Genomic DNA, 57671 nt, shown 5'->3' with positions numbered 1-57671 from the left:
AGCCCACCCCGCCGAGCACCATGAACGCCGGCATCAGCACCTTGAGCTCGACCCAACTGCCCGCCCGGAACCGCATCGCCTTGGGCGGGCCCACCGGGTACCAGCGCTTGCGTCCGACCGGGATCGGCCACAGGATCGGGCAGCCGGAGACCGTCAGCGCGTCCCCGATGTCGTGCACCAGCGCGCCCAGCACGATCGGCAGCCCCAGCCACAGGTACTCCTGGCCCGGCGCCGTGAACAGCCAGTCCGAGCCGTTGCCCGGTTTGTCCAGGACCCCGGCGATGATCCATGCGCTGGTCGCGGCCAGCAGCCACACCAGGACATCGGCGCTGGAGCCACGGGTCGCGCGCCACAGCAGGCCCTCGATGGCCAGCACCATGTGCGCGAACAGGATCGCCAGCACCGCCCAGCGGCCACCGGTGATCGCCAGGACCGAGGCACCCCCGCCGATCAGCACCGCCCACAGCCAGGTGTGTGTGAGTGTGCGATGTCCACCGGAGCGACGCGGGTCGCCCTGCTTCTTCGTCCCCTTGTAGACGGCGTACGACAACTTGTCGACGATCTCGCACAGCCAGCGCGACAGCGGCCCGAACGCCCGCGAGATGGTGGCCGCCTTGTGATCGAGGTCCGGGGCGAGGGCCGCACCGGCGCAGATCAGCGCGCCGGACAGGAGGACGGGCCAGGGCATCCCGTGGCCCGCAGCGGCCGCGGCCGCTCCGACGCCGAGCCAGGCCGCGGCTCCCGACAGTGAGTGTGCTGGTCCCATCATCGCCGTTGCCTGCCCCATTCCTCGTGTGCCGCTGTCCAGTTGACCGGGTTCGCTGACGTGTAGTCGGCGACACAGCGTAGCGTTCGCGATCTTCGGCCCTGCAGCCGATTCCCCTGTGGAGCAGGAGGGCAGGCAAGATGGGTGGGTGACCCTCATCGATCAGCTGCCGCCGACCGCCGACCCCGACGCCCTCTACGAAGCCTTCGAGTCGTGGGCCGAGGAGCGTGGCCTCACGCTCTACCCCCACCAGGAGGAGGCGCTGATCGAGGTGGTCTCCGGCGCGAACGTGATCGTGTCGACGCCCACCGGGTCCGGCAAGAGCATGATCGCCGCGGGCGCCCACTTCGCCGCGCTGGCCCGGGACGAGGTCACGTTCTACACCGCCCCGATCAAGGCTCTGGTCTCGGAAAAGTTCTTCGAGCTGTGCAAGATCTTCGGCACGGAGAACGTCGGCATGCTGACCGGCGACGCGTCCGTGAACGCCGACGCTCCCGTCATCTGCTGTACCGCCGAGGTGCTCGCGTCGATCGCGCTGCGCGACGGCAAGCAGGCGGACGTCGGCCAGGTCGTCATGGACGAGTTCCACTTCTACGCGGAGGGGGACCGCGGCTGGGCCTGGCAGATCCCGATCCTGGAGCTGCCGCAGGCGCAGTTCATCCTGATGTCGGCGACGCTCGGCGATGTCTCGATGTTCGAGAAGGACCTCACCCGGCGCACCGGCCGCCCGACGGCGGTGGTCCGCTCGGCGACCCGTCCCGTGCCGCTGTCCTACGAGTACAAGCTCACCCCGATGACCGAAACGCTGACCGAGTTGCTGCAGACCAAGCAGGCGCCGGTCTACATCGTGCACTTCACGCAGGCGCAGGCCGTGGAGCGGGCGCAGGCGCTGATGAGCATCAACATGTGCTCGCGTGAGGAGAAGCACCAGATCGCCGAGTTGATCGGCAATTTCCGCTTCACCACCAAGTTCGGCCGTAACCTCTCCCGTTACGTGCGGCACGGCATCGGTGTGCATCACGCCGGCATGCTGCCCAAGTACCGCCGCTTGGTGGAGAAGCTCGCGCAGGCCGGTCTGCTGAAGGTCATCTGCGGCACGGACACGCTGGGCGTCGGTGTCAACGTGCCCATCCGCACCGTGCTGTTCACGGCCCTGACCAAGTACGACGGCAACCGCGTCCGCACCCTGCGCAACCGGGAGTTCCACCAGATCGCCGGCCGCGCCGGGCGTGCGGGATTCGACACGGCGGGCTTCGTCGTCGCCCAGGGTCCCGAGCACGTCATCGAGAACGAGAAGGCGCTCGCCAAGGCCGGCGACGACCCGAAGAAGCGCCGCAAGGTTGTCCGCAAGAAGGCGCCCGATGGCTTCGTCGGCTGGACGGAGAACACCTTCGAGAAGCTCATCGCCTCCGAACCGGAGCCGCTGACCTCCCGCTTCCGGGTCACGCACACCATGCTGCTGTCGGTGATCGCCCGGCCCGGCAACGCCTTCGAGGCGATGCGGCACCTGCTGGAGGACAACCACGAGCCGCGCAAGCAGCAGCTGCGGCACATCCGGCGCGCGATCGCGATCTACCGCTCGCTGCTGGACGGCGGCATCGTCGAGAAGCTCGACGGGCCGGACCCCACCGGCCGCATCGTCCGCCTCACCGTCGACCTCCAGCAGGACTTCGCGCTCAACCAGCCACTGTCCACCTTCGCCCTGGCCGCGTTCGAGCTGCTGGACCCCGATTCGCCGTCCTACGCCCTGGACATGGTGTCCGTCGTGGAGTCCACGCTGGACGACCCGCGGCAGATCCTCGTCGCCCAGCAGAACAAGGCCAAGGGCGAGGCCGTCGCGGCGATGAAGGCGGACGGCGTCGAGTACGAGGAGCGCATGGAGCGCCTCCAGGACATCACCTACCCCAAGCCCCTGGAGGAGCTGCTCTTCCACGCGTACAACACGTACCGCAAGAGCCACCCCTGGGTCGGCGACCACCCGCTGTCGCCGAAGTCCGTCATCCGGGACATGTACGAACGGGCGATGTCCTTCACGGAGTTGGTGTCCTTCTACGAGCTGGCCCGCACCGAGGGCATCGTGCTGCGCTACCTCGCCGGCGCCTACAAGGCCCTCGACCACAACATCCCGGACGACCTCAAGTCCGAGGACCTGCAGGATCTGATCGAGTGGCTCGGCGAGATGGTGCGCCAGGTCGACTCCAGCCTGCTCGACGAGTGGGAGCAGCTCGCCAACCCGGAGGAGATGACCGCCGAGGAGGCCCAGGAGAAGGCCGACGAGGTCAAGCCGGTCACCACCAACGCCCGCGCCTTCCGCGTCCTCGTCCGCAACGCCATGTTCCGCCGTGTCGAGCTCGCTGCCCTCGACCAGGTCGAGGAGCTGGGCGAGATGGACGCCGAGGCCGGCTGGGACGCCGAGGCCTGGGGCGAGGCGATGGACAAGTACTGGGACGAGTACGAGGACCTCGGCACCGGACCCGACGCCCGCGGGCCCAAGCTTCTGGTGATCGAGGAGGAGCCGGCGAACCGCCTGTGGCGCGTCCGCCAGATCTTCGACGACCCGAACGGCGACCACGACTGGGGCATCAGCGCGGAGGTCGATCTCGCCGCCTCCGACGCGGAGGGCCGCGCGGTGGTCCGTGTCACTGACGTAGGCCAGCTGTGAGCACAGGAGAATCCCACCCATGACGACGAACCCGGCCGAGAGGCTCGTCGACCTGCTCGACCTGGAGCAGATCGAGGTCAACATCTTCCGCGGCCGCAGCCCGCAGGAGTCCCTGCAGCGGGTCTTCGGCGGCCAGGTGGCCGGCCAGGCACTGGTCGCCGCCGCGCGCACCACGGAGGGCGACCGCCCGGTGCACTCGCTGCACGCGTACTTCCTGCGCCCGGGCAGGCCTGGCGTGCCGATCGTGTACCAGGTCGAACGGGTGCGGGACGGCAGGTCGTTCACGACCCGCCGGGTCACCGCCGTGCAGCAGGGCCGCACGATCTTCAATCTCACCGCCTCCTTTCATCAGCCTGAGCAGGCCGGCTTCGAGCACCAGCTGCCGCCGGCCCGCAAGGTCCCGGACCCGGAGTCGCTGCCGACGGTGACCGACGAGATCCGGGAGCATCTGGGCGCGCTGCCCGAGCAGTTGGAACGGATGGCGCGCCGTCAGCCCTTCGACATCCGCTATGTGGACCGGCTGCGCTGGACCGCCGAGGAGGTCAAGGACGCCGAGCCGCGCAGCGCGGTGTGGATGCGCGCGGTCGGGCCGCTGGGCGACGACCCCGTCGTGCACACCTGCGCGCTGACCTACGCCAGTGACATGACCCTCCTGGACGCCGTCCGCATCCCGGTCGAACCCCTGTGGGGCCCGCGGAGTTTCGACATCGCGTCGCTGGACCACGCCATGTGGTTCCACCGGCCGTTCCGCGCGGACGAGTGGTTCCTGTACGACCAGGAGTCACCGATCGCGACCGGTGGACGGGGCCTCGCCCGAGGGCGGATCTACGACGTGGAAGGACGCCTGTTGGTGTCCGTCGTCCAGGAAGGTCTGTTCAGGGCGCTGTAGCCCGGGGCCGGGGGCTTCTGCGACGCAGCCGGCTCAGCAACCCGCGTGGCGGTTCCGGCTCCTCGGGCCGTGGTGAACCGAGGAGCATCGGACGCCCTGGAGTCGGGACCCGCGTCGCCGTCGGACGCGGGGCCGGCCGCCTCTCGCGCGCCATTTCCAGCACTGCCGTCAGTTCGGCCCGCAGCAGGCCGATCTCGTCCGGGTCGTCGGCCGTCATGATCCTCTCGGCGATGTGCGCGGCGGGCGTACCCGGTGCGCCGGATGCCGGCGGCCCTGGCCGGAAGCGGTTCAGATGGGAGCGCTCATAGGGGTCGGGGACGATTTCCGCGATCTGTGCGGGGTCGAGGAAGGCGGCCAGCGCGCCGGCGCTCTCCCACGGGTCGTCAGCCAGCCGCAGCAGGAATCCCCGATGACGTCCCCGCCAGTTGCGCGCCCGCAGATCCACGCCCGCGTCCAGCATGCCGCGCAGCCCTTCGGGCGTACGTCGGGCGTTCAGCAGCGGGGCGTTCTTCTCGTCGGTGGCGAACTGCTTCAGTTCCTCGGCCAGATACAGCCAGACCACGGCCCGGTAGCGGTTGAGGTACCACCTCACCGGCACGACCAGCCCCAGGCGTGCCAGGCGCGTGAACCTGCCGACGGGCACGTCCACGACGCCCGCGCCCTCCGTCGTACCCACCACCTTCACGCGGTCCTGCAACGATTCGGGGAACCCGGCCCCCGAACGCATCCGGTCGATCTCCGACCGCGGGACGCGACGGCCCCCACCTCCCTCGTCCGGCACGGTCCGGATGAGTCCGAGGTGGACGGCGAGGTCCAAGTCTGCTCGCTTCAGGCCGAGTTCGCGGGCGGCGCGGCTCGGCGTGCAGGTGCGGTCGTGCGGTTTCGTGACGGTGTCGCCTGACATGATCGGTCTCCCCCGTGGAGTCAGTGGCTCACGCTGAGTGCGCTCGCCGTGACAAAAACCGTAGCCGGTCGGGCGGATCTCGTGGCGAGCCTGTGGATAACTCCACGGGGGCGGCGAATCAGCAGGTCAGACGTCTGTGATCGGTGCCCGTTCGGGCTGTCGGGCGTCCACGTCGAGGTGCTCGCCGACCCGGTTGACGAGCAGGGTCATCTCGTAGGCGATCTGGCCGATGTCCGCCTCCGCGCCGCTGAGCACGCACAGGCAGCTTCCGGTGCCCGCCGCCGTGACGAACAGCACCGCGTCGTCGAACTCGATCATGGTCTGGCGCACTCTGCCCGCGCCGAAGTGCCGTCCCGAACCCTTGGCGAGGCTGTGCAGTCCGGACGAGACGGCGGCGAGGTGCTCGGCGTCCTCGCGCCGCAGTCCTGTGCTCGCACCCGTCACCAGACCGTCGTTGGACAGCACCAGCGCGTGTCGCACATGATCGACGCGCTCTGTCAGGTCGTCCAGCAACCAGCCAAGTCCCTGGTTCTGCGCCATGTTCCGGTCTCCCCGTGTTGATGTCTCCCCCTGCACCGGAGGGTCTCTTCGCCACCCTTCCCGACGATCCGGCTCGTGGGCAAGGAGGATGGGGGCATGGCGCAGAAGATGACCGATGAGGAATGGCGGGCGTTCGTCTCGCGGGGCACACGCACCGGAAAGTTGTCGACCGTGCGGGCGGACGGGAGTCCGCATGTGACGCCGATCTGGTTCGTGCTGGACGGGGACGAGTTGGTGTTCAACACCGGCAAGTCGAGTGTGAAGGGCCGCAATCTGGCCCGTGACGGCCGGGTGGCGCTGTGCGTGGACGTCGACCGGCCGCCGTACGACTTCGTGGTACTTCGGGGCATCGCCCGGATTTCGGAGGATCCGGCGGAGTTGAGGCACTGGGCCGGTCGTATCGGGGCTCGGTACATGGGCGAGGAACGCGCGGAGGAGTTCGGGGCCCGCAACGGCGTGCCGGGTGAACTCCTCGTCCGCGTCAGGATCGAGAAGGTGCTGGCGGAGAAGGGCGTCGCTGACTGACAACCGTGGGTCGGAAACAGTCAGCTCACGGAGTCGAGCAGCCGGGCGGTGTGCATCCGCCCGGCGTACTCGACGAGGCGGATCAGCACCTCCTTTCCCGAGTCGCGGTCCCGGGCGTCGCAGAGCACCACGGGTGTGCCGCTGTCCAGGTCGAGGGCGCGTGAGACGTCGTGGGCGCCGTAGGTCCGGGCGCCCGCGAAGCAGTTGACGGCCACGACGAACGGGATGTGCCGGTGCTCGAAGTAGTCCACCGCGGGGAAACAGTCCTCCAGGCGCCGGGTGTCCGCGAGGACCACGGCGCCCAGGGCGCCTTGTGACAGTTCGTCCCACAGGAACCAGAAGCGGTCCTGACCCGGGGTGCCGAAGAGGTAGAGGGACAGTCCGGACCGGATGGTGATGCGTCCGAAGTCCATGGCGACGGTCGTGGTGACCTTCTGATCCACGCCGTCGGTGTCGTCCACCAACTGCCCTGCTTCACTGAGCAGTTCCTCGGTGCGCAGCGGCCGGATCTCACTGACCGCGCCCACCATGGTGGTCTTGCCCACGCCGAATCCGCCGGCGACCAGGATCTTCAGCGCCAGCGCGGCCGTCTCGCCGTCGGAGGCGTCGGAGTGCTCGGAGACCATCGATCACTTCTCTCGGGAGTGCCGGCATCGGTCGACGTCACGGTGCGAAGTCAGCATCATGACAACCGCGGCCGTTCTTCGTGGGATTGGAACAGTTTTGACTGGTTCTGGAATCTCATCTACAGCGCCCGCAACCCTTCGATCACCTCGCGCAGAATCCGTTCGTCCGGAAGCTGGGCGGGTGGTACCGGACGGCTGACCGTGACGCAGCCCAGTTCCAGGAGGTCGCCGAGGAGCACTCTGACGACTCCCACGGGCAGATCGGCGCCCGCGGCGAGTTCCGCGACCGACTGCGTCTCCGTACGGCACAGCTCGATGAGGGCCCGGTGTTCCGGCCCGAGCCCGGTGTCGTCGTCGGCTCCGGGCGCGGAGGCGTCCAGGGTGACGAGGGCGATCAGGTCGAAACGCACCCCGGTGGGGCCGGGGTCGGTGCGCCCGCCCGTCATGGCGTACGGGCGGACGAGGGGCCCGGCCTCGCTGTCGTACCACTGGCTGCCCTGCTCGCGCGGGGCGCCCGTCGTGTCCTCGGTCATGCGCGCGGACCGTCCTTCCGGCTCATCCCGCGGCGGGCGGCCGCACTGCCGTGCGCGTCGGCGTGTAGAGGTGCTCGCCGACGCGTTTCACCAGCCGTGCCATCTCGTACGCCACCAGTCCGATGTCGGCGGTCACGGCGGTGAGGACGGCGAGACAGGAGCCGTCGCCCGCGGCCGCCACGAACAGGAAGGCGTCGTCCATCTCCACCATGGTCTGGCGCACCCCGCCGGCGCCGAAGTGCCGGCCCGCGCCCTTGGCGAGACTGTGGAAGCCGGAGGCGACCGCGGCGAGGTGCTCGGCGTCCTCGCGGCGCAGGCCGGTCGACGCGCCCACGGCCAGCCCGTCGTTGGACAGCACCACGGCGTGCCGTACCTCGCTCACCCGCAGCACCAAGTCGTCCAGCAGCCAGTCGAGTTCGCCGGTCCTCCCCCACTCTCGGCTTCGCTCGAGCGGGGGGACCCCCACGTCGGCCCTCATGCTCGGATCCTGGATCATGCGGGGTCTCCTTCGCTGCTGTCGCTGCGCGCTGTGGAATCAGGGGTGGCACGGCGGCCGGGCTGCCTGCCGCCGCCGCGCGCCCAGCCGTCCCGGTAGGCCGCCATGCGGTCCCGCACGAGTTCGGGGGTGCGCTGGTCGTCGTCGCGGGCTGTGGGCGGCTGCGCCGGCTCCTCGGGGCGCCCCTCGCGCAGTTGGGGGGCGAGGCTCGCCTGCCGTACGCGGCGTGGGAGGTCGTCGGAGGCTTCGGAGTCGTCCGGGGGGCGGTGCAGTCGCAAGGTGGTGACTCCGGGGGGTGGGGTGTCGGTCGTGAGGGCCTCCGCCGCGGCCGGCACGGGAGCGACCAGTGCGGGCCGGTCGGCGACCGCGTGGACGGACTCCTGGGGCCGGTCGGCGGCGGGCACGCGTGCGTACGCACGCTCGGCGGGCCGCTCACTGCCCGCCTTCCTCCCGGGGGAACGTTCCGCCATGGCCTCGTGCAGCAGGGCGGTCGGCAGCAGGACGACCGCGGTGGTGCCGCCGTACGGCGAGGTCCGCAGGTGCACCTTGATGCCGTGCCGTGAGGCGAGCCTGCTGACGACGAAGAGGCCGAGCCGGTCGCTGTCGAACAGGTCGAGCGCCTCGGACTGTTCGATGCGCCGGTTGGCCTCGGCGAGGGTCTCCATGCCCATGCCCAGGCCGCGGTCCTCGACCTCGACGGCGTAACCGTTGCCGACGGGTTCTCCGGTGATGCGCACGCGCGTGTGGGGCGGCGAGAACTGGGCGGCGTTCTCCACGATCTCCGCCAGGAGGTGGGTGAGGTCGGCGACGGCCGCGCCGATGACCGACGCCTCGGGGAGCTGTCGTACCTCCACGCGCGCGTAGTCCTCGACTTCGGAGACGGCCGCGCGGACCACGTCGGTCAGGGAGACCGGCATCCGCCAGGCCCGCCCGGGGGCCGCTCCCGAGAGGATGATCAGGCTCTCGGCGTGGCGTCGCATACGGGTGGTGAGGTGGTCGAGCCGGAAGAGGTCGCTCAGTTCGTCGGGGTCGTCGGAGCGCCGTTCCATGCTGTCCAGGAGGCTCAGTTGGCGGTGCACGAGGATCTGGCTGCGGCGGGCGAGGTTGACGAAGACACCGGAGATGCCGCTGGCGAGCTCGGCGCGCTCCACGGCGGCCCGGAGCGCGGCGCGGTGGACGGTGCCCAGGGCCTCGGCGACCTGGCCCGTCTCGTCCTCGGCGGGCGGTCCGGGTGGCGCCTCCGCCCGGACGTCGATCTCCTCGCCGGCGCGCAGCTTGCGCATGGCCTCGGGGAGTTTGCGCCGGGCGATCTCCAGGGCGCCGTTGCGCAGGCTGACCAGCTCGACGACGAGTCCGCGGCCGATGCGCACGGAGATCACGAGAGAGGCGGCGACGGCGGCGAGGCCGAGGAGGACGGCGGCACCGGCCGGGGTGAGCAGACCACGGGTGAAGGGGTCGGCGCTGTCCGCGACTCCGCGCCCGGCGTCCTGCTCGATCGTCCGCATTCCGCCCTGCACGCGTGCGTGTGCCTTGCTCCAGGTGGCTTCCGCCGCGGCGTCGATCGCCCGTACGCCCGGTGCGGTGGCGAGGACCTTGTCCTCGACGGCGGCCACGGTCGCGTAAGCGCTGCCGTCGGCGAGGCTCTGCCAGGCCGCGTGTTCCGGGCCGCGCAGGTCCGCCACGGCGGATTCGGTGAGCGTACGGCGGGTGTCGACGGCGCCGGTGAACAGCCGCAACCGCTCTCCGTCGAGACGCCCGGCGAGGCGTGCGCTGTCCAGCACCACGTCCTCCTGGGCCAGCGCCTCGCCCGCGCGGGCGAATTCGAGCAGCACGCGCGCGTCGGAGCCCAGTTCGGCGTCCTGGATGCCGGTGAGCGCGCCGCCCACCGAGAACGCGCTCGCGATGGTCTTCGTGTACCGCCCATACGTCTCGTCCCAGCCGGAGCGGCGGTCGAGAACTGCACCGCGTACGGTGCTCAGCTGCTCGACACCGGTGACGAAGGCCTCGAGGCGCCGGGCCACCCCGGCGGGAAGCTCCTCGCTGTCGGCGACGGTGCTGCGGTCGCCGAGCCGCAGCTGCGCCACCGCCTTGTCGGTGCCTTCCGCCAGCCCCTTGAAGTCGGCGCTCTGCCCGGCGGAAGGCTCGGTGGCGTAGCGCACCGCGGCCTCGCGCTCGGCCTGGAGGGCGGCGACGGCGGCTGCGACGGGAGCCCTGATCTCGGAGTCGACGCGCTGCAACTGGCGCAGTCTCGCGACGTCCTGCGCGGTGGTGACGGTGGCGTAGGCCCATAGAGCCAGCAGTGATACGACCGGCACCATCAGCAGACAGACAATCTTGGCGCGGACGGTGCGCGGCCGTATCCGCCAGCGCTCCACGCGCGCGGGTGGGGCGTCCGGCGCTGCGCCCGTGAGTTCTTCCGGGCCTTCGTCGGCCGGCGGTCCGGCATGGGCGCGGCGACCGCGCACGGGGGGCGGGGACGGCGTCTCGGCGCCGACTGCGGTGGTCCTACGGGGTGTACGCATGGCCTCCTCGCTCGGAAGGGGTTCGGGGGCGGGCCTTTCCGGGCCGTCACCGGTCCGGACCCGCCGCTAGCCGACGACGCTCTCGACCGACCGCTGGGCCGACGCGGATGCCTCGCGCTCCCTCGTTGTGGGCGAGAGCGCGACGAACGCCGAGGTCAGGAAGAGGTAGGAACCGAGGCCGACGGCGAGGGGGAAGATGAACTGCATCGCCGTGGCCCCGGGCAGGACGTCACCCGAGGGCGTGACGTTTACGCCGACGGCGAACATCCCGGTGTAGTGCATGCTGCTGACCGCCGCGCCCATGATCAGGGAGGCGATGGTGACGGCGACGGGCGACTTGATGTTGAGCGCCGCCCACAGGGCCGCCGTGGCCGCGACGACGGCGATCAGGACGGAGAGGCCGACGACGACGGGGTCGTAGGTGACGTCGCCGTGGAGTCGTACGGCGGCCATACCCAGGTAGTGCATGCTCGCGACGCCGAGCCCGGTGGTGAGACCGCCGAGGAAGAGCGCGCGGGTCCGGTCACGGCCGTAGCCGACGGCGAAGACGCCGGCGCAGACGACGGTCATGGCGACGAGCAGGCTCACGAGGGTGAGCGGCACGTCGTAGCGGATGTCGGTGCCACTGACGCTGAAGCCCAGCATGGCCACGAAGTGCATGGTCCAGATGCCGGTGCCGATCGCCGAGGCCGCGGTGACGAGCCAGTTGCGGCGCGACCGGCCGGTGGCGGCGAGCGCGCGGACGGTGCACCGCAGGCCGAGCGCGGCGCCTATGCAGGCCATCACGTACGACAGCAGGGGGGTAAGCCAGCCCAGGGCGGCGTGGTCCAGGTGTCCCATGACCCCGGGACGCTAGGGGGGCATGGGCGCACGAAGGGGGCGCGTTTCGAAAGCTGTTGGAATATGACACACACATGCACCGGAACGATCGCGTCACGCTCGAACGTGTGCACAGCGACGTCATCCGTGCCGGTGAGGGATCATGCGAAACATGAGCGACGACCACACGCACGTGCAGGAGTTCTTCACCGCCCGCGCCGCCGACTGGGACAGTCGGTTCCCCGACGACGGGCCCGCCTATGCGGCGGCGGTCGCCGAGCTCGGGCTGCGCGAGGGCGGTCGCGTGCTCGACGCGGGCTGCGGCACCGGGCGGGCCCTGCCGCCCCTGCGTGCCGCTGTGGGGCCTTCGGGGGTGGTCCTGGGGGCCGATCTGACCCCGGCCATGCTGGAGGCCGCCGTACGGGCCGGACGCGACGCCGACGGGCGGTTGCTGCTCGCCGACGTGGCCGCACTGCCTTTGCGGTCGGAGTCGCTCGACGCCGTGTTCGCGGCCGGCCTCATCGCGCACCTGCCCCATCCTGCGACGAACCTGCGGGAGTTGGCCCGTGTGGTGCGCCGTGGCGGCATGCTCGCACTGTTCCATCCGATCGGCAGGGCGGCACTCGCGGCACGCCAGGGCCGCCGGATCACGCCGGGCGACCTGCGCGCCGAGCCCAACCTCCGGCCGCTGCTGGCCGGTTCCGGATGGCGCATGACGTCGTACGTCGACGAGGACGACCGCTTCCTGGCACTGGCCGTACGGGAGTCCTGACGTCTCAGCTCAGCCCGGCGACGGCCGCCACGAAGGCGTCGGGGTTGTCGAACATGACGTTGTGGCCGGAGCCGGGAACGGTCACCACGCGCACGCCCGCGGCCTCCAGGGTTCCCCTGCCCGGGAGTTCACCGCTGAGCTCGCCCTGAAGGTACACGCGGTCGATGGTCAGCCCTTCGAGGATGTCCCGCATGATCGGCTCGGAGCCTCGCCTCAGCCCCACGGCGCTGCGGTGCAGGGCGCGCGGGTCGGCCAAGCGCATGGTCGCCGCCCACAGCGGCCCGACCGCGTCCAGCACGCGCGCGTGCGCCCCGCCGACGAACTCCTCCTCCTCGTAGGCCGTGATCCATGCGCTCCCCGCGGCAAGCGGAGGCGAGGCGTCGAGGTTGGCCTCGGTGAGGACCAGGCGGGAGACGAGGTCGGGCCGACGGTGGGCGAGTACGAGGGCGACGGAACCGCCCATGCTGTGCGCGACCAGCTCCGCACCGCTCAGCTCCGCCGCGTCCAGGACCTCCGCGAGGGCGTCGGCGTGCTCCTCCAGCCGGTACCCGAAGTCCTCGGGACGATCGCTGGTCCCGTGCCCCGGCAGGTCGACGAACAGGCTCCGTCGCCCCGAGAGTTCGGGCCGAGCCGCGACATGGGCGTGGTACACGGAGGACACCGCGCCCAGTCCGTGCACATACACGCGCGCGGGCCCCTCCCCCGGGGTCTCCGTCCAGCGGATGCAGCTGCCCTTGCCGTCGAACTCGGCCTGCCTCATCGCGTCTTCCCTTGGAGCCTTGGTCACCACTCCCTCCACGATATACATCGACACCGATGTATCAAGAGACGGATGTACACCAGCTCCGATATACCGCGGATCTGAGCGAGAATGTGGGCATGCTGGAGCTCGCCATCCTCGGATTCCTCTACGACGCCCCGCTCCACGGCTATGAGCTGCGCAAACGCATCGCGGCGCTGACGGGGCATGTGAAACCGGTCGCCGAGAGCACGCTGTACCCCGCGATCAAGCGGCTGGAAAAGGCGGGCCTGCTGGCCCGTGCCACGGAGCCCGGAGCAGTGGCCGCTCCGCGCCATGTACTGACGCTGACCGAAGCGGGCCGGCGGGACCTGCGCCACCGGCTCGCCGAGCCCGACCCGCGTGACATCAGCGACGAGAACCGGTGGTTCACGGTGCTCGCCTTCCTGCGGCACCTGGACGATGCGGCCGCCCAGTCCGCCGTACTACGACGTCGGCTCGCCTTCCTCGAGGAGCCCGCCAGCTTCTTCTACGACGGCGACCGGCCGCTGCGCGCCGAGGAACTGGACGATCCCTTCCGGCGCGGCATCCTGACCATCGCGCGGGCCACGTCCCGAGCCGAACTCGCCTGGCTGCGCGAGACGATCGCCTCACTCGGCGACTGACCGGCCGATGTGCCGCGTGGGACGCCGGCGCGTCACGTGGGGCAGCGCCGGACGCCCGGAAGCAGCCGGGTGCCGGATCTGCGCGAGCCGCTCGCAGGGCTTCCCCGTGCCGTCCCCCTTCTGCCGCTGAGGCTCCAACTCTACGTTGAGTGGGGGAAGATGGACGATCAACCAGGTGAGCCACACAGGGGGAAGGCGGTCATCATGTGGGGCAGGGTGCGCAAGTCGTGTGCGGGATTTTTCCGATCCATGCGCACGGAGGCGGACACCGGCAGGGACAGGCAGACGCACAACCTCTTCGAGGCCGCCGCCGTATACGTGTCGGCCTGTGCGGAGGACGATCAGGAGCAGATCGACGAGGCCGCCGGCTGGGTGTCTCCGGAGGCGCTGTCGTTCGGCGTGAGCGAGCTGGCGTGCCGGGCCGTCATCGCGCTCGCCCGGGAGCGCGACGAGTCGCCGCAGACCGTCGCCAGGTCCCTCCTCGGGCTGCCGGCGGCCTGACGGTGCGGGCAATCGCGGTCGATTCGCCCCGTCCGGTCGGAAAACTGCAGCTCCGGGTGTGCTTGGGAGTCGTGACAAGCGGCTTCCGGTCGCACTAGGGTGCGCGCCGATGGACGAACCGATGGGGAGGCTGGGATGGCCGGGACGGATGAGGGGGCCGTCGCCGCCGCGGACGATGCGCTCTATGTGCTCACGGCGGTGCTGCTGACGCCGGCGAAGTTCCCGAGCGTGCTGGGCGACGACTATCCGGAGGCCTGCGCGGCGCTCGGCCTCGCGCCGCTCGCCGACGGGTACGGCCTGGTACTGGGCCAGGACGGCGACGGCGCCCGGTGGACGGTCGTCATCGACGACGTCTCCTTGGTCGCCGTCGCCATCGCCTCCTGGGACTGCGGCATGGAGTACGACCTGTCACCGGACGAACGTACGGTTGTGGCCGCGCTGCCCGGGTGGCCCCTCGCGGTCGCCGTCGCCGCTCCCAATGTGCCGGCGCCGCACGATCCCGGCCCCGAGTTCGCCGACGGTCCGCCGCTCACGCCGCCGGACACGAGCGTGTGGGGGCCGGCCCAGCGGCGCCTGGGCGCCGACGAGATCGCGTTGCAGTGGGCGATGTGGCGGGAGCAGATCGACGACGCCGAGTTCCCGACGCCGGGCGGGGCATCGGACGACGCCGAGCCGGCGCACGGGGACGGAGAACAGGGCGAGGCCGAGAGGGTCGCGCCGGGTGAGAGCCAGGGCGGCCACAGCGGCATCCGGCGGGTCCTCGCCGAGGCACGCGCGTACGTGGACTCCCCGCCGCCCCTCGGGCGCGTCCGGTCGTCGTTCGCGCCGGGTGACGCACGGACCCTGCGCGCGGACGGCCCCGGCTGGTCACTCGTCGCCAGAACGGACGACATCGCGTTCGTGCTGCTCGACGACGAACCCGGCGAGGTCCTGCCGGTCGGCCGCGGGCCGGAGCTGCCCGGGCTGCTGGAGGCGCTCGACAAGATGGCCGTACGCCCCAGCTGAGCCACACGCCGGGCGACACCGCAGCGGGCCCCGCTCCCTTGGACGTCCGTCGGCCTCCGGCGCGGCTGCGGGGTCCGGCGCGGCGTCCGGCGCAGTTGCGGTATCAGGTGCGTCCAGGGAACGCCGGGAGGGCGTTCCCTGGACGCACCTCGTGTTCGAAGCCGTCAGCCTCACGGAAGAGCACCGAGCCCCCATCTGTCGCGGGGGACCGGTACAGCGGCGTGTCTCGGGGCCCCATCCGGCGGCGGCGTTCCATGTGGTCCGAGCCCATGGAAGGCGCGGAACCAGACGCGCACCATGAGGCAGCCTTCGCGGCTCCGCTCCCACTGCCGCCCTCGTCTCCCGCCTTCCAGGAGGCCGTCATGCGCCTGTCCCAAGGTGTTCCGTTCGTTGCCGCCGCGCTGCTGACCGCCGCCCTCATGTGGCCGACTCCGGCAACGGCCACGGCAGTTCACGAGCACCACTGCTTCCGTCAGGAGCGCCTGCGGGTACCGGGCGCGGCCTTCCAGCAGAGTGCCTGCCTCGCCGATCTGACCACGTCGGGACTCGCCGGCACGCCTTACACCGACATGGCCGACCAGGCCGGGCTGACGGCACGGGGCACCCGGACACCGGCCGGGGTTCCCGGGATTCAGATCGACGGATACTTTCCGGACTCCTCTCGCTTCAACGCCACACACGACCTGCATCACGACGCGCAGTTCGTGATCCGACTGCCTGGCCGCTGGAACGGCGGACTGGTCGTCACCGGAGCCCCGGGCACCCGCAGGCAGTACGCGACGGACACGGCGATCTCCGACCAGGTGCTCGCGCTGGGTTACGCCTACGCGGCGACCGACAAGGGCAACAACGGCGCCGACTTCTACCGCGACGGGAAGCGGCCCGGCGACGCGGTCGCCGAGTGGAACGCGCGGACCACCCAGCTCACCCGGGCTGCCCGCAAGGCGGTGGCCCAGCGCTACGGACACGCTCCCCGCCGTACCTACATGACCGGCATCTCCAATGGCGGCTACCTCACCCGCTGGCAGTTGGAGAACCATCCCGAGCTGTACGACGGCGGCGTGGACTGGGAGGGCGCCCTGTGGACCGCGGACGGCCCCAACCTGCTCACCTCCTTGCCCACGGCAGTGGCACGCATGCTCGGCTCCGCGCGGGACGAGGACCTGTACGCGGTCGGTTTCGCGCGCGGCTCCGAGTTCCTGTGGCCCTACCACGAGCAGGCCTACTGGGGAGTCACGCAGAAGATCTACCGCGCCGAGTTCGACCCCGCCTACGACCCCGGCTGCCCCGGCCCGTCCGCCGGGAGCACCCCGGAACGGACTCTGGCGCCGTGCGCGTCCGATGCCACGTACGACTACGCGTCGCGTCCGGCATCCGTCCGCCGCGCCGTGGCCCGCGTGGCGTTGACCGGGCGCCTCGGCAGACCGCTGATCACGCTGCACGGCGATCTGGACGCGCTGCTGCCGAAGGCCACCGACTCGGAGGTGTACGCGCGCATGGTCGACGCGAGCGGACGGGGACCACTGCACCGCTATTTCACGATCGCTGGCGGCACTCACGTCGACGGCCTGTACGACACGTATCCCGACCGGCTCCGGCCGATCCTGCCCTGCTACCGATCGGCGTTCGACGCGCTGGTCTCATGGGTGGAGCGCGGCACTCCACCGCCCGCGGACCGTACCGTCGGCAGGCCCGCGAGCGGCGATGTGCTCAACTCCTGCTCGCTGTCAGCCCCGGCCGGACCGGGGGCCGGGTGACGTCAGCGGCCGAGTTCCTTGCGCGTGGCGCGGCGCAGCCTGCGCCGCTGTGACGGGTCGAGCGCGAGGTACGCGGCGGCCGGGACTCCCAGGATTATCAGGAGCGCCGCCCACCAGGGCAGCCAGATCAACAGGATGAGGCCGGCCGCCACACCTCCCGCGGCGATCTTCGCGTTCTTCGACATGTGCGTCGCCTCCTTCGCGGCCACTGCCGCTCTCTGACCTGAAAACGGGTCCGCGCTTCCAGTGGTTCCGAACCGCGACCCTGAGACGACCCTGAGGTGCGGCCCCTACTGGTCACGGAGAGGTCCGGTGACAGCCGATGTGCGGTCGGCGCGCCGGGCTCCGCACAAGGGACATACCCACACCGACCGAAGCGTGACCCAGGTCACGATGCAGGCATGCCGGATAGACCGCCGAGTTCCTGTAGCCTCGGCCACTCGATCCGAGTAGTCAAATTTGAGGAGTGCTGCAGAGCGTGCCGAGGCTTCCCGAGGCAACACCGTCCGAGATCTCCGAACTGGCCTCCTGCCGAGCCGTCTTCGTACCCGGCGATCCGGCCCGTACCGGCCGGGTCGCCTTTTGGCGAGCCGACGGCGGCGCCGTTCCGCTCGTGGCGTCCGGATCCGTCGAGGAGCTGGCCGTCGCTCTGCCGGGCGAGGACGGTGTCGAGCTGGTGCACCTGCCGACCGTTGTGCTGCCGGTGCGCACCGCCCTGCCCGTGCTCACGCGTGCGCGTGTCTCCGCGCAGGCTTCCCGGGCGGTCGCGTTCTGGGGCACGGCAGCCGTGCTGGCCCTGCAACTCGTGGCGCGCGGCCTACTCCTGCCCGGCCTCTCGGCACAGGACCATGACGCCTGGCGCGCCGGTCCCCTGCGCCCGGAGGACGTCGAACGCATCCGCGCTCTTGCCGCCGCGATGCCGCCCGAAGCGCACGCGGCGCCCCTGGCAGGCGTCGAGCCACTGAGGCTGCGGGCCCCGGAGCGGCTGCTGCGGGCCTTCCTGGACGCGGTCGCCGACGCGCTTCCCCGCTCCCCCGCGGCCGCGCTCGTCACAGGCGCGCCCGCATACGCGGCTCAAGAACCGCAGCACCTGCCCGAGCAGCGTGCGTGGGCCGCCGATGTCGCCTCCGGCCACGACGCGGGCGTACGGCTCTCCCTGCGCTTGGAGGTCCCCGGCCTCGCCGAGACGACGCAGGATGACGCGGCGCTGTCGTTCCGGGCGGTGCTGCAGGTGCACAGCGTGAGTGATCCGACGCTGGTCGCGGATGCGGGCGACGTGTGGGCGGGAGCCGGCGCCTTCGGTCCGCGCGCGCGGATGGACGCCCTGCTGGCGCTGCGCCGGGCCGCGCGGGCCTGGAGTCCGCTCATGCCGTTGCTCTCGGCCGCAGTACCGGACACCGTGGAACTCGCCGACGAGGAGGTGACCGACCTCCTGGGAGAGGGCACGCGTGCCCTGGCCGGGGCCGGCGTCGACGTGCACTGGCCCAAGGAGCTGGCGCGCAAACTGACCGCCCGCGCGGTGATCGGTCCACCGGACGACGAGTCCGCGCCCGGCAGGCTCTCCTCGGACACGCCGTCGTTCCTGTCCGCCGACGCGCTGCTCGCCTTCAACTGGTGGTTCGCGCTGGGCGACCAGCGGCTCACGCGCGAGGAGCTGGACCGGCTGGCAGAGGCGAACCGCCCGGTGGTGCGGCTGCGCGACCAGTGGGTCCTCGTCGATCCTCAGGAGGTGCGTCGCGCCCGCGCGGAGCAGGACCGCAAGGTGACGCCCATCGACGCGCTCGGCGCCGCTCTCACGGGCTCCACCGAGGTGGACGGCCGCCAGGTCGAGGTGCGGCCCACAGGGTGGCTGGCGGCACTTCGCGAGCGGCTCGCGGACCCCGAGGGACAGGAGCCGGTGGGGCAACCCGCCGCGCTCGCGGCAACGCTGCGGGACTACCAGCGGCGTGGCCTGAGCTGGCTGGCCCGGATGACGTCCCTGGGCCTGGGCTGCTGTCTCGCCGACGACATGGGCCTCGGCAAGACGATCACGCTCATCGCGCTGCATCTGCACCGGCAGACCGACGTCTCGTCCGCCGGTCCGACGCTGGTGGTGTGTCCGACGTCGCTGATGGGCAACTGGCAGCGCGAGATCGAGAAATTCGCGCCCGGCACGCGCGTGCGCCGCTTCCACGCGTCTCGGCGTGATCTGGACTCCCTGGCGGACGGAGAGTTCGTGCTCACCACGTACGGCACGATGCGCCTGGACGCGCGCCGACTGGCCGAGGTGCCGTGGGGCATGGTCGTGGCGGACGAGGCCCAGCACGTGAAGAACCCGTACTCGGCGACAGCGAGGGAGCTGCGCTCCATCGGCGCACACGCGCGCGTGGCGCTCACCGGCACTCCGGTGGAGAACAACCTGTCGGAGCTGTGGGCGATCCTCGACTGGACGACGCCCGGCCTGCTGGGCCGCCTCGGCACCTTCCGCGCGCGCTACGCGCAGGCCGTCGAGAGCGGCCAGGATCCGGCCGCCGCGGAACGCCTGACCCGGCTCGTGCGCCCGTTCCTGCTGCGCCGGCGCAAGTCGGATCCGGGGATCGCGCCGGAGCTGCCGCCGAAGACGGAGACCGATCGTGCCGTATCCCTCACCGCCGAACAGGCGGGTCTGTACGAGGCCGTGGTCCGCGAGACGCTCGCGGAGATCTCCGGAGCCGACAGCATGGCGCGGCGCGGCCTGATCGTGAAGCTCCTGACGGGTCTGAAGCAGATCTGCAACCACCCGGCGCAGTTCCTCAAGGAGGAGCGGCCGAGGATCGCCGGACGGTCGGGCAAGTTGGAACTGCTGGACGAGCTGCTCGACACCATCCTCTCCGAGGGGTCGAGCGTCCTGGTCTTCACGCAGTACGTGCGCATGGGACGCCTCATCGAGGAGCATCTGGCGGCCCGTGGCACGCCCTCGCAGTTCCTGCACGGCGGAACCCCCGTGGCCGAGCGCGAGGCCCTGGTGCGGCGCTTCCAGGACGGTGAAGTGCCGGTGTTCCTGCTGTCGTTGAAGGCCGCGGGCACCGGCCTGAACCTCACCCGCGCCGAGCATGTCGTGCACTACGACCGCTGGTGGAACCCCGCCGTCGAGGCGCAGGCCACGGACCGCGCGTACCGCATCGGCCAGACCCGGCCCGTGCAGGTGCACCGGCTGATCGCCGAGGGAACCATCGAGGACCGTATCGCCGACATGCTGAGCCGCAAGCGGGAGCTGGCGGATGCGGTGCTCGGCGCCGGCGAGGCGGCGCTGACGGAGCTGTCGGACGCGGAGCTGGCCGATCTGGTGGAACTGCGAGGGGGCGCCCGATGACTCGACACGACGGCAACATGGAGCGCACGTTCGCCGCGCTGCCGCCCGCGCGCGGGCGGGGGTTCGCACAGACATGGTGGGGCCAGGCCTGGCTGAAGGCGCTGGAGGAGACGGCGCTGGACTCGGGGCAGCTCAAGGCCGGCCGCAGACTCGCCCACGCGGGAGCGGTCGGCGCGGTGTCGGTGCGCCCGGGACGCATCACGGCTGTCGTGCAGGGCCACGACGGTACGGCGCACCGGGCAGACGTACTGCTGGAGGAACTGACCGGCGAACAGTGGGACCGCTTCCTGGACATGACCGTCGAGCGGGCGGGCCATGTCGCCGCACTGCTCGATCGCGACATGCCGCCGCACCTGGTGGAGGACGCCGCCGCCACAGGCATCGAACTCCTGCCGGGCATGGGCGATCTGGAGCCGGAGTGCGGCTGCGGAGCCTGGGACCACTGCGGCCACACAGCGGCCCTGTGCTACCAGGTGGCACGGCTCCTGGACCAGGACCCCTTCGTGCTGCTCCTGATGCGCGGACGCGGCGAACGAGCCCTGCTGGACGACCTTCAGGCTCGCAGCGCCGCACCCGCCTCCGAGCCGTCGGACCCGTCCGCGCCGTCCGATCCGGAGGACGTGGACGCCGCCGAGGCCTATGCGACAGGCGACATCCTGCCGCCGTTGCCCGCCCTGCCCGAGTTGCCCGCCGAGCCGGGAGTGCCGCCTTCCCTGGACACTGAGACGCCTCCCGCGCCCGGCGTCGACCCGGCCGCGCTGGAGTTCCTGGCCGCCCGGACCGCCGCGGAAGCACACCGCATGGTGGCGGAAGCCCTGCGAGACGGTCTGGAACAGCGGGCCGCCGAAGCAGAGTTGACGCTCGGCCAGGACGCGGTCCGCCTGGCCTCCGGCTCCCCGTCCGCCGGGGTGGCGGAGCGGTTGGCCGACGGCTCGGGGCGCGGCCACGAGGGGCTGGCGGTGGCGGTACGCGCCTGGCGTCTCGGGGGCGTCGCCGCGCTGTCCGTACTCGACGAGGAGTGGACCGTCGAGGGCGAGGCGCTCGCACGCGCGCGTGCCGCTCTGGACTCGGCCTGGGACGAAGACGAACGGCCGGCACTGCGGGCGAAGGGCAACCGATGGACGGTCATGGGTACGCCGAACCAATTGCGCCTGGGACGGGACGGACGCTGGTGGCCATACCGCGAGGAACAGGGCAGTTGGGTGCCGGCAGGAGGCCCTGCGCAGGATCCGGCAACGGCGTTGGCTTCGGCGCAGCTCGCGTCCGAGGAGGAGCAGCCGTAGGGCATGCCCGACCGCCCCTGCGAGGGGACTGACCCTGGTGGGGGCCGTCGGCCGGTCGCTCGAGCAACTCGACGACACGGCGACCTCGGGGGCGCCGGAGCTTTCAAAGAAGCTGGTCGTGGAGACATCGGTGATCTACGTGCGGTTGCCGCGCGGCATCTGACGGCCGACTCGAGAAACCTTGTTCGCGTGGGGTACGCGTGCGTGGCCGCTGGGAGCGCCACGCACGCGTACCGCGCGCCTCCACGCCGGCCGGTGCCGTGACTAGGGCAGCTCGTCCGCCAGTGACGGCAGCAGCGATTCGAGGTCGCTCGGAAAGCCGCTGGGCAGCTCGGTGGGGAACCCGGAAGGCAGCGATGTCGGCAGCTCGCTCGGCAGCCTGCTGGGCAGCTCGGTCGGGATGCTGAACGACGGCCTGGGCGAACTGCTCGTGCTGCTCTCGGCGGGCGGGTTCTCGTCGGGCGAGTCGTCGCTCCCCGAGGCCATCAGGACCACGGCCACGACGGCTCCTGCAGCCACGATCACGGCAAGCAGGATGAAGAGCGGATTCCGCCGACGCCCCGGTCCACCGCCGCCAGCGGGCGGTTCCGACGGCGGCCGACCACCGTACGAGGGCGGGCCACTGTCACCCGGTGGAGGACCGTAGCCTCCCGGGGCCCCGTATCCCCTCGTGGTCTCATGGCCGCCTCCTGTCCCCTGCCCGGGGCCGAAGCCGTCAGGAGGCGGTCCGAAGCCGCCCGGAGGCGGCGTGTCACCCGGCGGTCCGGGCGGCTGAGGCGGTACGGGCGGCATGGCCATAGCGCCAAGGGTCGCCTCGCATCGGTCAGGGCGCGACCGCTACAGGGGAGTTGATACGGGCCCATGCCGTGGATCGCACGATTCCGGAACATTCCGCGCAGCGACCGGTAGACAACCCGTACCGCGTGTGACCGAATCTTTCGACGGGCGGTCACACGCGGCAAGGCGGCGTCGGGCACGCGCGCGTGGTCTCAGCCGCGGGCGCCCAGCAGGTGGTCCATCGCCAGCTGGTCGAGGCGCTCAAAAGCCATCCCGCGCGCGGCGGCCGCCTCGACGTCGAACTCCTCGAAGGCCGCGCGGTCCGCGAGCAGCGACTTGAGGCCATCGGCCGCGGTCGGCTGCGCCAGCTCGTCCAGGCGCGAGGCGCGCAGGGCCTCCTGGACCTCCGGGTCGGCGCGGAAGGCGGCCGAACGCTCCTTCAGGATGAGGTAGTTGCGCATGCAGCCCGCGGCCGACGCCCACACGCCGTCGAGGTCCTCGGTCCGCGGCGGCTTGAAGTCGAAGTGGCGGGGCCCGGTGTAGCCGGCGCTCTCCAGGACGTCGACCAGCCAGAACGCGGAGCGCAGGTCGCCGGCGCCGAAGCGCAGGTCCTGGTCGTACTTGATGCCGGACTGGCCGTTGAGGTCGATGTGGAAGAGCTTGCCCGCCCACAGTGCCTGCGCGATGCCGTGCGGGAAGTTGAGCCCGGCCATCTGCTCGTGGCCGACCTCGGGGTTGACGCCGTACAGCTCGGGGCGCTCCAGGCGCTCGATGAACGCCAGCGCGTGGCCGACGGTCGGCAGCAGGATGTCGCCGCGCGGCTCGTTCGGCTTGGGCTCGATCGCGAACTTCAGGTCGTAGCCCTGGGAGGTGACGTACTCGCCGAGGAGGTCGAAGGCTTCCTTCATGCGGTCGAGAGCGACGCGTACGTCCTTGGCGGCGCCGGACTCGGCGCCCTCGCGGCCACCCCAGGCGACATACGTCTCGGCACCCAGTTCGACCGCGAGGTCGATGTTGCGGATCGTCTTGCGCAGGGCGTAGCGGCGCACGTCACGGTCGTTGGCGGTGAACGCGCCGTCCTTGAAGACGGGGTGTGTGAAGAGGTTGGTGGTCGCCATCGGCACCTTCATGCCGGTCGCGTCGAGGGCCTCACGGAAGCGCTTGATGTGCGCCTCGCGCTCGGTGTCCGAGGACCCGAAGGGGATCAGGTCGTCGTCGTGGAAGGTGACGCCGTGGGCGCCGAGCTCGGCCAGGCGCTGCACGGTCTCGACCGGGTCGAGGGCACGGCGGGTGGCGTCGCCGAAGGGGTCCCGTCCCTGCCAGCCGACGGTCCACAGGCCGAAGGTGAACCTGTCCTCGGGGGTGGGCTGGTAGCTCATGCCGCGGCTCCTTGCTTACGGACGACTGCTTGCTACGACTCGCTACGACTATTTCGTCATGGCGGTTTACAAATTAGTATGCCGACGCGTCCCTGGGAAGGGACAAGATGTCCCTGAAGGGGTGAGGTCCGGGTCGTGGTCATCCGGGGCACCCTCGAAACAGCAGGTCAGATCCCGCAGAGCCGCGGAAAAGGGAGAGCCCGATGTCAGCAGCCGAGGGTCCGCTCGTCGTCGGCGTGGACACGTCCACCCAGTCCACCAAGGCGCTGGTCGTCGACGCGTCGACCGGGCGGGTCGTCGCGAGCGGCCAGGCACCGCACACGGTGTCCTCCGGGGCCGGCCGCGAGAGCGACCCGCGCCAGTGGTGGGACGCATTGTGCGAGGCGCTGCGCCAGTGCGGCGACGCCGCGCACGAGGCCGCCGCGGTGTCGATCGGTGGACAGCAGCACGGCCTGGTCACGCTGGACGACCGGGGCGAGCCGGTCCGTCCGGCTCTGCTGTGGAACGACGTGCGCTCGGCGCCGCAGGCCCGCCGCCTGACCGAGGAGCTGGGCGGCGCGAAGTTCTGGGCCGAGCGCACCGGCTCCGTCCCGGCCGCCTCGTTCACGGTCACGAAGTGGGCCTGGCTGGCCGAGAACGAGCCGGAGGCCGTCCGGGCCACCAAGGCCGTACGCCTCCCCCACGACTACCTCACCGAACGCCTCACGGGGCAGGGCACCACCGACCGAGGCGACGCCTCCGGTACGGGCTGGTGGGCGTCGGGGACGGAGTCGTACGACGACGAGATCCTCGCGCGCGTGGGGCTCGATCCGGCGCTGCTGCCCCGTGTGGTCCGGCCCGGCGAGGTCGCCGGCACCGTGCGCGACAGCCACGACCTGCCGTTCTCCAAGGGCACCCTGGTCGCGCCCGGCACCGGCGACAACGCCGCCGCCGCGCTGGGGCTCGGTCTGCGCCCCGGGATGCCGGTACTGAGCCTGGGCACGTCGGGCACGGTGTACGCCGTGTCGAAGCGGCGCCCCGCCGACCCGACCGGCACCGTGGCGGGCTTCGCCGACGCGCACGGCGACTGGCTGCCGCTGGCCTGCACCCTGAACTGCACGCTCGCCGTCGACCGCCTCGCGACCCTGCTGGGCCTCGACCGCGAGGCCGTGGAGCCCACCACCGGCATCACGCTGCTGCCCTACCTGGACGGCGAACGCACCCCGAACCTGCCGAACGCCTCCGGCCTCCTGCACGGCCTGCGCCACGACACGACCGCCGGTCAGCTCCTGCAGGCCGCCTACGACGGTGCCGTCCACGCGCTGCTGGGCGCCCTGGACCTGGTCCTGGACGAGGACGCGGACCGCTCGGCCCCGCTGCTGCTGATCGGCGGCGGCGCCCGGGGCACGGCCTGGCAGCAGACCGTACGGCGGCTGTCGGGGCGCCCGGTGCAGGTACCCGAGGCCAAGGAGCTGGTCGCGCTCGGCGCGGCGGCCCAGGCGGCCGGCCTGCTGACCGGCGAGGATCCGGCGGCGGTGGCCCGGCGCTGGAACACCACGCGCGGGCCGGTGCTCGACGCCGTGGAGCGGGACGAGGAGACGCTGGCCAGGATCAGCGGGGTACTCTCCGACGCGGCCCCGCTGCTTCAGCGGAGCCCCGAAGCTCACTGAGGACGGACGGAGGCATGACCGCACCGCTGCACGAGGCCCACCCGGCCGGCCCAGGCCGCGCGCTGCCCAACACTCAGCAGGGCATGCGCCGCCGCAACCTGGCCCGGGTGATGCACACCGTGAGTGCCGAGGGGCCGCTCTCCCGAGCCGCCGTCGCCTCCCGCATAGGGCTGACCCGTGCCGCGGTGTCCACGCTCGTCGACGAGCTGATCCGCTCGGGACTGCTGGAGGAGCTCGGTCCCGAGCGGCCCGGCCGGGTGGGCCGTCCCGGGTCGGCGCTGGCCGTCAGCGGGCACGGTCCGGCCGGGATCGGAGCGGAGATCGGCGTCGACCACCTCGCCGTCTGCGCGGTCGATCTGCGCGGCGAGGTGCGGTCCAGGGCGGTGCGGCACGGCGCGAACCGTGGCCGTGCCGCCGAACCGGTCATCGAGGAACTCACCGAACTGGTGCGCCAGGTTCGCGCCGAGGCCGAGCGCGAGGGGCTCCGGCCCGCCGGCCTGGCGGTCGCGGTGCCGGGTCTGGTCGCGCGGGACGCCCGTACGGTGGTGCGCGCGCCGAACCTCGACTGGCGGGACACGGATCTCGGCGCGCTGTTGCCCATGGACCTCCCGCTGACCGTGGGCAACGAGGCCAACTTCGGCGCGCTCGCCGAACTCTGGCTGGGCGACGGCACGCCGCGCGACTTCCTGCATGTGTCGGCGGAGATCGGCATCGGTGCGGCGGTCGTGGTGGGCGGCGGGCTGCTGCACGGAACGCGCGGTTTCGCCGGCGAGTTGGGGCATGTACCGGTCCAGCCGGACGGGCCGGAATGCCCGTGCGGGGGGCGGGGATGTCTGGAGCAGTACGCCGGTGAGGAGGCGGTGCTGCGCGCGGCCGGTCTGGAGTCGGACGAGGACCGCGTCGGACTGCTCGCCGGGCGTGCCGCCGACGGCGACGAGGACGTACGGCGGGCCCTGCGCGACGCGGGAACGGCGCTCGGTGTCGCACTGACGGGCGCGGTCAATCTGCTGGACCCCGAGAGTGTGGTGCTGGGCGGCGCACTGGCCGGGCTCGCGCCCTGGCTGCTGCCGTCGCTGGAGGCCGAGTTGGACCGGCGCACGGCCGGGCCCGCCTGTCCGGTGTCCGTGTCGCGGTTGGGTCCCGAGGGGCCGTTGCTGGGCGCCGCGCACTCAGTGGTGCGAGCGGTGCTGGACGATCCGATGGCGGTGGCGGCCGTGGCGGAACAAGCCTGAACTCAGGACGAGTTCACTCCTGTGAGTGAGCGAGTTATCCACAATCCTGCGGCTGTCCACGAAAAGTCGGCGGGCTCTTCTGACCAACCCGCCCGCGCCGTACCGTGATTCACGCGAGGCGCAACTGTCGTGTCATGGCGACGGGAGCGCATCGGCGTGGATGAGGGGATTCACATGTCGGGGGATTCGGCGGGGCAAGCGACTGCGGGGCGCACAGGCGCCGCCGCAACCTTGCGGTGCGACGCGATCGGGTTGCGCGAGGTCCTGTTCCAGAGCGGGCGCCACCCCGGGCGCATAGCCGAGACCGCCCGTGTGCACCTCGACGACCCCTCCCCCACCGGCCTTCCGCAGAACGGAGCTGTGCAGCGATGAGCGACCCCAGGATCCTGACCGTGCGACCCGAGCCGGGCGAATACGCCTGGACGTTCGGCGGCGCACCTCCCGTGGCGCGCATCGCACCCGGCACGGTTCTCGACCTGTACACGGAGGACTGCTTCGCCGGGCGGGTGCGCTCGGAGAAGGATCTGGTGTCGGAGGTGTGCGAGTTCCCCTTCCTCAACCCGCAGACCGGTCCCTTCCACATCGAGGGCGCCGAGCCGGGTGACACGGTCGCCGTGCATTTCGTGTCGATCGAACCGGCCCGGGACTGGGCCGCATCGACGACGGTCCCGCTGTTCGGCGCACTGACCTCCACGCACACCACGGCCACGCTACAGCCGCCGCTCCGGGAGACCGTCTGGATCTGGCAGCTCGACCGGACCCGACGTACGGCGCTGTTCCGGGCGCACGACAGTGACATCGAGGCCGAGCTGCCCATGGACCCGATGCACGGCACGGTCGGGGTGGCCCCCGCCAATCTGGAGGTGCGCTCGGCCCTGGTGCCCGACGCGCACGGCGGGAACATGGACACACCCGAGATGCGGGCAGGCGTCACCTGCTACCTCGGGGTGAACGTCGAGGGCGCACTGCTCAGCCTCGGCGACGGGCACGCCAGGCAGGGCGAGGGCGAGACCTGTGGGGTGGCGGTCGAGTGCGCGATGAACACCGTGGTGATCGTCGAGTTGCTCAAGGGACTCGCCACACCCTGGCCCCGCATCGAGTCGGACACGCACATCATCTCGACGGGTTCGGCCCGGCCGCTGGAGGACGCGTTCCGGATATCCCAGCTCGACCTGGTGCGGTGGCTGGTGCGCGACTACGGGTTCGGTGAGCTGGACGCGTACCAGTTCGCGACCCAGGCCGTCGAGTCGCCGCTGGCCAACGTCTGCGACACCAACTACACGTGCGTGGCCAAGATCCGCAAGCAGTGGCTTCCCCCGCGCGAGACGCACCGCGGCCTTCATGCGCGGCTGCGGGAGACGGCAGCGGCTCTGCGCTGAGCGCGCCGGCCGACCTCAACCCTGAAAGGCAATCTCCTTTGGAACGCGCAAGACCACGACCCAGCCGCCGGCGCCTCCTCCTCCAAGGCACCGCCCTGGCCGCCGTCCCGTATGTCCTGCTCCCCGAACGGCGGGCCGGTGCGCACGTCCCGGCACCGGACTACCCACTCGCCGCCTGGCGACCGGCGAGCACCGCCAACTACACGGTGGCGAACCGCCCCACGACCCATGCGGTCGACCGGGTGATCATCCACGTGACACAGACCACTTACCCCAAGACCCTGTTCGTCTTCGAGAACCCGAGGAAGAAGGTGTCCGCCCACTACGTCGTCCGGTCAGGAGACGGACACACATCCCAGTGCGTCCGCGAGAAGGACATCGCCTGGCACGCCGGGGACTGGGACCACAACACGCGCAGCATCGGCATCGAGCACGAGGGATGGGTGGACCAGCCCGGCTTCTTCACCGGCGTCCTGTACGAGAAGTCGGCTCTGCTGACGGCCGCGATCTGCGAAAAGTACGGCATCCCCAAGGACCGGGAGCACATCATCGGGCACCACGAGGTTCCGGGCACCGATCACACCGATCCCGGTCCGCACTGGGACTGGACGCGCTACATACGACTGGTCAACTCGGCCTGAGACCGGCCGTACCCGCCGAACCGGTGTGCACCGTTCAGGTGTCCCGCGTCGAAAAGGTTGTCCGCCCGCGTACCCGGAGTGACGATGTCCCCAGCCGCATCGCCTTCCGGGAGGCCGAGTTGACGGATCCGTGGGTGGCCCTGGAACCGGGAGCCGACCCCGCCGAGCGTGTCCGGGTACTGCGTCGTGCGCATGAGACGTTCACCGAGGTGGGCACCGTGCCGCAGCCGGTGCGTTCCGTGGTGGCCGACTCGTGGCGGCGTTCCGCGCGGGCCGGGGTGGGCCCGGACGGGACGGCGAGCGTGGAGCTCGCGGACAGCGATCTCGGCGCTTATCGCGCGGAGCATCCGCTGGCGCGGGTGATGCCGCTGTTCCGGGAGCTGCTGGGCACGTTCGCCGCCGACGGCGAGCATCTGCTCGCGGTGTGCGACGCGCACGGCAGGCTGCTGTGGGTCGAGGGCCATCCGACGACCCGGCGCAGGGCGGGGCGGATGAACTTCGTGCCGGGTGCGCGGTGGGCGGAGACCTCGGTCGGGACGAACGCGCCGGGCACGGCGGTCACCGTGGACCGGCCGGTGCAGGTGTTCGCGGCCGAGCACTTCATCCGCCAGGTGCAGCCCTGGACCTGCGCGGCGGCGCCGGTGCACGATCCGCGCACCGGTCGGGTGCTCGGGGCGGTGGACATCACCGGCGGGGACGGGCTCGCGCATCCGCACAGCCTGGGGTTCGTGCAGGCGGTCGCGCGTGCCGCGGAGTCCCATCTGGCGCTGCTCGCCCCGCCGACGCCGGCGGCCGACACACCGGAGCTGTCCGCGCTGGGCCGCGACGAGGCGCAGTTGCTCACTGGCGGCCGCCGCGTCAGGCTCAGTCGCCGGCACAGCGAGATCCTGGTGCTGCTGGCCCGCCACCCGGAGGGTCTGACCGGGGACGAGCTGCTGTGTGCGCTGTACGAGGACGAGTCGGTGACGCCCGTGACGCTGCGCGCCGAACTGGCCCGCCTGCGCCGGATACTCGGCCCCGCGCTGCTCGGCTCACGGCCCTACCGGCTCACGGTGCCGGTCGAGTCGGATGTGGCGGTCGTCGAGCGTCGTCTGGAGACCGGTGCGGTCACGGGCGCGGCCATGGCGTACGCCGGCCCGCTGCTGCCCGGTTCCCAGGCACCGGCGGTGGTGCGGCTCAGGCGCCGCCTCGCCGATGGGCTGCGTACGGCGTTGATCGCCCGCCGGGACCCCGACCTGCTGGCCGACTGGGCGCACGCGCCGTGGGGCGAGGACGACATCGACGTATGGCGGGCTCTCGCCGCGGTGCGCCCCACTGCTGCGGTGCGGTCGCGGCTGGCCGCGCTGGAGTCCGAACTGTCCGCACTGCCCGCACTGTCCGTACGGCCTGCCTGGGAGCGCCGATCGCCGCGCTGACCGCACCGTCGCCGCGCGCAACGTACTTGCAACCTCGCCGTCCCTAGCCTCGCGCCGAGAGCTGCCCAACGGCGGGCAGCGCTTCTGCAGGGAGGCAGACCAGCATGACCCGTTACGCGGCGCCCGGCACCGACGGCGCGATCGTCTCCTACCAGGCGCGCTACGACCACTTCATCGGCGGAGAGTACGTGCCGCCGATCGGGGGGCAGTACTTCGAGAACCCGTCGCCGGTGAACGGGCAGCCGTTCACCGAGATCGCGCGGGGCACGGCGCAGGACGTGGAGCGGGCGCTCGACGCGGCGCACGCGGCCGCTCCCGCGTGGGGCAGGACCTCGGTGACCGAGCGCGCCGACATCCTGCTCAAGATCGCCGACCGTATGGCGGCGAACCTGGAGCAGTTGGCGGTCGCCGAGAGCTGGGAGAACGGCAAGCCGGTGCGCGAGACGCTGGCCGCCGACATTCCGCTGGCCATCGACCACTTCCGCTACTTCGCCGGCGCGATCCGCGCCCAGGAGGGCTCGCTCGGCGAGCTCGACGACGACACGGTGGCGTACCACTTCCACGAGCCGTTGGGCGTGGTCGCGCAGATCATCCCGTGGAACTTCCCGATCCTGATGGCCACGTGGAAGCTGGCCCCGGCGCTGGCCGCCGGCAACGCGGTCGTGCTCAAGCCGGCCGAGCAGACCCCGGCGTCCATCCACTACTGGCTCAGCCTGGTCGCCGACCTGATCCCGCCGGGCGTGGTCAACATCGTCAACGGCTTCGGCGTGGAGGCGGGCAAGCCGCTGGCGTCCAGCCCCCGGGTGGCCAAAGTGGCGTTCACCGGCGAGACGACGACCGGCCGGCTGATCATGCAGTACGCCTCGGAGAACATCACCCCGGTCACCCTCGAACTCGGCGGCAAGTCCCCGAACATCTTCTTCGGCGACGTCTGGGCGGCCGACGACGACTTCCGGGACAAGGCACTCGAGGGCTTCACCATGTTCGCGCTCAACCAGGGCGAGGTGTGCACCTGCCCGTCCCGGGCGCTGGTCCAGCGCGGCCGGTACGCCGAGTTCATGGAGGCGGCGATCGCCCGCACCGAGCAGATCAAGACCGGCCATCCGCTCGACACGGACACGATGATCGGCGCGCAGGCCTCCAACGACCAGTTGGAGAAGATTCTCTCCTACCTGGACATCGGCCGGCAGGAAGGCGCCAAGGTCCTCACGGGTGGCGAACGCATCGAGCATGAGGGCGAGTTGAAGGGCGGCTACTACGTCCAGCCGACCATCTTCGAGGGCGACAACCGCATGCGGATCTTCCAGGAGGAGATCTTCGGTCCGGTGGTCTCGGTGACGTCCTTCGACGACTTCGACGACGCCATCAAGATCGCCAACGACACGCTGTACGGCCTCGGCGCGGGCGTGTGGACGCGGGACATCAACACCGCCTACCGCGCGGGACGCGCCATCCAGGCGGGCCGGGTGTGGACGAACTGCTACCACGCCTACCCGGCGCACGCGGCGTTCGGCGGCTACAAGGGGTCGGGCATCGGCCGTGAGACGCACAAGATGATGCTGGAGCATTATCAGCAGACCAAGAACATTCTTTGTTCTTACAGCCCTCGGAAACTCGGCTTCTTCTAGAGCCTGAAGTCGGGTTGCCTGGAGGCATCGTTGTACGCCAGGCAACCCGACACAACAAACACGCCACGCGATCGCCTCCACCCCTTGCGCCCCCTGTGGAAGCACCCTCGGCCTGACTGGCTGGGCGAAGACGGTGGGCCTCATCCTGACCGGGTGCACGCGTGGCGCCGCCGAGGCCGGGCGGGTCAGCCGGTCTCCCGCGGGGACCGCCGACCATCTCCTGGAAGAGGCCGCCGAGAGCACTGCCACCGTCGCCCTCGTTCAGCAAACCCGCGGCCATGGCGGCCTGCGAGGCCGTGAACCGGGCGGACGAGAACTCCCTCCGCGAGGGCGTGTTCGTCGAACGCCACTTCCCCCCACGGCCTGTTCGCCGGCCGTGACCAGTCCGAAGGCGTGGGAACTCTGCTGAAAGGGCCTCCGTCCTTCCATCTGGGACAGACGTCGACGAAGTGGAGCCAGGATCATCCCGGCTCCACTTCGCGGTGCGGGCGTGTCACTGGAACTGTACGAAGAACCTCCAGATCTCTGCCTTGGTCCAGGTGGTGACGCCGCTTTCGCCGGAGGAGCCGTCGACCGGACCGGGTATGTGGCCACCGTCGAACGCGGCCCATTGGACCGGGTATCCGGCACGGCAGCCCGAGTAGGTGGTGGTGATGTGCGTTCGGCTGCCCGGCGCGGGCTCGCGCGGGCTCTGGGGGGTGCAGCCGTTGTTGCTGACGAACTTGTCGCGCAGGGACCGTCCTTGCCCGATGTTGAGGACGGAGTCGCTGATGCCGTGGATTCCGAAGTAGGCGATGGGCTGGTTGCCGCCGCTGCACCCGCTGATCTGGGCGCCGGAGATGACCGCGACGGCCCTGAAGACGTTCGCCCGGCTGCACGCGAGTGCGTAGCTCATACCGCCGCCCCAGCTGAATCCCGTGGCGAAACGCTGTGCCGGGTTGACACAGAGGCCGCCCTCGATGCGCCGGATCATGTCGTCGACGAAGGTGACGTCCTCACCGCCCGAGTTGGCCCAGCCGTTGCCGAGGCCCTGGGGGGCGACGAGGATTGCGCTGTTGTTCGACTGTTCCTGTTGGCCGTAGTAGGACCAGGCGTTCCCGCTCGTGCCGCCCGAGGCGACGTCGCCGGCGGTTCCGCCCCGCCAGTGGAACGCGAAGATCAGCCGGTAGCGGTGGCTGCTGTCGTAGTTGGCGGGAACCCTGAGGATGAAGCTGCGGCTCTTGCCGCCGCTCTGAATCGTGTGCGTACCGCTCGCCAGAGTCGGGGCGCTGCCGCAGCCGCCACCACCACCGGACGACAACTTGATCATCTGCCATTGCTGGTTGGCGCCGCCCCAGTCGGAGTACTGGACGACGTTGCCGCCGTCGGCGGTGGAAGCGCCCTGCACCTCCACCGCCTTGCCGCTGGTGCGGTTGATCAGCCGGACGTGGCCCGCGTCGGAGTCGGCCAGGCGGAACTGCTGGTTGGCCCCGTTGTGGTCGGCCCACTGCTGGATCGCGGCACCGTCCGCGGTCGAGGCGCCGGCCACGTCGAGAACCTTGCCCGAATGCCGGGCCTTGAGGCGGTAGAAGCCGCCGCCGGAGTCCACGAACTGCCACTGCTGGTGGGCTCCGTCGTTGCGCGTCCACTGGCTGACCCGCGCGCCGTCGGCGGTGGACGCGCCGGAGACGTCCAGCGCCTTGCCGCTGTTGCGATTGACCAGGACGTACCAGGCATTCGTGTCCACCGTCGCCGCCTCGGCGGGCGCCGGATTCACCACGGCGAGCAAGCCGATCGCGAGGGTCGCCGCCACCAGGGCGGCGACACGGGACCACCAGCGATGTCGTCGTGGAGGGGCGGGGGAAGCCGCACCGTGGGCCGTCATCGATTCACCCTTTCGCTTGTGGCAGGCCTCATCAGGCGCGGGTCCAGCGTTGGTTGCTGCCGTTCGAGCAGGAGTAGAGCTGGATCAGGGTGCCGTTGGCGGTGCCGCCTGCGACGGCGTCGAGGCAGAGGCCGGACTGGACGCCGACGATGGATCCGTCGGAGTTGAGGCGCCACTTCTGGTTGTCGCCGCCCCAGCAGCTGTAGATCTGGACTTTGGTGCCGTTGCCCGTGCCGGCGGCGTCCAGGCACTTGTTGCCGTAGACCCTGAGTTCGCCGGCGGCGGTGTACGTCCACTGCTGGTTGGTGCCGTTGTGGCAGTCCCACAGGTTGAGCTGGGTGCCGTCAGTGGTGCTGGTGCCGGGGACGTCCAGGCAGCGGCCCGAACCGACGCCCTTGATCGGTCCGGAACCCGAAGGGGGCGTAGACGAGCCGCCGTTGAGTGCGTTGAGGACGGCGGTGTAGGCGGGCTTCTTGCTGCCGTCGCCGTTGAACAGCAACGGTGTGTGCTGCGGTCGCCAGGAGTCGGTGTCGCGCACGCCCCAGACGGTGATGCCGAGGCAGCGCGGGACGGCCAGGCAGTCGTTGGTCACGTTGGCATAGGTCGTGGCCGAGGCGCCCTGGATGTCGAGTTCGGTGATGGCCACGTCGACGCCGAGGGCGGCGAAGCTCTGCAGGGTGGTGCGGAAGTTGCTGTTGTAGGGGCTGTCGTTGTTGAAATGCGCCTGGAAGCCTACGCAGTCGATCGGCACGCCGCGCTGCTTGAAGTCCCGGACCATGGCGTACATCGCCTGAGTCTTGGCCCAGGTCCAGTTCTCGACGTTGTAGTCGTTGTAGCAGAGCTTGGCGGCCGGGTCGGCGGCGCGCGCGGTGCGGAAGGCGACCTCGATCCAGTCGTTGCCGGTGCGCTGCAGGTTGGAGTCGCGCCGGGCTCCCGAAGTGCCGTCGGCGAAGGCCTCGTTCACGACGTCCCACTGGGCGATCTTGCCCTTGTAGTGGGTCATCACGCCGTTGATGTGGTTGATCATCGCCTGGCGCAGTGTGCTGCCGCTGAGGGCCTGCATCCAGGCGGGCTGCTGGGAGTGCCAGGCCAGGGTGTGGCCGCGCACCTGCTTTCCGTTCTGCACCGCCCAGTTGTAGACGCGGTCACCGGCGGTGAAGTTGAACTGGCCTCGCTGGGGCTCGGTGGCGTCGATCTTCATCTCGTTCTCGGCCGTCACCGAGTTGAACTCGCGACTCGCTATCGACGTGTACGCCGAGTCGCCCAGCCTGCCCGAGGCGATGGCGGTGCCGAAGTAGCGGCCGCTCTGCGCCGCCGCGGCGCCGAGCGTGTTCTCGGCGGCGTGTGCGGCCGGCGGCGCGGCCAGCGTGCCGACCGCACCGAGGACGCCGACGACCAGCGCCAGCAGCAGGCCGCGGATCTTCCGGCGGACAACGGGTCTGGGAAGGGCATACGAGCCCATGGCTGTGCCTCCAAGGTAGAAATCACGGAAGGACTGAAGCGCAGGGGAATGCGTCGCCTGCTCCCTCGGCAGACGGACGGGGGCGGGCCGGAGCCCGGGCGGCACGGAATCACCGGACACCACGGTCATGGGACCGGGACGATCTCCACCGGCACGGACGGCACCCACCCGGTCGGTCGTCGGGTGACGTACGGCGGGCGGCGGCGGTGTTTCGACACAGGCATGGGGCTACTCCATCGCGGCTCGGCCGGGGGACCGCCACGCGGCGTCGCGTACCTCTCCAACTGCGCGAAGAGCCAGGATGCGCTGGCGCGAACCTCACCGGAACAAACGGGGGTGGCACAGGTGCCTTGGTGCGCGGATCTGTCGTGCAGCACAGATTGCTCAGGCCGACGCTTCGATATCTCGAACTGCGCCCGGTTTCTCAGACAGGGATGATTGAGCTGTTGACGATGGATCGTCAATACTCCCCGCAGAAGAAGTTTCGATTTCTCTACCGAAACATTCGAATCCCCGGCGAGTCGGCCGGGCCGAGCCCGGGACGAGTGCGCGGCCGCCGCTCCCTCGGCTTCTCTCCTCCAAACAGACGCCTTGGACTGGCGGCGTGACAGCTTGTCAAGCCCAGAGGGGAGGCGCTGTTTGTGGACAGATCGGTGACAGGCCTTGACCAGAGGGCGGCACATTCCTAGCTTGTGGCGTCGAACCATCGGGGAATTCTTCGAAATATTTCGAGATTGTCCCTCCACTCGGCACGTCCGCTCCGCGGTTCATCGGGGTCACCCCGCCCCCCGCCCCCAAGGAGGCCCTCTGATGTGGTTTCGCCAACCGTCCCCGGTCCGTCTGAGACGCTTACTTGCCGTCCTCGCGCCCTTGCTGCTCGTGGCCACCTTCCTCGGTGCCCAGCCCGCCGCCGCGGCGACCGTAGACCCCAATGCCTCGTATGTGCTGGTCAACCGCAACAGCGGCAAGGCCCTGGATGTCTACAACCTGGCGACCAACGACGGCGCCCGCATCACCCAGTGGACCAGGAACGATCAGAACCAGCAGCAGTGGCAGTTCGTCGATTCCGGGGGCGGCTACTACCGCCTCAAGTCCCGCCATTCCGGCAAGGTGCTGGACGTCCACAACTTCTCCACCGCCAACGGCGGCTCGATCGTCCAGTGGGCCGACCTGAACGGCACCAACCAGCAGTGGCGGCTGGCCGACAGCTCGGACGGCTACGTGAGGCTCATCTCGCGCCACAGCAACAAGGCCCTCGAAGTGCAAGGCGCCTCCACCGCCGACAACGCGAACATCGTCCAGTACGACGACTGGGGCGGCACCAACCAGCAGTGGCAGCTCGTCAAGGTCGGCGCCGACAACCCCGGCCCGTGCGCTCTTCCGTCGACGTACCGGTGGACATCAACGGGCGCGCTGGCGCAGCCCAAGCCGGGGTGGGTCTCGCTCAAGGACTTCACCGTCGTCCCCTACAACGGCAGGCAACTCGTCTATGGGACGACGCACGACACGGGGACGAAGTGGGGTTCGATGAACTTCGGCCTGTTCACCAACTGGTCGGAGATGGCCTCGGCCAGCCAGAACACGATGTCGAGTTCCACCGTCGCGCCCACGCTCTTCTACTTCGCGCCGAAGAACATCTGGGTGCTCGCCTACCAGTGGGGTAGGACCGCCTTCTCCTACCGGACATCGAGCGACCCCACCAACCCGAATGGCTGGTCATCGGAGCAGGAGCTCTTCTCCGGAAGCATCGCCGGCTCCGGAACGGGCCCCATCGACCAGACGCTCATCGCTGACGGGACGAACATGTACCTGTTCTTCGCCGGTGACAACGGCAAGATCTACCGGGCCAGTATGCCGATCGGGAACTTCCCGGGCAGCTTCGGCTCGAACTCGACAGTGATCATGAGCGATACGACGAACAACCTGTTCGAAGCCCCGCAGGTCTACAAGCTCCAGGGCCAGAACCGCTACCTCATGATCGTCGAGGCTATCGGCTCGCAGGGCCGCTACTTCCGCTCGTTCACGGCCACCAGTCTGAACGGCTCATGGACACCCCAGGCCGCGACCGAGAGCAATCCTTTCGCCGGCAAGGCCAACAGTGGCGCCACCTGGACGAACGACATCAGCCATGGCGAACTGATCCGCACCAGCCCTGATCAGACCATGACCGTCGATCCCTGCAATCTGCAGTTGCTCTACCAGGGGCGCAGCCCCAACTCAGGCGGCGACTACGGCCTCCTGCCCTACCGTCCGGGTCTGCTGACACTGCAGCGCTGACGGCACGACACGGGGTCCGGCTCCGGTAGGGAGCCGGCGTGGCGGGCTCGGCGGAAGGCCGAGCCCGCCCGGGTCGGGCAACGACGTCAGCGCGCGCTGCCCCTCGGCGGTGAGAAGATCGGCGACTCCGTGGCTCTCCGCGAGGGCGTGCGACACGGCGGCGAGCGTGCGGGCCGCCTTCTGGAAGGACGCGAAGGACGTCTTCAGCGCCGATGCGGCACCGACCTCGTCCCTCGCGGCTTCCACCCGGACGCGGGAGCCCTGAAAGACGCCGCGCACGAGGTTGGCGTTGGCCTCGACGTAAAGGCCCGTGAACCCGTGATGAGCGGGTACCCAGAGGACCTGATGACCCGATCCGGTCGCCTGAGTGGCCACGGACGCCCCCCCATGGCGCCCGGGTGCAGCAAGGTCAACGTGGTCACTGCATACCTTCGCACCTTCCTGTCGGCAAGTCGGGCCGTCCGCCGGGCAGGCCCGGCGGACGGCGAGAGAACCGGTCAGCGTGTCGTGCCGGCCATCTCCCGGACCGGCGCGTCGGTGGCGTCGAGGCTGCGCAGGATGTCCTCGACCCGCTGCTTGGCGTCGCCGAAGAGCATCTGGCTGTTCTCGCGGAAGAACAGCGGATTCTGCACGCCCGCGTACCCGGTCGCCATGGAGCGTTTGAAGACCACGACCTGGGCCGCCTCCCACACGTGCAGGACCGGCATCCCGGCGATGGGACTCGCCGGGTCCTCGGCGGCGGCCGGGTTGACGGTGTCGTTGGCGCCGATGACCAGGACGACCGAGGTGGCGGCGAAGTCGTCGTTGATCTCGTCCATTTCCAGCACGATGTCGTACGGCACGTTGGCCTCGGCGAGCAGCACGTTCATGTGACCGGGCAGCCGGCCGGCGACCGGGTGGATGCCGAAGCGCACGTCGACACCGCGCTCGCGCAGCTTGCGCGCCAACTCCGCGACGGGGTACTGGGCTTGGGCGACCGCCATCCCGTATCCGGGGGTGATGATCACCGAGGAGGCGTCCTGAAGGAGTTCGGCGGTCTCCTCCGCGCTGATCTCCCGGTGCTCCCCCTGGTCGCCGCCGTCGCTCGCCACCACCGTCTCGCCCCCGAAACCGCCCGCGATCACCGAGAGGAAGGAGCGGTTCATCGCCTTGCACATGATGTACGACAGATAGGCGCCGGAGGAGCCGACCAGTGCGCCGGTGACGATCAGCAGGTTGTTGGCGAGGAGGAAGCCGGAGGCGGCCGCGGCCCAGCCGGAGTAGCTGTTGAGCATCGAGACCACCACCGGCATGTCGCCGCCGCCGATGGAGGCGACCAGATGGGCGCCGAGGGCCAGTGCCACCACGGTGACCGCGATGAGCAGTCCCATGTGGGGACGGGCGACGAACGCCGCGGTGAGCCCGACGAACGCGGCGAGCGCCCCCAGGTTGAGGGCGTGTCTGCCGGGCAGCATGAGCGGGCGGGACTTGATCCGCGCGGACAGCTTCAGGTAGGCGACGACGGAACCGGTGAAGGTGACGGCGCCGATGAACACACCGATGAACACCTCGGCGTGATGGATGCGCAGCAGCGAGCCGGTGAGTTCCTCACCGGCGTGGCCCCCGGCGTCCGCGTCGAGGTAGCCGTTCCAACCGACGAACGCGGCAGCGAGGCCGACGAGGCTGTGCATGATGGCGATCAGCTCCGGCATGCCGGTCATCTCGACGGCCCGGGCACGCCACAATCCGATGCCCGCCCCGACAGCCGTGGCCACGGCGATCAGCACGAGACCGGTGACGGTGATGCTCCGGGAGGCGAGACCGATGGTGGCGGCCAGGGCGACGACCATGCCGGCCATGCCCCAGACCACTCCCGCGCGGGAGGTCCGGTGTTGCGACAGTCCGGCCAGGCTGAGGATGAACAGCAGCGCGGCGACGACGTATGCGGCCTCTGCGGCCGTGGCGGTGGTCATCCCTGATCAGCCCTTCGAGAACATGCCGAGCATGCGGCGGGTGACGGCGAATCCGCCGAAGACGTTGATGCTCGCCAGCAGGATCGCGGCGAACGACAGCACGGTCACCACGGTGTTCCCGTGCCCGATCTGCAGCAGCGCGCCGACCACGACGATCCCGGAGATCGCGTTGGTGACCGACATCAGCGGGGTGTGCAGGGCGTGGTGCACATGGCCGATGACGTAGAAGCCGATGACGATCGCCAGGACGAAGACCGTGAAATGGGCGATCAGTTGGGGCGGCGAGAAGGCGGTCACCAGGAAGAGCGCGAGCGCTCCGGCGCCGACCAGGGCGTACCCCGACCGCGCGGAGCGGGTGGGCTTCGCGGCGGCTTCGGGGACCGCGGCGGGTTCCGGGCCCTGGGCAGGGGCGGGAGTGGGCGCGGCGGACACCTGCACGGATGGCGGCGGCCAGGTCTTCTCGCCCTCGCGCACCACGGTCATCGAGCGCTGCACCACGTCGTCGAAGTCGAGGACGAGTCGGCCGTCCTTGCCGGGAGTGAGCAGCTTCATCAGGTTGACGAGGTTGGTGCCGTACAGCTGCGACGCCTGGGCCGGGAGCCTGCCGGGCAGGTCGGTGTAGCCGATGATCGTCACGTCGTTGTCGGTGACGACCGCCTTCCCGGCGACCGTTCCCTCGACGTTGCCGCCCTGGGCCGCGGCCATGTCGACGATCACGCTGCCGGGCTTCATGCGTGCGACGTCCTGGGCGGTGATGAGCCTCGGCGCCGGCCTGCCCGGGATGAGCGCGGTGGTGATGATGATGTCGACGTCGGCGGCCTGGTCGGCGTACAGCTGCGCGGCGAGCCGGTTGTAGTCGTCCGAGGTGGCCTTGGCGTATCCGTCGCTGCTGACCTCCTGTTCGGCCTGTTCGGGCCGTACCTCGAGGAACTCCCCGCCGAGCGAGCGCACTTGCTCGGCGACCTCGGGCCGGGGGTCGGTGGCGCGGACCACGGCGCCCAGGCTGTGTGCCGCGCCGATCGCCGCGAGGCCTGCCACGCCGGCGCCGGCCACGAGCACCTTGGCCGGCGGCACCTTGCCGGCGGCGGTCACCTGGCCGGTGAAGAAGCGGCCGAAGGCGTGCGCGGCCTCGACCACGGCCCGGTATCCGGCGATGTTCGCCATCGAGCTGAGGACGTCCAGCGACTGGGCGCGTGAGATGCGCGGGACGGCGTCCATGGCGAGCACGGTGATGGGCCGTCGCGCCAACTCCTCGACCAGTTCCGGGTTCAGCGCGGGACCGATGAGCGCGATCAGCGTCGCTCCGTCGCGCAGCCGGCCGATCTCCTCGCTCGAAGGACCGTTGACCTTCAGCACGATCTCGGCCGGCCACGGGTCGCCGAGCCGGGCGCCCGCCTCCTCGTACGCCGCGTCGGAGAAGCGGGACAACTCCCCCGCCCCCGGCTCCACGACCACCTCGTATCCCAGCGCGACAAGTCGGCCCACGGTGGCCGGTGTCGCCGCCACCCTGGTCTCGCCCGCGGTGGACTCGGCGGGTATGCCGATCCGCTGGACTTGCTGTTCCGGTTCCCGTTCCGATGGGACCATCGTCTTCCTCTCTGATCGGGTTCGCCCCCCGCCCGAAGGTCTGCCCTCACTCAGTCGTCGGGAAGCCGAGGTTGGATCCCCCGTGCGCGTGGGCGTCTCCGGCGTCGACGAAGCCGGGGAGGCTACAACCGAGGTCGAACTGCTCCTTGCCGGTGCTGTGTCAGATCGTCAGTCAGCCTTGCACCCGTGGCGGTCCCCGCCTTCTGGCATGGCCCGGTTTTCACCAGCGATCCGGAACTGGCCCGCTCCCTCGATGCGCAGTCCGGCGCGACCGATGGCGGACGTCCCCTTGGTCAGTTGCCCCTCACCTGACGTCCGGGACGGCCGCGCCCGGGCCGGGTTGGTCCGTGGTCGGAGAAGGTGGCACTGAAGCGAGTTCCTCGCCGTGCTCCTTCGTCCAGGTCCGGATCGGCACACGGACGTCATCGGTCTCCTCTGTCAGGGAGATCTTCACCCGGTCAGGCTGCCGTGACTGCCCACCCACTCCCGGTACCGGGCGAGGGCGGTGTCAACGGCGGTCCACGTCCCTTCGACGGCTGGACCGCCCGGTGTGAACTGCATTGCGACGTGATAGGTCATCGGTTCTCTCCTGACCGGTGCTGCCCGTAGGCACCGTGGGCCTGGGCTCCGGCAGATCGCGTTCGTGCTGCGATCGCAAGGGATGCCGGGTAGAGAACGCCGTGCCCGAAGCAGGCGCGAGCGCGGTCGGCGACGGCTTCCAGCGCGAGGGGCTTGTCGTCGCCGGAATCGAGGGTCAGCTGCCGGGTGGCACGGCCGGCGGGCTGCAGGGCTTCGGCGCGCAGCGCGATGCTGCGCACCCGGGCGCGTTGCAGCCCGAGGGATTCATACACCGCGTACGCGGCGCGCGCCAGGAGCACGGTGTGGAAGGTGGCCTCGGTCATGGTCCGGCTTCGGCGGGTCCCTGTCTGGTCGGCGTAGCGGATGGTGCAGGTCAGGCTCTGGGCGATCTGGCCGTTGGTGCGCAGGCGGGCGCCGAGGCCGTCGGCGAGGGCGCGCCGGTGCTCGGCTGGATCGAGTTCGTCGCACGGGAAGCGGTGTTCGGCGCTGACGCTCGCCGGCGCCCGGGCGGGGTCGACGACCTGGATGTCGCGACCGTGGGAGCGCTCGTGGAGAGTGCGGCCGGTGCGGGCACCGAGCAGGCGCTGCAGAGTGGCATCGCCGAGACGGTGGGCCGGGTCCTCGCGATGGCCTCCGCCGCAGCGAGCCTTTCGCGGCCCGGCGATGCCGCCGAGATCGAGGCCATCACCGACGCGATGATCCGGCTCCTGGTGGGGACACCGCTGCGCTCCGACGGCCAGCTGACCATCAAGTCACTCTCCCGCCTGCGCGCCGAGCACAACCAGCTGCGTACCGACTTTCAGTAACTGGTGCGGGTCGTGCACGTCCTGGAGGTCGAGAACCAGCAGCTACGGCAGTCCGCCGGCAGCGACGGTGTCGTTCGTGTCCTGCCCGTCCAGCACCAGCCAAAGGAGTGAGCTGAGTGCCTTCTGAACTCCGAATCGGCAGCCAAAGGCCGTAGGTCGGAAATAGGCGCTTTGTGCCAGCGTTCGGGGATCGGTCACGGTGACCGATCCCCGAACGGCAACTGCTGCGGCTGGCGGGTGCGTCAGCCGTCGGTGACGGTGACGATGGGGTCGGTCTCGAAAGGCAGGATCTCGTACTGGCGGGCGGTGACATCGTCGGCCGGGGGTTCGGTGATCATGTGGTCGGTTACGGCCGGGGAGCCGCCGATGGCCCGGGAGTTGCCCGCGGCTTCCGGGGCATACGGCGGCCAGCCCGGGGAGCCGGTGGCGGCGAAGGCGGCCCAGGCGCCGACGAGGGTGTCGCGGGCGGTGAGGTGTTCAGGGGTGTCGGCGCCGACATCGGACAGTTTGTCGAAGACGTGGAGCAGGTCGGCGCCGTGGAAGGCGCCCATGGCCGGTCCGCACGGTTCGTCGACGAGGAGGTAGTGGTAGGCGCGGCCTCCCGCCCCTGCCTGGGCCTGGGTCAGACGCGTGGCCGGGATCCGGTAGAGGGCGTCGGTGAGGAAGGCGCTGCGCAGGGCTGAAAGGTCGTCGGGGTCGGCGGTGCGGCTCCGGTAGGCGTCGAGGAGCTTCTCCGGCTCCGTGACACCGGCGCGCCGCATTTCGGTGTACAAGGCTGTTTCGCTCTCGGGGCGGAAGGAGTCGCCGCCGATCATCTGGAAGACGCGGACTTCGTCGCGGGTGGCGCCGACGAGCAGGGGGATGTCGGCGGCGGCGCCGTGGGCGACGGCCTGCTGCGGCGCGACGGGCAGCACGCTGCCGTCGAGTACGGCACCCCAGGACCGGCCGCCGGGCAGGTTGCGCTGCCCGATGTCGCCGGTGACGACCGTGCTCTGCGCATCCAGGATCCGCCGGCAGGCGACGGTGAGCAGGTCCTCCGGGCCGTCGAGGCGGAGTGCGGTGATCAGATCCTCGGCCATGGTGGTGGCGGTGGCCCGATCGAAGATCCGGGACGTGCTGCCGCTCTGGAGGATCGCCTTGTGGAAGTGGCTGACGGCCGCGGGGGCGGCCAGCAGGGCTCCGATGGAGAAGGCACCGGCGGACTGCCCTGCAAGGGTGATGTTGCCGGGGTCACCGCCGAAGGAGGCGATGTTGTCCCGTACCCAGCGCAGGGCGGCCATCTGGTCCTGCAGGGCGAGGTTGGTGGACCCGGCCCACTGGCTGCCGAGGTCGGCCAGGTGCAGGAAACCGAGGGCTCCCAGGCGGTAGTTGGCGGTGACGACGACCGCGCCGGTCTGCCGGGCGAGAGCCGCCCCGTCGCTATAGGGGGGTGCGGCGGAGCCGGCGTCGTATCCGCCGCCGTAGATCCAGACGATGACGGGGCGGACGGCGTCCTCGGCCTTCGTCGTGGGCGTCCAGACGTTGAGATACAGGCAGTCCTCGGACGTCTCCCGGATCTCCGCCGTAGGAAAGGTGGGGAAGGAGGACTTCTGGCTCGCCTCCGACATCAGGGAAGACGCGCCCTGCGCGGGCGCCGGTGCGAAGCGGTCGGCCCGGCGGACACCCTGCCACGGCCGGGGCGGCTGGGGCGGGCGGAACCGCAGCTCGCCCACCGGGGGTGCGGCGAAGGGGATGCCGGCGAAGAGGCGGCCTCCGTCGGGGAGTGCGCATCCGCGAACGGTTCCCGTGGTGGTGTCGGTCAGAAGTGCGTCTGCCATGGCCTGAGCCTGTCTTCCCAAGGTGCGGAGGATTCGTTCTTGCTGTCGGTGTGGTGGGCCAGGCCCTGCCCGACGGAAGTCGCGCCCAGCCGGACGAGCATCACCGCTTGAAGGTCTGCTCAAGCTGCGTACCAACGCCATCGACGGGCGGGCGGATCCCATGAACTCAGGACACCCGGCATTCGGTGCCGGTGCTCACGGGCTGGGCCGACGGCACATGTCTGTGCCGTCGGCCCAGCCATACTCCTCACCTGCTGCTGTCTTGATCAGAGGTTCAGCAGGTGTGCCGCGTTGCGGTGTGCGATGCGTTTGAGGTCGGCACGGGAGAACGGCGCTGTGCGGAGGAACTCGACTGCCTCGGCGGTTGATTCATAGGGGTAGTCGACGGCGAACAGCAGCCGGTCGGCGCCGATGGCCTGGACGGCTCCGAGGAGGGCCGCGTGGGAGAAGACGCCGCTGGTGGTCGCGTAGAGGTTGTGCCGCAGGTAGTGGGAGGGCAGGTGGCGTGGCCTGCCCTTGGGGTCGGCCTGGTGGTAGCGGCTGTCGAGCCGGGCCAGCTGGAAAGGCAGCAGTTCGCCCATGTGCCCCAGCGTCACCGAGGCCCGAGGGAACTCGTCGAACACTCCACCGTAGATCAGGCGAAGTGCATGGGCGCCGACCTGCGCTGTCCATCCCCAGGACGGCCCGCTCAGCACGGGATGCCCCTGGAACACCCGCCACTGATCGGCGGGGAAGAGCGCGGGATGGAGGTAGAGCGTCACGCCGAGCCGTTCAAGCTCGGCCCACACCGGCCGGAACTGCGGCTCGTCGAGGTAGTGGCCCAGAACGTGGTCGTTGTGCAGGACTCCCTTGAGGCCGAGTTGCTCCACCGCCCGGCGCAGTTCGGCCACGGCGGCCTTCGGATCCTGGAACGGCAGGGTTGCGAAGCCGGCGAACCTTGTCGGGTGGGCGGCGACCACGTCGGCCAGGCGGTCGTTGACCCGGCGGGCCGTGGCCACGGCCTCGGAGGGGTCCTCGATGGCCTCCACGCCGGGTGAGGTGAGCGACAGGACCTGTATGTCCACGCCGTGCTTGTCCATGTCCGCCAGCCGCAACTCCGTGAAGTCGGCGAGCCGGCGCCCCCACTCCTGCCCCCAGCCGGGGGGCATCCGGGCTTCGCCCGGCCACGGGATCAGCTCCGGAACGGAGAACGCCTCTTCGACTGCGATCACCTTCATGCGGCGCCCCAGGCGGCCGGTGGCGGTCCCGGCCGACGTGGAGGCGGTGGTCTGGGCGGCGGAGGCCGGGGCCGCGAGGGCTGCCGTGCCGGCGGTGGCGCCGGCCGCGACGGCCAGCAGACGCCGCCGCGAGGTGCCCGCGGCGAGGGGGGATACAGGCGATCCTGTCGTCATCGTCCTGCCTTCCATCGTTTTTACGGGAATCGGGGACATAGGTCGGAGCGGTGGGATCGATCCGATCCCACCATTAGGTAACCTAATCGTAGGCTACCTAATGAAGGGGGATCTGGGAAGCTCCGGCAATGTTGGGCGCCAGGTCTGACCGGCTTACGATCGGCAGACCGCGCCGAACCAATCGCCCCACCGTGAAAGCAGGACCACATGTCCTCCTCCCCGTCTGAATCCGAGCCGCTCATCCGGCTGCTGTGGCGCGCACACAACTGGTTCCGAACCGCCCTGACCACTGCGTTCGAGGCCCAGGAAGACGGGTCGGCCATCAGCGCGGCACACGTGACCCTGCTCAGTCAGCTCCCGTCAGAAGGGGCGAGCATCGCCGAGCTGGCCCGGCGTCTGGGCGTCAGCGCCCCGACCGCGCACCAGTGGGTCCATGAACTCGTCGCCCTGGGCGTGGTGACCGTGGAGAGCGATCCGCACTCCGCCCGGTCGAAGCTCGTACTCCTCACGGCGGCCGGTGCTCGGCGCCGCGCAGAGACGATGCAGATACTGGCAGGGCTCGAAGCCGCGCTCGCCGGGCGCGTCGGTGCGGATACCGTCACCGCACTTCGGGCCGCGTTGGAGGAACCGTGGGGATCTCCGGAATCGGTGGTGGTGGAACTCCCCGGCCCTTCCACCCCTTAACGCCGTTGGCTCCCGGGCGCAGTGGCCAGCCCCTCCCCGGGCGGCAGGCACAAGGCCACCACACGCGGACCGCATGACTGGTCCGGCACGAACCTGCGCGACAACCAGGCCCTGAAACGTCTGCGGAATCCCCGCCAACCGCTCCCGCCGCGATCCGCGCCGACGCCGACCGGCCAAGCTCCACGCCGACACGGGGTACGGCCACGTCCGCCCGAGTCGTTGGCCGCGCAAGCGCGGCGTCACCCGCAAGGGCATGGAGCCCTCGAGCCGCCTGGGCCGCCACCGCTGGACGTTCGAACGCACCGGCGCCTGACCGACTGGATGCCGCCGCCTGCACCCTCGCCTGCTTCCGCCGGCTCACCAAATGAGCTTGTGGTTGACCTGCTCGCCGTCGGCGCGCAGGAGGCGCTCACCCGCTCTCGGCTTCGCTTGAGCGGGGACCCCGTGCTGCGGTCTCAGGATGGCCCACGGACGTCCGGCACGAGGACGACACGTCGCCTTGCGATCGCCTGTACCGGGTGCTGCGGGGCCCGCCCGTCGGGCGGACCCCGAGACCTTCGCAACAGGCACAGGATGAGCGTGCCGCCCTGGTGGCCGCAGACGCTTGGGTCATGGGCCTTGGCGGCGTCGGCGAGCGGGAGGGATCACGCAGGTCACAGCGATGCTGCGGGCGATTCCTCCTGCGGACTCGGTCCTCAGCGCGTGGGCTGTGAGTGCGGTTGGCTGTAGCGGGTGGCGGGGATGGGGACGTTGCCGCCCGTGAGCAGGGCGGTCTCGGCGGCGAGGAAGGCGTCGAGTGCGGCGGTGTGGTCCTCCAGGCCCGGTACACAGATCGTCTCGCCCAGGCGCAGGCCGGCGAGGCTGGCTCGGGCCACGCCTTCCGCGGTCATGGCGGAGGGGATGTTCCTTCCGTATCCGCCGCTGAACTCCGTCGCCACCACGCCCGGGCAGACCACCTGGGTGCGGATGGGGGTGTCGGCGAGTTCGTGGGTGAGGGTGCGGGTGAAGGCGACGGTGGCGGCCTTGGCGGCGTTGTAGATGGTGCGGGGCGGCATGTGCGGGTTGCTCTGCCCGGCGCTGAAGGCCAGCAGTGAGGCGACCGTGACGATCGTTCCTTCCCCCGCGGTCAGCATGCCGGGCAGGGCGGCGCGCGCGAGTTGGACGGACGCCACGCCGTTGAGTGTGAGCAGGCGGTCGATCTCCTCCGGGGCGACGTCGGCCAGGGGAGCGTAGCCGCCGTCGCCCGCGTTGCTGATCAGCAGCCGGACATCGCCGGCGGCGATGCGCTTGGTCACGACGGTGAGGCCGTCGTGGTTCCCGAGGTCCGCGGGCAGGACCTCCACGGCGGCGCCGGCCGCGCGGAGTTCGTCCGCGAGCTCGGAAAGGCGGTCGGCCCTTCGGGCCACCAGGACGAAGTCGCAGTCGGCGGCGAGGAGGCGGGCGTAGGCGGCGCCTATACCGGAGGAGGCACCGGTGATGAGAGCAAGAGTACGAGGCATGAGGACAGCGTGATTCAAGTACCTGCATGATGTCAAACGTTTGATAGGAGACCAGTGTCGTATTCTCTCCGTATGACGCTGCATGACGAGGGGCCGGTCGGCGCCGACGCACTGGACCGGGTGACCTGGGCACTGCGGCGGGCGGAGTTGGCCGTGACAGCCCTGAAGGAGCAACGGTTGCGCTCGCTGGGCATGGCGGCGGCACACTATTCGCTGCTCATCGCCGTCCACGTCGATCCCGGCCTGGCCGGAGCGGAACTGGCCCGCCGCCTGAACGTCACCCCGCAGGCGGTGGCCTCCCTGGTGACCCGGCTGGAGGGCCGGGGCCAACTGGAACGCCGGCCACACCCGCGCCACCGTCACGTGCAGGAGCTCCACCTCACCGACGCCGGCCGCGACGCCCTGCGCAAGGCCGACTCCGTGATCGCGGAGATCGAACAGCAGATCACCGAGAAGCTCGGCGCCAAGGACTCCACCCAACTGCAGGCGCTCCTCGGTCAGGTGACCGACGCGATACAACAGGTGCAACCGGCAGGCCCCCTCAGCAGACCGGTCACCTTGCGCGAAAACGGCACACCGGGGTGACCGTGCGAGCAGTCGACGCGGTCCGCCGCCACACCCGCTGACCGCCGGGCCGAAACCGGCCCAGCAGCTTGCAGTTTGCGGCTGGCGACAGCGTTCCTATTGGAGTCGGCCGCGGTTGGACCTGACGCTGCATCCGGCAACACGCTCGGACTGGACGAAGAATCGAGCTGGAAGAGGCCGACGGACTCGGACGCGTGGATGAGTTCGAAGGCCAGGCGGTCGTTCAGGTCGACGTGGTCGGGGTTGTCGAGATCGATTCCGGCGGCCGGTTTCAGAGTCGGCGTAGCGCACCGCGTTGGTCAGCACCGTCCGCACATCGAGCTGGTCGGCCAAGCCCACCGTCCGCGCGGCCAGACGCAGCGACCCGGGCCCGGTGCCCTGCCGCCCGAGCCACACCGCTTCCAGCCGCAGCCGTTCCCCGGCCAACTCGTCGCCGGGAGCCACCGATCAAGCGTCGGCATGCAACAGACCCGGCATGAATGCAACGCCACGCCTGCGGTGGGCCGGACGTGTGCTCGGCCGCCGCCCGGAAACGCCCCGGCGTCGCGTGCATGGGCCGTGACCACCGTGGCACCCGGTCATTCATGAGCACGACCAGAACGCCCGGCGTACAGCGAAACCGAGCCGTCACCGCCGTCTTCACCTGGCAGGTGCGGCCCGGCCGGGAGGCGCAGTTCGAGGAATGGACGCACGGTGTCACACGGACCGCCTCGAAGTTCCCGGGCAGCGAGGGTGTCGTCTGGGTACGGCCCGAGAAGGGGCACCTGTTCCACGCCATCGCACGTTTCAGCGACCCGGAACGGCTGAAGGCGTGGCTGGTCTCCCCCGAGCGAGCGGAATGGCACCGGCGGATCGCCGACATCGCGACCGAGATCAGCAGTGAGCGGCAGGCCACGACCGGCATGGAGACCTGGTTCAGCCTGCCGGGCACGACAGTGCACTCCCCGCCCCGCTGGAAGATGGCCCTGACCACTCTGCTGGCCGCCTACCCCCTCGTACTCCTGCTGCAGTGGCTGGTCGTACCCGCGACCGCCGACTGGCCCCTGCCGCTGCGCGCCGCGCTCTTCCCGGCCGTACTCCTGCCGTCCCTGACCTACCTGATCATGCCGTCACTCAGCCGGCTGCTCAGGCTGTGGCTGTATCGCCCACCGACCTGATACGACAACCGGCCACTCAGCAGCACGGTTTGCCGCCCCCTCTACGGGCCCGGCTTGACGGTCTTCATTGTGAAATGCGAGGTCACGTTCTTGATCCGGGGAATGGTCAGGACTCGCCGGCTAAGGAAGGCCTCGTAGGCCGCCGGCAGATCGGCGACAGCCACGCGTACGAAGTAGTCGCGGCTGCCGAACAGCCGCCGCAGCTCCCGTACTTCTTCCGCCTGCGCGAGGTCTTCTCGAAGCGCTCGACCGTCTCCGCGTCCTGCGCCTCGAGACTGAGGTCGATCAGGACCTCGAAGGAGCGGCCCACGGAGGCCGGGTCGATCACGGCCCGGTAGCCGCGGATGACACCGTCGGCCTCCAGCCGCTGCACCCGGCGCAGGCGGGCGGCTCCGACGACCGCCTCACCTCGCCGGAGTCACTCACCTCGTGGCCGATGTCCGACCTATGGCCCGGCGGCTACATAGCCTCCCTGGACGTCCGCCCCGTCGCACCGCCCCGACCGGGCCGTGCGACCGTCTGGGTCTCCAGCCACTGGATCTGGTCGCCGGCGTTCCCGTCAGCCCGCTCGCGTCGTATCTCGCCCTGGTCGACACGGCCAACGGCATCGCCGTCCGCCGGCCGCCAGCGCATGGATCTTCCCCAATGTCGACCTGACCGTCCATCTCCACCGACAGCCGCGAGGGGCCTGGACGGGACTGGATACCACCGTCACCTTCGGCCCTTCCGGACAGGGCCTCACCAGTACGGTCCTGCACGACGTCGACGGCCCGGTCGGTCAAGCCCAGCAGATCCTCACGGTCCGACCCTCGTCAGGGGCATGAGGGGCTCGTCGCCGCTCCCCAGGCCGCAGCCACACTCCCCACGCCGCCGCACCCACACTCCCCAGGCCGCACCCACACCCGTACAACTGTGCCAAAATCGCCTATAGGCATCAGAGGAGAATCCCGTGAGCAGCTCCGCTGACAAGGTCGACTACGGCAATATGCAGCTCGACCGCACAGGCCAGGCCGAGGCCTTCGACGCCATCGGTGAGCGCTATGACGCGGCCTTTCCCCACAAGGAAGGGCAGGTCGCGTCCGCCGAGTGGCTCGGTGTGTCCCTGCCGGCCGGGTCCCGCGTGCTGGACCTGGGGTGCGGCACCGGGCTCCCGACGGCGCGCCAGTTGGCGGAGGCGGGCTTCGAGGTCGTCGGTGTCGATCTGTCGGACCAGATGGTCTCGCTGGCCCGCCGGCAGGTGCCCACCGGGGAGTTCCATCGGGCGGACATCGCGGATCTGCGGCCCGGAGGCCCTTTGGACCTCGGCCGCTTCGACGCGGTGGTGGCGTTCTTCTCGCTGCTCATGCTCCCGCGCGCCGAGATCCCGCTCGCCCTGCGAACCGTCCACCACCTGCTGGTTCCGGGCGGCCTCTTCGCGCTGTCGATGGTGGAGGCCGATGTGGACGACTTCGCGATCCCGTTCATCGGCGAGAGCATCCGGGTCTCCGGCTATCTGAGGGACGAGCTGCGCGACGTCGTCGAGGCGGCCGGTTTCGAGATCACCGACGAGTCCTCGTACACGTACGCTCCCGCGAGCGCGGACGTCCAGCCCGAGGTGCAGATCTTCCTGCGCTGCCGACGGCGCCCTGCCGACGACTCCTGATCCGCCCGCTCCGGCGCGGGCCCGCACGGCGGGAAGGACACGATGACGAAGCGTCTCGGGGCCGGTGAAGGCACCGGCAGGCAGGCGGCCGGCGCGCAACGGCACGCCGCGCTCCCGCATCGGCCACCTCGGCCGCAGCACTCCGCTCCGTCAACCCCGTCAGCGCCGTCAGCGCCGTCAGCGCCATCCAACGACCGTGCCGACGAGGCCGAGGACCTGACCCACTCGGCAAGGCGTCCCGGTTCGCACGACAGTGACCCGGCGATGCTGCCGACGCCCGCGCCCGCGAGAGCCCCTGCCGCCGGGCTGGGGGCTCCACGGCGCGACGTGCCGGACGTCATCGAGCCGCAGACCGACAGGCTCCGCTATCTCGACGCGGCGACCCGGCAGATCGCCCGCGGTATGAACCTCGACGAGACCTTGTACGAGCTGTGCCGGACGGCCGTTCCCGCATTCGCCGACGCGGCGTTCGTCCATCTGTACGATCCGCTGCCGGTCGGCGACGAGGTCGCCGCCGCTCCCGCCGCTCCCGCCGCTCCCGGCGTCCTGCGACTGCACACCACGGACCGCGTCTCCCCGCAGGAACCGGCCACCCCGGCCACCGCGGCCACCCCGGCCACCCCGGCCGCTACGGCCTCCCCGACCTCCCCTGACTCTCCGGCCGCCCCCGGCATTCCGGTCGCCCCTGGCCTTCCGAACCCCCCTCGCTCCGAGCCGCCCGTGCAGCCGGCGGAAGTCGTACGCCCGGCCGCCGACGGTCAACTCGCCAAGCTGCTGAAGGAGGGGCGGCCGGTGCTCGGGAGCACCGCGGGCGTCGCCTCCACCGCGGCCGAGCTGCTGGGCGGCGCGAAGGCTCGGCAGGCCATGCCGCCCGGGCAACGGCTGATCATCGCCCCGCTGCACGGCCGTAGCCATGCCCTGGGCAGCGTCGTCCTCCTCCGCGGACCCGGCCGGACCGACTTCACCGGCGACGACCTTCTCGTGGCCTCCCAACTCGCCACTCACACCGCGCTGGGCATCGACAAGGCGATGCTGTTCGCGCGCGAGGCATCGGTCGCGGACGCGCTGCAGCGCACGATGCTCCCGCCGTCCCTGCCCGAGCCCCCCGGGGTCAAGCTGGCCAGTCGCTACCTGCCCGCCTCGCGGACCGCCCAGGTCGGCGGCGACTGGTACGACGCGATCCCGCTGCCCGGCAACCGTGTCGCCCTCGTCATCGGCGACGTGATGGGCCACTCCATGACATCGGCCGCGATCATGGGCCAGCTGCGCACCACCGTGCAGACCCTGGCCCTGCTCGACCTGCCCCCCGACGAGGTCCTGCACCATCTCGACGAGCAGGCCGGGCGCCTGGGCACCGAGCACACGGCGACCTGCCTCTACGCCATGTACGACCCCGTCCTGCACCGGCTGCTGGTCTCCAACGCCGGCCATCTGCCGCCGGTCCTCCTGCACCCCGACGGTCGCGGGGAGATCCTGCGGGTCCCGCCCGGAGCGCCGATCGGCGTGGGCATCGGCGGATTCGAGTCCACCGAGTTGCACGCGCCGGCCGGGGCGACGCTGCTGCTGTACACCGACGGCCTGGTCGAGTCCCGTGACGCGGACGTGCTGACCGGGGTGGAGCGGCTGCGGGCACGGCTGCGCGCGGCCGCGTCGGGCCCCGTGCCGCCGGTGCTGGAAACGCTGTGCGACGAGGCGCTCGGCACTCTGGGCGCGGGCGACCGGGACGACGACATCGCGCTGCTCGCCGCCCGGTTCGAGGGCATCCTGCCGGAGACGGTCGCGTACTGGTACATGGCCCCTCGCCCGCAGACCGCGGGACAAGCCCGCCGGCTGACCCGCAGGACGCTCCACCTGTGGGGGCTCGACTCCCTGGTGGAGTCCACCGAACTCCTGGTCAGCGAGGTGGTGGCGAACGCCGTTCGCTTCGCCTCCCGGCCGATCACGCTACGACTGCTCTGCACGGACGTCCTGCGCTGCGAGGTCGGCGACGACTCCCCGGTGGTGCCGAGGATGCGGCACGCCCGGCTGAGCGACGAGGGCGGCCGAGGACTGTTCCTGGTCGACCAACTGGCACTGCGCTGGGGAGCGACGCGGGTGAGCACGGGCAAGGTGGTCTGGTTCGAGCAGCCGCTGCCCGGCGGTCAGGGCCGCGGCTGAGGCTTCGAGCCGCACCGTACGGGACCGCGTGGAGGAACCCCTCCCCGCACGGGATGCTGGAGGGAGGGCGACCTACGAGGACGGCCGGGAGGTGATGGCGGTGATCGCCGTCAACCCGATGGACAGTGCCTCGGTGCTGGCGACCTTCGGCGCGCTCGGTGTCCTCGTGGTGATCTTCGCGGAGTCGGGGCTGCTGGTGTTCGGCTTCTTCCTGCCCGGTGACACGCTGCTGTTCCCGGCGGGTGTGCTGTGTGCGGGGACCGCCCAGCAGGCGCCTCGGCTGGTGCTGTGGCAGGTGCTGCTGGGCGCGGCGGTCGGCGCCGTCGTGGGGGGCCAGGTCGGCTTCCTGCTCGGGCGGCACGGCGGGCGTGCCCTGCTGGCCCGCACTTCGAAACGGGGCGTGCGGGAGACGGCGGCACGCGCGGAGCGGCTTCTGGCTCGCTACGGCTACGGCAAGGCCCTGGTGATCGGCCGTTTCATCCCGATGGTGCGCACCGTCCTGCACCCGGCGGCGGGCGCGCTCGGCGTGCCCACCCGCACCTTCACCGTCTGGCAGATCGTCGGCGGGCTGCTCTGGTCGCAGAGTCTCGTCCTGGCCGGATACGCCCTCGGGGCCTCCGTCCCCGACGTGGACGATTTCCTGCTGCCGCTGGTCGCCCTCGTCGTCGTGATCTCCCTGCTGCCCCTCCTCCCCCTGCTGACCGAGGCACGCCGCGCGAGGCGGAATCGCTGACTCCCATGCGCGATGTTCGACCTGTCGGACATTGTTCGAAACCTCTTGACGCTGCACCACACCCCGTTTGACACTCTCGCAACACGACGTCACACAGCCGAAACGGCAGGGTGCCCATGGCCGAGGCCCGCGGCCCCGCCATGCCTCAGCAGGGACTCCACATGCCGCACATCGCACGCGACATCGCACGCGTCCATGGCCGCGCGAGACGCCTGGCGGGTCGACTCGCCGGACTGACCGCCGCGTCGCTGGTCCTGGGACTCGCCGCGTCCACCGTTCCCGCTCAAGCCGCGGACACGGCCGCACCGGCGGAGATCACGGACGGTCTCGCCCTCTGGTACAAGCTCGACGCCACCTCCGGCAGCACCGTGACCGACGCCTCCGGCAACGGCCGTGACGGCACGGTGAGCGGCGCCGCCGACTGGTCGGGCACCGGTGAGGGGCTCGCCTTCAACGGCTCGGACACCTACGTCAAGGTGCCGAACGACGTCATGAAGAGCATGGACGCGATCACCGTCTCGATGGACGTGCGGATCGACTCCACGCAGTCCACGCCGTACTTCCTCTACGGCTTCGGCAACTCCAGCGGCAGCAGCGGCAACGGCTACCTGTTCACCACCGGCAACTCCTACCGGACGTCCATCGCTACCGGCAACTGGTCGACGGAGCAGACCACCCGGCCCGCCGACTCGCACAATCTGACCCGCTCGGTGTGGAAGCACGTCACCTACACCCAGACCGGCGGCACCGGCGTGCTGTACGAGGACGGCGTGGAGGTCGGCCGCAACACCTCGGTCACCATCACCCCCGGCGCCATCGGCTCCGGCACCACCACCGCCAACTACATAGGCAAGTCGGTCTACTCGGGCGACAAGCTCTTCAAGGGCCGCATCCGCGACTTCCGGGTCTACGACCGCGCCCTCGCCGGCTCCGAGGTCGAGCAACTCGCCCTCCCCGTCGCCACGCAGGGCGTCGCCGACGACAAGGCCGCGCTGAGCCTCGGGGACACCAGCGCGGTCACGGCCGACCTCGACCTGCCGAGGACCGGCACGGCCGGCGGCTCCTCGATCAGCTGGGCCAGCGACAACCCGGCCGTCGTGTCCGACTCCGGCGCGGTGACCCGCCCCACGGCCGGCGAACCGGACGCCACGGCCACGCTCACGGCGACCCTCAAGAAGGGCGCGGTGACCGACACCAAGGCCTTCGACGTCACGGTCCTGCCCGCCTTCGACGACGAGACGGCCACCGAGCAGGCCGCCGAGTCCCTCAGCGTCCACAACCTCGACGACGTACGCGGCAACCTGACGCTCCCCGCACAAGGTGACTACGGCACCGAGGTCGCCTGGTCCTCCGCGAACCCGGACGTCGTCTCCGCCGACGGCGTGGTCCACCGCCCCGCGCACGGCGACGGCGCCACCACCGTCGAGCTGACCGCCACCGTCACCAAGGGCGAGGCAAAGACGACCCGCACGTTCACCGCGAAGGTGCCCGAACTGCCGAAGCACGAGGCCCTCAAGGGCTACATGTTCAGCTACTTCACGGGCGAGGGCACCGCGGACGGCGAGCAGCTCTACGCCGCCCTCAGCAAGGGCAACGACCCGCTGAAGTGGCGGGAGTTGAACGACGGCAAGCCGGTCCTGACGTCCACGCTCGGCGAGAAGGGCCTGCGCGACCCGTTCATCATCCGCTCCCCGGAGGGCGACAAGTTCTACCAGATCGCCACCGACCTCAGGATCTACGGCAACGGCGACTGGGACGCCTCCCAGCGCACCGGCAGCAAGTCCATCATGGTCTGGGAGTCCACCGACCTGGTGCACTGGACGAACCAGCGGCTGGTCAAGGTCTCTCCGGACAGCGCCGGCAACACCTGGGCGCCGGAAGCCTTCTACGACGCACAGCGCGGTGAGTACGTCGTCTTCTGGGCGTCGAAGCTGTACGACAACGAGGCGCACTCCGGCAACACGTACAACCGCATGATGTACGCGACGACCCGCGACTTCTACACCTTCAGCGAGCCCAAGGTGTGGATCGACCGCGGCTACTCCGTCATCGACTCCACGGTGATCGCGCACGACGGGACGTACTTCCGTCTCTCCAAGGACGAGCGGAACAACACCTCCTCGACGCCCAACAGCAAGTTCATCTTCGAGGAGAAGAGCGACTCCCTGCTGGACCTGTCCTGGGACGCCGTCGCCGAGGGCATCGGCAAGGGCGCGATGAGCGCGGCCGAGGGGCCGCTGGTGTTCAAGTCGAACACCGAGGACAAGTGGTACGCGTTCCTCGACGAGTTCGGCGGCCGCGGCTACATCCCCTTCGAGACGACCGACCTGGCCTCCGGCACCTGGACCCCGTCCACCGGCTACGACCTGCCGGCCAAGCCCCGCCACGGCACCGTCCTGCCGGTCACCCAGGCCGAGTACGACCGCCTGCTGCGCGCCTACCAGCCCGACCAGCTCGTGGAGAGCGTGGAGGGCGTGAAGGTGACGACGAAGACCGGCCAGGCGCCCGTCCTGCCGGCCACCGTGATCGCCGAGTACGCCGACGGCGTCAAGCGCCCGGTCGCCGTCACCTGGGAGGACGTCCCGGAGTCGAAGTACGCGCAGAGCGGCACCTTCACCGTGACCGGAAGCCTGCCGGGCGGCGCCGCGATCCCGGTCCGGGCCGAGGTCACCGTCTCGGCGGAAGGACCGGACGTCCCGGCCGACCTGCTCCTGCAGTACGACTTCGACGAGACCGGCGGCAACATCGCCCGTGACTCCAGCGGACACGGTTACCACGGCACCTATGTCCGTACGCCCGACTTCGGCACCGGCGTCGAGGGCGGCTCGTTCAAGATGTCCGGCGGTGCGGGCTCCTCGACCACCTCGCCGTACGTCCGTGTCCCGAACGGCGTGCTGAAGGACGCCGACAGCGTGACCGTCTCGACGTACGCCAAGTGGAAGGGCGGCGACAGCTTCCAGTGGCTGTTCGGGCTCGGCCCCGACAGCAACAAGTACCTCTTCGCGACCCCCTCGAACGGCGGCTCCAGTCTCTACTCGGCCATCACGAAGGCGAGTTGGTCGGCCGAGTCGAAGCTGACGGCCGGCTCGCAGCTCACGCCCGGCGAGTGGCGGCACGTCACCGTCACCCTCGACGGCACGACCGGCACGATGGTCCTCTACGTCGACGGCATCCAGGCGGCCCGGGCGACCGGTGTCACCATCAAGCCGTCCGAGCTGTACGACGCGAACAAGGACTACAGCGGCTACATCGGCAAGTCCCTGTACTCGGCCGACCCGTACTTCGGCGGCGAGGTCGACGACTTCCGCATCTACGACCGGGCCCTCACGGCCGCGGAGGTCATGGAGCTCAGCGGCAACACCGCGGGCATCGCCAAGGCGACGGACCCCGCGCTGAAGGTCGACGCCCTCGTCGACAACACCGGCAGCAGGATCACGCTGCCGATGAAGGAGGGCACCGATCTCACCGCGCTGGCACCGGAGTTCACCCTCGCCCACGGCGCGGCGATCAGCCCGGCCTCCGGCAGCGTGCAGGACTTCAGCAAGCCGGTGACGTACGAGGTGACGGGCTCCGACGGCAAGAAGCGCACCTGGACGGTCTCGGCGATCGTCATGAAGAGCCCGGTCCTGCCGGGGCTCACCGCCGACCCGAACATCGTCCGCTTCGGCGACACCTTCTACCTCTACCCGACCACCGACGGCTTCCCGGGCTGGAGCGGTACGCAGTTCAAGGCGTACTCCTCCACGGACCTGGTCCACTGGAAGGACCACGGCGTCATCCTCGACCTCGGTCCCGATGTCTCCTGGGCGGACAGCAGGGCCTGGGCGCCGGCGATCGCCGAGAAGGACGGGAAGTACTACTTCTACTTCTGCGCCGACGCCAACATCGGAGTGGCGGTGTCCGACTCGCCGACCGGTCCGTTCAAGGACGCGCTCGGTCAACCGCTGCTCAAGGCGGGCCAGTTCAGCGGCCAGATGATCGACCCGGCGGTCTTCACGGACGACGACGGGCAGTCGTACCTCTACTGGGGCAACGGACGCGCCT

At 70.5% G+C, this 57671-nt stretch carries 47 protein-coding genes and 2 pseudogenes (1 of these 49 running past the window's edge); 26 read left to right on the top strand and 23 right to left on the bottom strand.

Annotated features, from left to right (window positions below; genetic code table 11):
- A protein-coding gene (locus tag ACTMVF_RS16665; RefSeq protein ID WP_441271820.1) for a metal-dependent hydrolase crosses the window boundary here: on the bottom strand, positions 1–769 show its 5' portion. It extends 26 nt beyond the left edge of the window; the window shows 769 of its 795 coding nt (coding positions 1–769); its start codon is at positions 767–769; its stop codon lies off the left edge, out of view.
- A 145-nt stretch (positions 770–914) separates the two neighbouring features.
- Between ACTMVF_RS16665 and ACTMVF_RS16660 the strand changes: the two genes are divergently transcribed.
- Together ACTMVF_RS16660 and ACTMVF_RS16655 are read left to right on the top strand one after the other, a co-directional pair.
- Positions 915–3428, top strand: coding sequence for a DEAD/DEAH box helicase (locus ACTMVF_RS16660; RefSeq protein ID WP_441271819.1), 2514 nt, complete (start codon positions 915–917; stop codon positions 3426–3428).
- A 19-nt stretch (positions 3429–3447) separates the two neighbouring features.
- Entirely contained in the window at positions 3448–4317 is an 870-nt protein-coding gene (locus ACTMVF_RS16655) for an acyl-CoA thioesterase (RefSeq protein ID WP_441271818.1), read from the top strand.
- Here ACTMVF_RS16655 and ACTMVF_RS16650 read toward each other — a convergent pair.
- Positions 4304–5221, bottom strand: a complete 918-nt coding sequence (locus ACTMVF_RS16650) for a DUF6397 family protein (RefSeq protein ID WP_441271817.1) — start codon at positions 5219–5221, stop codon at positions 4304–4306. The two genes, ACTMVF_RS16655 and ACTMVF_RS16650, sit on opposite strands and share 14 nt — an antisense overlap.
- A 126-nt stretch (positions 5222–5347) precedes the next feature.
- Complete coding sequence (locus ACTMVF_RS16645) at positions 5348–5761, bottom strand: roadblock/LC7 domain-containing protein (RefSeq protein WP_441271816.1); 414 nt, start codon at positions 5759–5761, stop codon at positions 5348–5350.
- A gap of 96 nt (positions 5762–5857) precedes the next feature.
- Here ACTMVF_RS16645 and ACTMVF_RS16640 point away from each other — a divergent pair, with 96 nt between their 5' ends.
- Positions 5858–6286 carry a PPOX class F420-dependent oxidoreductase gene (locus ACTMVF_RS16640; protein WP_441271815.1) on the top strand — a complete coding sequence of 143 codons (429 nt, stop codon included), beginning with the start codon at positions 5858–5860 and terminating at the stop codon, positions 6284–6286.
- Between the two features lie 20 nt (positions 6287–6306).
- Here the strand turns inward: ACTMVF_RS16640 and ACTMVF_RS16635 are convergent, their stop codons facing one another.
- From ACTMVF_RS16635 to ACTMVF_RS16615, 5 genes are all read right to left on the bottom strand, one after another.
- Positions 6307–6912 carry a GTP-binding protein gene (locus ACTMVF_RS16635; protein WP_441271814.1) on the bottom strand — a complete coding sequence of 202 codons (606 nt, stop codon included), beginning with the start codon at positions 6910–6912 and terminating at the stop codon, positions 6307–6309.
- Positions 6913–7031: 119 nt separating this feature from the next.
- A complete protein-coding gene (locus tag ACTMVF_RS16630; RefSeq protein WP_441271813.1) occupies positions 7032–7445 on the bottom strand; it encodes a DUF742 domain-containing protein in 414 nt (137 codons plus the stop codon).
- Between the two features lie 22 nt (positions 7446–7467).
- Positions 7468–7941, bottom strand: coding sequence for a roadblock/LC7 domain-containing protein (locus tag ACTMVF_RS16625; RefSeq protein WP_441271812.1), 474 nt, complete (start codon positions 7939–7941; stop codon positions 7468–7470).
- On the bottom strand, positions 7938–10463 hold the full coding sequence (locus ACTMVF_RS16620) for a sensor histidine kinase (protein WP_441271811.1): 2526 nt from the start codon (positions 10461–10463) through the stop codon (positions 7938–7940). Before ACTMVF_RS16620 ends, ACTMVF_RS16625 begins: the two co-directional genes overlap by 4 nt.
- Positions 10464–10529: 66 nt before the next feature.
- Positions 10530–11303 (bottom strand): MHYT domain-containing protein, encoded by a 774-nt coding sequence (locus ACTMVF_RS16615; protein ID WP_441271810.1) that lies wholly within the window; start codon positions 11301–11303, stop codon positions 10530–10532.
- A gap of 151 nt (positions 11304–11454) precedes the next feature.
- Between ACTMVF_RS16615 and ACTMVF_RS16610 the strand changes: the two genes are divergently transcribed.
- Positions 11455–12054 (top strand): class I SAM-dependent methyltransferase, encoded by a 600-nt coding sequence (locus tag ACTMVF_RS16610; RefSeq protein ID WP_441271809.1) that lies wholly within the window; start codon positions 11455–11457, stop codon positions 12052–12054.
- Between the two features lie 4 nt (positions 12055–12058).
- On the opposite strand, the gene ACTMVF_RS16605 is transcribed toward ACTMVF_RS16610, so the two are convergent.
- A complete protein-coding gene (locus tag ACTMVF_RS16605) occupies positions 12059–12814 on the bottom strand; it encodes an alpha/beta fold hydrolase (protein ID WP_441271808.1) in 756 nt (251 codons plus the stop codon).
- A 119-nt stretch (positions 12815–12933) separates the two neighbouring features.
- On the opposite strand from ACTMVF_RS16605, the gene ACTMVF_RS16600 reads away from it, so the two are divergent.
- From ACTMVF_RS16600 to ACTMVF_RS16585, 4 genes are all read left to right on the top strand, one after another.
- Positions 12934–13458 carry a PadR family transcriptional regulator gene (locus tag ACTMVF_RS16600; RefSeq protein ID WP_441271807.1) on the top strand — a complete coding sequence of 175 codons (525 nt, stop codon included), beginning with the start codon at positions 12934–12936 and terminating at the stop codon, positions 13456–13458.
- Between the two features lie 204 nt (positions 13459–13662).
- Complete coding sequence (locus ACTMVF_RS16595) at positions 13663–13959, top strand: hypothetical protein (RefSeq protein WP_441271806.1); 297 nt, start codon at positions 13663–13665, stop codon at positions 13957–13959.
- A 135-nt stretch (positions 13960–14094) separates the two neighbouring features.
- Positions 14095–14964: a hypothetical protein gene (locus tag ACTMVF_RS16590; RefSeq protein WP_441271805.1), complete on the top strand. Its 870-nt coding sequence runs from the start codon at positions 14095–14097 to the stop codon at positions 14962–14964.
- A 362-nt stretch (positions 14965–15326) separates the two neighbouring features.
- Positions 15327–16721, top strand: a complete 1395-nt coding sequence (locus ACTMVF_RS16585) for a tannase/feruloyl esterase family alpha/beta hydrolase (protein ID WP_441271804.1) — start codon at positions 15327–15329, stop codon at positions 16719–16721.
- Positions 16722–16723: 2 nt separating this feature from the next.
- Here the strand turns inward: ACTMVF_RS16585 and ACTMVF_RS16580 are convergent, their stop codons facing one another.
- Positions 16724–16906 (bottom strand): hypothetical protein, encoded by a 183-nt coding sequence (locus tag ACTMVF_RS16580; protein ID WP_163089833.1) that lies wholly within the window; start codon positions 16904–16906, stop codon positions 16724–16726.
- Between the two features lie 293 nt (positions 16907–17199).
- Between ACTMVF_RS16580 and ACTMVF_RS16575 the strand changes: the two genes are divergently transcribed.
- Genes ACTMVF_RS16575 through ACTMVF_RS16565 form a run of 3 tightly spaced genes read left to right on the top strand, consistent with a single transcriptional unit; the run spans position 17200 to position 21498 of the window.
- Positions 17200–20052 carry a DEAD/DEAH box helicase gene (locus tag ACTMVF_RS16575; protein ID WP_441271803.1) on the top strand — a complete coding sequence of 951 codons (2853 nt, stop codon included), beginning with the start codon at positions 17200–17202 and terminating at the stop codon, positions 20050–20052.
- Positions 20049–21335 carry an SWIM zinc finger family protein gene (locus ACTMVF_RS16570; RefSeq protein WP_441271802.1) on the top strand — a complete coding sequence of 429 codons (1287 nt, stop codon included), beginning with the start codon at positions 20049–20051 and terminating at the stop codon, positions 21333–21335. Before ACTMVF_RS16575 ends, ACTMVF_RS16570 begins: the two co-directional genes overlap by 4 nt.
- A 37-nt stretch (positions 21336–21372) precedes the next feature.
- On the top strand, positions 21373–21498 hold the full coding sequence (locus tag ACTMVF_RS16565) for a hypothetical protein (RefSeq protein ID WP_441271801.1): 126 nt from the start codon (positions 21373–21375) through the stop codon (positions 21496–21498).
- 101 nt (positions 21499–21599) lie between these two features.
- On the opposite strand, the gene ACTMVF_RS16560 is transcribed toward ACTMVF_RS16565, so the two are convergent.
- On the bottom strand, positions 21600–21860 hold the full coding sequence (locus ACTMVF_RS16560; RefSeq protein ID WP_441271800.1) for a hypothetical protein: 261 nt from the start codon (positions 21858–21860) through the stop codon (positions 21600–21602).
- A 464-nt stretch (positions 21861–22324) separates the two neighbouring features.
- Positions 22325–23491: a xylose isomerase gene (gene xylA / locus ACTMVF_RS16555; protein WP_441271799.1), complete on the bottom strand. Its 1167-nt coding sequence runs from the start codon at positions 23489–23491 to the stop codon at positions 22325–22327.
- Positions 23492–23694: 203 nt separating this feature from the next.
- Here xylA and xylB point away from each other — a divergent pair, with 203 nt between their 5' ends.
- The 6 genes from xylB (at position 23695) to exaC (ending at position 31435) form a co-directional block, all read left to right on the top strand.
- Complete coding sequence (xylB, locus tag ACTMVF_RS16550) at positions 23695–25140, top strand: xylulokinase (RefSeq protein ID WP_441271798.1); 1446 nt, start codon at positions 23695–23697, stop codon at positions 25138–25140.
- A gap of 14 nt (positions 25141–25154) precedes the next feature.
- A complete protein-coding gene (locus tag ACTMVF_RS16545; protein WP_441271797.1) occupies positions 25155–26372 on the top strand; it encodes an ROK family protein in 1218 nt (405 codons plus the stop codon).
- A gap of 368 nt (positions 26373–26740) precedes the next feature.
- Positions 26741–27751, top strand: coding sequence for an acetamidase/formamidase family protein (locus ACTMVF_RS16540; protein WP_441271796.1), 1011 nt, complete (start codon positions 26741–26743; stop codon positions 27749–27751).
- Positions 27752–27789: 38 nt separating this feature from the next.
- Positions 27790–28392, top strand: coding sequence for an N-acetylmuramoyl-L-alanine amidase (locus ACTMVF_RS16535; RefSeq protein ID WP_441271795.1), 603 nt, complete (start codon positions 27790–27792; stop codon positions 28390–28392).
- A gap of 119 nt (positions 28393–28511) precedes the next feature.
- Positions 28512–29807 carry a GAF domain-containing protein gene (locus ACTMVF_RS16530; RefSeq protein WP_441272084.1) on the top strand — a complete coding sequence of 432 codons (1296 nt, stop codon included), beginning with the start codon at positions 28512–28514 and terminating at the stop codon, positions 29805–29807.
- A gap of 104 nt (positions 29808–29911) precedes the next feature.
- Positions 29912–31435, top strand: coding sequence for an acetaldehyde dehydrogenase ExaC (gene exaC, locus ACTMVF_RS16525; protein ID WP_441271794.1), 1524 nt, complete (start codon positions 29912–29914; stop codon positions 31433–31435).
- 493 nt (positions 31436–31928) lie between these two features.
- Here the strand turns inward: exaC and ACTMVF_RS16520 are convergent, their stop codons facing one another.
- Complete coding sequence (locus ACTMVF_RS16520; protein ID WP_441271793.1) at positions 31929–33299, bottom strand: RICIN domain-containing protein; 1371 nt, start codon at positions 33297–33299, stop codon at positions 31929–31931.
- Positions 33300–33330: 31 nt separating this feature from the next.
- Positions 33331–34761 carry an endo-1,4-beta-xylanase gene (locus ACTMVF_RS16515; RefSeq protein ID WP_441271792.1) on the bottom strand — a complete coding sequence of 477 codons (1431 nt, stop codon included), beginning with the start codon at positions 34759–34761 and terminating at the stop codon, positions 33331–33333.
- Between the two features lie 810 nt (positions 34762–35571).
- On the opposite strand from ACTMVF_RS16515, the gene ACTMVF_RS16510 reads away from it, so the two are divergent.
- Positions 35572–37038, top strand: a complete 1467-nt coding sequence (locus tag ACTMVF_RS16510) for a non-reducing end alpha-L-arabinofuranosidase family hydrolase (protein ID WP_441271791.1) — start codon at positions 35572–35574, stop codon at positions 37036–37038.
- Here ACTMVF_RS16510 and ACTMVF_RS16505 read toward each other — a convergent pair.
- From ACTMVF_RS16505 to ACTMVF_RS16480, 6 genes are all read right to left on the bottom strand, one after another.
- A complete protein-coding gene (locus ACTMVF_RS16505; RefSeq protein WP_441271790.1) occupies positions 36979–37413 on the bottom strand; it encodes a hypothetical protein in 435 nt (144 codons plus the stop codon). The two genes, ACTMVF_RS16510 and ACTMVF_RS16505, sit on opposite strands and share 60 nt — an antisense overlap.
- Positions 37414–37535: 122 nt before the next feature.
- Positions 37536–38990: a Re/Si-specific NAD(P)(+) transhydrogenase subunit beta gene (gene pntB, locus ACTMVF_RS16500; protein ID WP_441271789.1), complete on the bottom strand. Its 1455-nt coding sequence runs from the start codon at positions 38988–38990 to the stop codon at positions 37536–37538.
- Positions 38991–38996: 6 nt separating this feature from the next.
- Positions 38997–40577: a Re/Si-specific NAD(P)(+) transhydrogenase subunit alpha gene (locus ACTMVF_RS16495; protein ID WP_441271788.1), complete on the bottom strand. Its 1581-nt coding sequence runs from the start codon at positions 40575–40577 to the stop codon at positions 38997–38999.
- 575 nt (positions 40578–41152) lie between these two features.
- Positions 41153–41683 (bottom strand): DinB/UmuC family translesion DNA polymerase, encoded by a 531-nt coding sequence (locus ACTMVF_RS16490; RefSeq protein WP_441272083.1) that lies wholly within the window; start codon positions 41681–41683, stop codon positions 41153–41155.
- Positions 41684–42204: 521 nt separating this feature from the next.
- Positions 42205–43779, bottom strand: coding sequence for a carboxylesterase/lipase family protein (locus ACTMVF_RS16485; RefSeq protein WP_441271787.1), 1575 nt, complete (start codon positions 43777–43779; stop codon positions 42205–42207).
- 266 nt (positions 43780–44045) lie between these two features.
- Positions 44046–45170, bottom strand: a complete 1125-nt coding sequence (locus ACTMVF_RS16480; RefSeq protein WP_441271786.1) for an amidohydrolase family protein — start codon at positions 45168–45170, stop codon at positions 44046–44048.
- Between the two features lie 207 nt (positions 45171–45377).
- Between ACTMVF_RS16480 and ACTMVF_RS16475 the strand changes: the two genes are divergently transcribed.
- On the top strand, positions 45378–45854 hold the full coding sequence (locus ACTMVF_RS16475) for a MarR family winged helix-turn-helix transcriptional regulator (RefSeq protein WP_441271785.1): 477 nt from the start codon (positions 45378–45380) through the stop codon (positions 45852–45854).
- 695 nt (positions 45855–46549) lie between these two features.
- Here the strand turns inward: ACTMVF_RS16475 and ACTMVF_RS16470 are convergent.
- On the bottom strand, positions 46550–47353 hold the full coding sequence (locus ACTMVF_RS16470) for an SDR family NAD(P)-dependent oxidoreductase (RefSeq protein ID WP_441271784.1): 804 nt from the start codon (positions 47351–47353) through the stop codon (positions 46550–46552).
- A 72-nt stretch (positions 47354–47425) separates the two neighbouring features.
- Here ACTMVF_RS16470 and ACTMVF_RS16465 point away from each other — a divergent pair, with 72 nt between their 5' ends.
- Positions 47426–47938, top strand: coding sequence for a MarR family winged helix-turn-helix transcriptional regulator (locus ACTMVF_RS16465; protein ID WP_441271783.1), 513 nt, complete (start codon positions 47426–47428; stop codon positions 47936–47938).
- A gap of 264 nt (positions 47939–48202) precedes the next feature.
- On the opposite strand, the pseudogene ACTMVF_RS16460 reads toward ACTMVF_RS16465, so the two are convergent.
- Positions 48203–48382, bottom strand: a pseudogene (locus tag ACTMVF_RS16460) (hypothetical protein); the annotation flags it as partial.
- Between the two features lie 140 nt (positions 48383–48522).
- On the opposite strand from ACTMVF_RS16460, the gene ACTMVF_RS16455 reads away from it, so the two are divergent.
- Positions 48523–49095, top strand: a complete 573-nt coding sequence (locus ACTMVF_RS16455; RefSeq protein WP_441271782.1) for an antibiotic biosynthesis monooxygenase — start codon at positions 48523–48525, stop codon at positions 49093–49095.
- 41 nt (positions 49096–49136) lie between these two features.
- On the opposite strand, the gene ACTMVF_RS16450 is transcribed toward ACTMVF_RS16455, so the two are convergent.
- Positions 49137–49289 (bottom strand): Lrp/AsnC ligand binding domain-containing protein, encoded by a 153-nt coding sequence (locus tag ACTMVF_RS16450; RefSeq protein WP_441272082.1) that lies wholly within the window; start codon positions 49287–49289, stop codon positions 49137–49139.
- 182 nt (positions 49290–49471) lie between these two features.
- Between ACTMVF_RS16450 and ACTMVF_RS16445 the strand changes: the two are divergent.
- From ACTMVF_RS16445 to ACTMVF_RS16425, 5 genes and pseudogenes are all read left to right on the top strand, one after another.
- Positions 49472–49919, top strand: a pseudogene (locus ACTMVF_RS16445) (thioesterase family protein); the annotation flags it as partial.
- A 161-nt stretch (positions 49920–50080) separates the two neighbouring features.
- Positions 50081–50737, top strand: a complete 657-nt coding sequence (locus ACTMVF_RS16440; protein WP_441272081.1) for a class I SAM-dependent DNA methyltransferase — start codon at positions 50081–50083, stop codon at positions 50735–50737.
- Positions 50738–51001: 264 nt separating this feature from the next.
- Positions 51002–52894 (top strand): SpoIIE family protein phosphatase, encoded by a 1893-nt coding sequence (locus tag ACTMVF_RS16435; RefSeq protein WP_441271781.1) that lies wholly within the window; start codon positions 51002–51004, stop codon positions 52892–52894.
- 100 nt (positions 52895–52994) lie between these two features.
- Positions 52995–53627: a DedA family protein gene (locus tag ACTMVF_RS16430; protein ID WP_441272080.1), complete on the top strand. Its 633-nt coding sequence runs from the start codon at positions 52995–52997 to the stop codon at positions 53625–53627.
- 161 nt (positions 53628–53788) lie between these two features.
- Positions 53789–57671 (top strand): immunoglobulin-like domain-containing protein (locus ACTMVF_RS16425; RefSeq protein WP_441271780.1); only part of this gene is annotated, 3883 nt, incomplete at its 3' end.

This window comes from Streptomyces sp. SD31 (assembly GCF_052068475.1).
Classification (GTDB): Bacteria; Actinomycetota; Actinomycetes; order Streptomycetales; family Streptomycetaceae; genus Streptomyces.
Note: the sequence above shows the minus strand (reverse complement) of the source record. Positions and strands in the feature narration are given on the sequence as shown.

Bases quoted from the DNA above. Each gene is read 5' to 3' on its own strand.
- ACTMVF_RS16655 (WP_441271818.1), top strand. From the start codon at position 3,448: ATGACGACGAACCCGGCCGAGAGGCTCGTCGACCTGCTCGACCTGGAG.
- ACTMVF_RS16650 (WP_441271817.1), bottom strand. From the start codon at position 5,221: ATGTCAGGCGACACCGTCACGAAACCGCACGACCGCACCTGCACGCCG.
- ACTMVF_RS16645 (WP_441271816.1), bottom strand. From the start codon at position 5,761: ATGGCGCAGAACCAGGGACTTGGCTGGTTGCTGGACGACCTGACAGAG.
- ACTMVF_RS16640 (WP_441271815.1), top strand. From the start codon at position 5,858: ATGGCGCAGAAGATGACCGATGAGGAATGGCGGGCGTTCGTCTCGCGG.
- ACTMVF_RS16635 (WP_441271814.1), bottom strand. From the start codon at position 6,912: ATGGTCTCCGAGCACTCCGACGCCTCCGACGGCGAGACGGCCGCGCTG.
- ACTMVF_RS16630 (WP_441271813.1), bottom strand. From the start codon at position 7,445: ATGACCGAGGACACGACGGGCGCCCCGCGCGAGCAGGGCAGCCAGTGG.
- ACTMVF_RS16625 (WP_441271812.1), bottom strand. From the start codon at position 7,941: ATGATCCAGGATCCGAGCATGAGGGCCGACGTGGGGGTCCCCCCGCTC.
- ACTMVF_RS16620 (WP_441271811.1), bottom strand. From the start codon at position 10,463: ATGCGTACACCCCGTAGGACCACCGCAGTCGGCGCCGAGACGCCGTCC.
- ACTMVF_RS16615 (WP_441271810.1), bottom strand. From the start codon at position 11,303: ATGGGACACCTGGACCACGCCGCCCTGGGCTGGCTTACCCCCCTGCTG.
- ACTMVF_RS16610 (WP_441271809.1), top strand. From the start codon at position 11,455: ATGAGCGACGACCACACGCACGTGCAGGAGTTCTTCACCGCCCGCGCC.
- ACTMVF_RS16605 (WP_441271808.1), bottom strand. From the start codon at position 12,814: ATGAGGCAGGCCGAGTTCGACGGCAAGGGCAGCTGCATCCGCTGGACG.
- ACTMVF_RS16600 (WP_441271807.1), top strand. From the start codon at position 12,934: ATGCTGGAGCTCGCCATCCTCGGATTCCTCTACGACGCCCCGCTCCAC.
- ACTMVF_RS16595 (WP_441271806.1), top strand. From the start codon at position 13,663: ATGTGGGGCAGGGTGCGCAAGTCGTGTGCGGGATTTTTCCGATCCATG.
- ACTMVF_RS16590 (WP_441271805.1), top strand. From the start codon at position 14,095: ATGGCCGGGACGGATGAGGGGGCCGTCGCCGCCGCGGACGATGCGCTC.
- ACTMVF_RS16585 (WP_441271804.1), top strand. From the start codon at position 15,327: ATGCGCCTGTCCCAAGGTGTTCCGTTCGTTGCCGCCGCGCTGCTGACC.
- ACTMVF_RS16580 (WP_163089833.1), bottom strand. From the start codon at position 16,906: ATGTCGAAGAACGCGAAGATCGCCGCGGGAGGTGTGGCGGCCGGCCTC.
- ACTMVF_RS16570 (WP_441271802.1), top strand. From the start codon at position 20,049: ATGACTCGACACGACGGCAACATGGAGCGCACGTTCGCCGCGCTGCCG.
- xylA (WP_441271799.1), bottom strand. From the start codon at position 23,491: ATGAGCTACCAGCCCACCCCCGAGGACAGGTTCACCTTCGGCCTGTGG.
- xylB (WP_441271798.1), top strand. From the start codon at position 23,695: ATGTCAGCAGCCGAGGGTCCGCTCGTCGTCGGCGTGGACACGTCCACC.
- ACTMVF_RS16545 (WP_441271797.1), top strand. From the start codon at position 25,155: ATGACCGCACCGCTGCACGAGGCCCACCCGGCCGGCCCAGGCCGCGCG.
- ACTMVF_RS16540 (WP_441271796.1), top strand. From the start codon at position 26,741: ATGAGCGACCCCAGGATCCTGACCGTGCGACCCGAGCCGGGCGAATAC.
- exaC (WP_441271794.1), top strand. From the start codon at position 29,912: ATGACCCGTTACGCGGCGCCCGGCACCGACGGCGCGATCGTCTCCTAC.
- ACTMVF_RS16520 (WP_441271793.1), bottom strand. From the start codon at position 33,299: ATGACGGCCCACGGTGCGGCTTCCCCCGCCCCTCCACGACGACATCGC.
- ACTMVF_RS16515 (WP_441271792.1), bottom strand. From the start codon at position 34,761: ATGGGCTCGTATGCCCTTCCCAGACCCGTTGTCCGCCGGAAGATCCGC.
- ACTMVF_RS16510 (WP_441271791.1), top strand. From the start codon at position 35,572: ATGTGGTTTCGCCAACCGTCCCCGGTCCGTCTGAGACGCTTACTTGCC.
- pntB (WP_441271789.1), bottom strand. From the start codon at position 38,990: ATGACCACCGCCACGGCCGCAGAGGCCGCATACGTCGTCGCCGCGCTG.
- ACTMVF_RS16495 (WP_441271788.1), bottom strand. From the start codon at position 40,577: ATGGTCCCATCGGAACGGGAACCGGAACAGCAAGTCCAGCGGATCGGC.
- ACTMVF_RS16485 (WP_441271787.1), bottom strand. From the start codon at position 43,779: ATGGCAGACGCACTTCTGACCGACACCACCACGGGAACCGTTCGCGGA.
- ACTMVF_RS16480 (WP_441271786.1), bottom strand. From the start codon at position 45,170: ATGACGACAGGATCGCCTGTATCCCCCCTCGCCGCGGGCACCTCGCGG.
- ACTMVF_RS16475 (WP_441271785.1), top strand. From the start codon at position 45,378: ATGTCCTCCTCCCCGTCTGAATCCGAGCCGCTCATCCGGCTGCTGTGG.
- ACTMVF_RS16470 (WP_441271784.1), bottom strand. From the start codon at position 47,353: ATGCCTCGTACTCTTGCTCTCATCACCGGTGCCTCCTCCGGTATAGGC.
- ACTMVF_RS16465 (WP_441271783.1), top strand. From the start codon at position 47,426: ATGACGCTGCATGACGAGGGGCCGGTCGGCGCCGACGCACTGGACCGG.
- ACTMVF_RS16455 (WP_441271782.1), top strand. From the start codon at position 48,523: ATGAGCACGACCAGAACGCCCGGCGTACAGCGAAACCGAGCCGTCACC.
- ACTMVF_RS16440 (WP_441272081.1), top strand. From the start codon at position 50,081: ATGCAGCTCGACCGCACAGGCCAGGCCGAGGCCTTCGACGCCATCGGT.
- ACTMVF_RS16435 (WP_441271781.1), top strand. From the start codon at position 51,002: ATGCTGCCGACGCCCGCGCCCGCGAGAGCCCCTGCCGCCGGGCTGGGG.